This window comes from uncultured Methanobrevibacter sp., assembly GCF_937881195.1.
Taxonomy (GTDB): Archaea; Methanobacteriota; Methanobacteria; order Methanobacteriales; family Methanobacteriaceae; genus Methanobinarius.
In genome coordinates this window covers 1-57,671 of record NZ_CALGFC010000059.1, presented here as the reverse complement: position 1 = coordinate 57,671, position 57,671 = coordinate 1, and the positions used below count along the sequence as shown (strand labels likewise).

Sequence of the window (57,671 nt, the reverse complement as noted above, 5' to 3'; positions counted from 1 at the left end):
GCAAAAATTTATTTAAATAATAATAGTCAATACCAAAATATATTGATTACTAATGGAACAGGAATAGCTGATTTCAGAGAATATAACTATAGTTCTAGTGGAAATGAAGTTTATACATATTACCTAAGTAAGAATGCTTTGACAATAAATAATAGTGACATACCTGAAAAACTAATCAGTATAGGATCAAAGATATCTACAACAAGTATCAAAACTGGACAAACAACAAAATACACAATAACTGTAACAAATATTGGAGAAAAAATAATAAAAAGTATCAATGTTAAAGATATGATACCTAACTTCAATATAAAAAGTTTTAGTAGCAATATTGGTTCATTTAATAAAAATACAAAAATTTGGACAATTAACACATTAAATGCAGGAGATAAAGCTACACTAAATATAGATATAACTCCTAATCAAGTAGGAACTTATAAAAATACAGCATCACTAACTGGTGATGGATTCAATAAGAAATCAAGTTTAACTACTTTAAAAGTAAATCAAGCAGTAGATATTAAAAATGTGAACAAAGTCAGTGCATCAAAAGTTAGGAAAAATAAATACTTCCTTGCATACACAACTATTAAAAACTATGGAACTTCTTCTAAAAATATACAAGTTAGAATGAGTCCATCCAAAGGACTAAAAACATACAATGTAAACTATAAAACCAAATACAATAAAAAAGCAAATAAATGGGTAATAAAGTTACCTTCTAAAAAATCAATAACCCTTAAAATGAAAATTAAAGGAACAACAAAAGGAACTAAAAAAGTTTCATTCAATGTTAATGGTAAAAAAGAAAACAAAAATATTAAAGTGGTTTAAATAATTTTCTTTGATTAATTATAGTTAAATAAGTTATAAATAATTTATATTATTTAACTTATTTATTTTATTAATCAAAATATTTTTATTAAGATATTTTATTAAGGAATTTTTATCATATTAATTTTAACATATCTAGTTTATTATCAATAGCTTTATTAAATTATTTTTAATATTATTATTTTAATATACATAAATATATTAATTAATTTATTATACTAATTATATTATATTTTTAACTTTTTTATCTAACTTTGATAACTATTTATAATATTTTTAAATTTCTTATTTAACTTTAAATAGGATAATAAAAAATAAAAATTCTCATAAAAATACTAATTTTTAAATACAATGTGAAATAATATATATAACGTTGATGATTTTATATTGTTATAAATATAAAAAAAATTTTATTATTTAAATTTTATTTTGATTTAATATTGGTGATATATTAAATTTAAAATGATTTAAATAGAATTTTAACAATATAAAATCAATTTAAAAAAATATTAATGATTTCTATTAAATATTTAACATGAGTTAGAATAATTCTCAAAATTATAAGAGTTCCAATATATTAAGAAGTTTATAGGATGTGCTAAAGCAATCCTATTGATAAAATTTTCATTTCACAAATAAAAAAAAAAGAGGAAAATATGAAAAACAAAAATAATGTATTTATTATTTTATTATTTATTGTTTTAATAGCTGTAATGAGCATAAATACAGTTTCAGCTAAAACAATTAATATAAATGATGCTTCTTCATATAATGAAACTGGTTTATCATTAAGCGATCAAATACAAAAAATTATTGATAAAGCAAGTGTGGGAGATACTATAAACTTTTTAGGAAGTTTTTATGAAGATTTAACATTAACAATAAATAAGAAAATAAACATTATAAGTAACTCTGGAACAATTATAAGTAATTCAGATAATTCTAACATACTAAAGACAATATTTTTTATAAATGGAAGTTCTGCATCAGGAACAACAATATCTGGTTTTAATTTGGATAATGACAATGGAAATGGAATAACAGTTAATAATACTAGAAATATTAAAATATCAAAAAATAATATAAGTGCTAAAAATTCAGGTGTTTCTGTTGAAAAAAGTTCTAATGTGACTATAAACAATAACAATATTACTAAATCTGATGAAGGAATAAGCATAACAGATAGTAATAAGTTAGATATTGAAAATAACAAATTAGATAATAATAATGAAGGACTATCTTTAGAGAATACTAATGATGCAGATATTGAAAACAATGTTATCACAAATAATGATAATGGAATTAGTTTAAAAAATACCAATAAAACAGATATAACAAATAATAAAGTATATAATAATAAACAATCCGGAATATATTCTTATAAAACCAAATATACTCAGATTAAATATAATAATATAAAAAATAACGAAAAATATGGAATATTAACTGAAGATATTCTAACAAATCTTGTTTTAACACATAATAATATTTCTGGCAATTATTATGGTGTAAGACTAAATTCTATTGATAACTCTTATCTTACAATGAAAACTAATTCTATTAATCAAAATGTAGAAGGAATTAGTTTTGGCCCAGATTATATCGATAGTAAAACAAAAGATATCTCCTCAAATGATATCTCCTCAAATTCTGGAAAAGATGTTGAACTTAGAGATTCAAACTATTATGAAACATTAGAAATTGGACCAAACTGGTATGGGGCTAATGTTGACTATTTAGCTAATATATGTCCTAAATTGAGGTCTGGATTAATACAATTTAATCTTAAAAGTGCAGGAAATGGAATTTACATGGGAATTTTCTCATATAACGGCCAAACTATGAGTGATTTACCTCCAATAAATGTTATTTTCATGACTGGTGGACAGAAAATAGAAATTACTACGGTTAATGGAGTAGCTATGGTTAATTTTGGTAAAGACTTTGATAAAAATCAGGCAGGATCAATTTTAAATGCAATAGCAGGAGTTCAAAGATTCCAAACAGAAATCACCTATACAGAAAATAACAATAATAATGGAAAAACTCCCACTAATGGAGGAAATAATGGCCTAGGTAATGGAGGAAACGGTGAATCAGGTGACGGAGGAAATGGTCTTGGAGATAATGGAGATGGTAGTGGATCCCCAGGAGGACTGAATCCTTCTTCTAACAAATTAAGTGAAGGAACTTCATCATCTTCAGGAGTTAGTTCTGCAGCTAAATCTTCAATACAGCAAGCCAAAGTAATAGACATCAATGATGATGAGAGTCTTTTTAAAATAGAAGATAGCCAAGTTTTAGGAATATTAATTATTATACTTCTTTTAGGTTCAATTATTGTAGGATATATATTAAAAAGGGACAAAAAAATCTCATTTTAAGGTGGAAATATGATAGATTTACAAACTTTATCTTTTATAGTAGTTATTGTGCTATCTTCAATAGCAATTTCTATTTCTTTTAGAAATAATTCTATAAATAAAAATAATTCAATATTAATAGCAGTTTATTTAAATTTATTGATTTTAGTTTCAGTTTTTATTTCAAATTTTTTTAGTAAATTCATAATTCCTACCATAAACAATAATATAAGCTTTATAATGACCATTATTGGAATGATATTGATTTATACTGGTTATAGGTTCATTTTAGATTTTAAAACAAAATCAGAAAATAAAAAAATAGAAAATAAAAAATATTCAAAGATATTATACAAATTAAAAGAAGACCTTTCATTAATATTATTAATTATTTGCAGTTATTTAGCTATTTTAGTAAATATAATATATGTAGCCCCTTCATTATGGCTATCCATATTTGAATTAGGGCTAATCTCAGTGGGAATTACATTTATTTTGATGATAATGGCTTATTATATATTATACAAAAAAATAACTACTCCTAAAAGATTATTTAATGGAATTTTTGGGTTTTATTTAATACTTTCAGGAATATTATATTTCACATTATATATGTTTGTTCCAAATTTACAGAAAATATTAACCGAAAAAATGACCCCATTATCCTATCCAGAACTTAGTATGATGTTATATATATTAATAATAGTTACTTTATCCATATTTTTAGGTTTTATTATTAAAAAATCTAAAAAATTTAAAAATCTAATTTAAATGTATAATATCCAAATTTAAAAATTTAAGAAAATAATCACCAAATAATAAAAAAATTAAGAAAATAAAGATAAAAGTTTCAAAATTGTAAAAAATAAAAATACTAGATAAAAAATTAAAAACCTTATAAAAACTTAAAATACTAGATAAAAAATTAAAAACCTTATAAAATACTTAAAATACTAGATAAAAACTTAAAATACTATATAAAAAATTAAATAAAAGAGAAAAGATACTATGGACATTGTAGGAAGTGGAATTTTAACTAGCATTTTACATGCGATATCCCAAAGTTTACTAATACCCGTTATAATCATATTATTATTATTTGTAATATTTGCATTAATAAGTGTTGGAGGCCTTATAGCCGAATATACTTCTAGAAAAAAGTTTAAATTAGAAGAAAGTGAAGGTTTGATAAGATCAATCAACAATTTAAATAATCTGCAAGAAATTAAAGAAAAAATTCAAAAATCTGAAATTAGTGAAGAATACAAAACAGCAATGATTAAAGTTATAAATAATGAAGATTTTGGAACTGAAACTAAAAGAGCTTTTGCAGATAAAATTATTGAAGAAGAAGAATTAAGAATGGAAAAAGCAGTTGAAAAAACAGACATGGTTGTAAGACTTGGACCAACATTTGGACTTATGGGAACTTTAATCCCTATGGGGCCGGGGCTTGCAGCTCTTGGAGCAGGTAACATAGACTTATTAGCTCAAGCAATAATAATAGCATTTGATACTACAGTAACAGGATTAGCTGCATCAGCTGTTGCTTATGTTGTTTCAAAACTTAGAAAACGTTGGTATGAAGAAGATTTATCAAATTTTGAAGTTTTAATAAATTCAACATTAGAGATAATAGAAAAAAATAGATTTATAAAATAAAGTTTGATTTTTATAAAATATTAAATCTTTTAACCAACCCAGTAAAATATTTATTTAAACCAAAATCAAAGTTATGAAAATTTTAATTAAATTATATTGATTTAATATTAGAATAAAAATATTATATAGGTCAATAAAATGTCTAAAAAAAGAAGATTTTTAGGAAATAATAGTGGTGATGATGATCCTTTAGCAGGAATGGCAAATTTAACTGATGCTATGCTTGTATTAGCCGTAGGTTTTTTGATATTTGCTATTATGTCAATGAATATGCAAAGCGTAATATTCAATGATTCTACACCAGCAGAAAAAAAAGAGATGGCAAATGCCATAAAACAAGCTGTATCAGTAGAAGAAGGAGATGATTATAACGGAACAGTTGATGTTGCTTCTGGAGAAAGTCAAGGCATGGAAAATATGGGAACGGTATATAAAGATCCAACTACGGGGAAATTAATTATGATTCCTCCTACTAATTCAACATAACAATAATTATAACAACTAATATATACAATTGAGTATAATATTATTATGAAAACTATTGATAAAGAGCAATAGAAGGTGTTATAATCAAAGACAAAAACTGTATAAAAAGACCTGAAGATATAGATTGGGAATTTTTTTGGCAAGAAAAGCTAAATCAAAAAAGAAGAAAACCCAAAAATTGGGATAATGAAGCAGATGAGTTTTCTAAAAGATCAAAACAAGATGAATATCAAGAAAATTTATTTTCAAAAATGAGGATTTCAAAGGAAGACACAATTATTGATTTAGGTTGTGGTGAAGGATCAATTACAATACCTTTAGCTAAAAAAACTAAATATGTGACTGCTGTTGATTCATCCACAAGAATGCTTGAAATATTAAATGAAAAATGTGAAAAAGAAAATATTAATAATGTTAAAACAATTAAAAAAGAACTAGAAGAAGCATCACTAGAAGAAGTTGGTGAACATGATATAGTTCTTTTATCAAGATCAATAAATGGAATATTCCCAATAAAAGATACATTAAAAAATATAAATAAAATATCAAAAAAATACGTTTATATGACCCTATTTGGGCCAGAAAACTGGAAATTTGAAAATGACTTTTATGAAAGTATTGGTAAAAAAACAAATGATTTTGCACCATATAGCTACATTTTTAATATTCTTATAGATATGGGCATTTATCCAAATATAGAGAATCTTGAAATTAATTCAAATAGAAAATATAAAACAATTCAAGATGCAATGGAAAATGGTAAATGGCAATTAAATACATTAACAGAAGAAGAGAAAAAAGAGTTATATAACTATTTAGATAAAAAATTAAAAAAGAATAGTGAGGGAATGTTAGAAAATCCTGATGATAAGGCAGATTGGGTTTTAATATGGTGGAAAAAAAGTAATTAAATATTTTTATTAAATCCATTTTTATTAAATCTATTTTTATTAGACCTATTTTTATTAAAGTTATTTTTAAATTTTATAAATAAAATACAAAAAATTTGGGCAATAATTTTTAAATTTAATGCCCAATTTTTAAAATATGATAAAGTAGTTATACATATTTATTATTTGTAATTATATTAACTATATTTGTAGTATATTAAAAAAAATAAAAAAATAAACTAAGATATTAAAATAAAAATATAACACAAAATTATTCTTTAAGGATTAATATTAAAAGGGTTTATTTCTATAGAGGCATCCCCATTAAAAACGTCACATTCAGTATCTCCTTTTAAATTTAGAAGTTGAATTAAATTTTCAACAGCAGATTCACAAGAATTATTTAATTTTTTATTTTCTAATTCATTTTTAAAACCTAATGAAACTCTTTGAATTTGAATTCCTATTAGAACATCAATTAAATCCCCAGTTGATAAATCACTAACTACTAAATCATTAATTGTTTCAATTTGAGAGTTAAAAATACCATTGTCCTTATCATCTATATTGACTTTTAATAGTTTTTCAATTATTTCTAATTCATCAGTCAAATTAACACCTAATTTTTTTTTAAATAATATTAAATATTTTTGAGATTATTTTATTTTTATATTATATTTTTATGTTTTATTTTTAGATTCTATATTTTATATTATATTTTATATTCAATTTTTATATTCAATATTTTACATTCTAGTTTTATATCTATTTTTATATCCTAGTTTTATATTCTAGTTTTATATCCTAGTTTTATATCTATTTTTCATCTTTAATTTTTATATTTTATCTTTTAATTTTTATTAATATATTCTTATTAATAATTATTTATTTAATTAAAATATTTAATTAAATATAAAATAAATTAAATAATTCAAAAGTTTTTTATAAAAATAATTTTATTAATTTTGCCTATTAAGAACAAAATCTGCAACTAAAGAAAGTGTATGTTTAGCTTCAGATTCAGGCAATATTTCAAGTAATTGCTTTGCTTTTTTAACATTTAGAAGTGCAACCTCTTTAGCATATTGAATTGAACCATATTTTTCAAAAATAGCAATTGCCTCATCTATATCTTTCTGATCACAATTTCCACTTTCATTGCCTATTTTTAAAATCTCTAAAAGTCTTTCTTTATCAGCATCATTAGCATTTGCAAGTGCATTGACAACAATGATAGTCATTTTACCTTCAGCTATGTCACTACCAACAGGTTTGCCTAATGAATCTTCATCACTAACCAAATCTAGATAATCATCTTGAATTTGGAAAGCTAAACCTACAAGTTTTCCATAATCATACATTGATGAAACAATTTTATCATCGGCACCACCCATAATAGCTCCTGATTCTGTTGCAGCTGCAATTAATGCCCCAGTTTTTTTAAATATCATTTCCATATATTCTTCTTCACTTACATCAAAGTTTCCTTCAAAACCCATATCCTGAGCCTGACCTTCACATATTTTAACACAAGCATCAGCAACAGTAGATAAAGTCCTATTTACCCTATTTAAACATTCTTCGGGATTTGATGAATCAATTTCATTTTTTGAATTAATAACAAGTTCATAAGCTTTTGAAAATAGTGTATCTCCAGCTAATATAGCTACTGGTTCACCCCAAACTTTATGAACAGAAGGTTTTCCACGCCTCATATCATCTTTATCCATAATATCATCATGAATTAATGAAAATGTGTGAATTAACTCTATAGCTGCTGCTGCTTTTATACAGCTTGAGAATGTTCCACCTACAGCTTCACATACCAAAACTGTTAAAGCAGGCCTTAACATTTTTCCACCAGCTTTTGTAAGATAAATTGAAGCTTCACGAAGATCATTTGGACCTATACTTGAAAGTGTATCCCCAATTTCTTTATGAATATCTTTAGAATATTGTCCGAGTATTTTACCTACTTCATCATTAACATTTGACATGAATATCCCTCCTAAACATTAAAAAGTTGTAAATTTTAATTTTAAATACTAATAATTATGAGAATTAACAAAGCTTAAAGTTTAAAAAAAATTAAACTCCTACCTAAAAAACTAAAATTAAGTTTATTTATTAATCTAAGAAATCTAAGAAAATCCTTCATTAAATACTTGAGCTTGACCATTTCTTAAAATATGTACATTGCTACCTATTCTATATCCTTCTTCTTCAGCTAATTCCCCATATGCAGCTAACATTTCTAATTCTCCATGAGCAGGAATAATATGTTTTGGTTTTAACATTCTAAGGAAGTCTCTATGATCCTCCCTTCCAGCATGTCCAGATACATGAGCATTAGAATATATTCTAGCACCACTTGAGATTAATCTTCTTTCCATCATATGCCTATTAGCTTTATTTGTAGGATTAGGGATAATTGGAGCAGATATTATAACATTATCTCCAGGCCTTACAGTGAAAGGAGTTCTCCCACTTGCTATTCTAGGTAATAGGGCATCAGGTTCGCCTTGATGTCCAGTTGTAACAAGTAAATAATCTTCCCTATTATCTTCAGCTTTATTAAGTGCCTTGGTAACTGCTTTTGGGCTTCCATATACACTAGAATTATCCGGCAAATCTAATATTCCAAAATTCTCAGCTATACCACAATATCGTTCCATAGACCTTCCTAAAAATAGAATATGCCTATTACTAGTTTTTGCAATATCTGCTATAGCTTGAACTCTTTCAACATGAGATGAAAAAGTTGTTACAATCATTCCTGCTTTCTCTTTCAAAGGTTGTTTCATTAAATCTTCTAAGATAATTTTAGCAACTCTTTCAGAGTAAGTTTTAACCTCATGAAATTCATTAGCCCTAGTAGTTTCAACAATAAGAGATAAAACACCCTTTTTACCTAATTCTCTTAGCCTATTATAATCAGGAGGAGGAGATATCTTTTGATGATTATCGAATTTAAAATCATTTGCATAAACAATAACTCCCTCTCGAGTATGAAGAACTGGCAAAACTGCCTGTGGGATACTATGAGTTGATTGAACAAATTCTAATGTAATATCTTTTGATAATTGTAATTTACCTCCAGGATTTAAATTCCTTAAAGGATTTGAAACAGAAAATTTCCTTTCACCTTTAATTGTCCTTTCAATTAAAGCAATTGTATAAGGAGTAGCTACAATTGGAGCATCATAACGATGAGCTAATTTTGCTACTGCCCCTATATGATCAAGATGGCCATGAGAAAAGACTATTGCCTTGACTTTACCATCAACATCTTTCATCAAAGTATCATCAGGGATGACACCCCTTTCAATTAAATCTAAACTATGCATCCTATCTATATCAGTATCTTCATGAATACTTATCCTATCAAGATGAATACCCATATCAAAGATTATTACTTCCTCACCTACCTTTACAGCAGTCATATTTTTTCCAACTTCTTCATATCCACCTATTGCAATAATTTCTACAGTCAAGTTATTTCCTCCTTGAATAATTTTTTGTGTTGAATTCCCTTTCTTCTAGCCAATTTTTAGTATCTCCTTTAATAATTAAATTAGAATTTTTAAGTTCTTCTAAGTTTTTTGCACCAACTAAAAACATGGCTATTTTCAAAGAATCATTAAATGTATTAATAAATTTTATAATTTCATCATGTCCAACAAAAGCTTCTTTTAATATAGGTAATGCTATTCCAACAGAATCAGCACCAAGTGCAATAGCTTTAGCTGCATCTAAACCTGAACGAATTCCTCCAGAAGATATTATAGGAATATTCAATGAATTTGAAAGTTCCGCAGTACTAACTGCAGTTGGAATTCCCCAATCCCAAAATAACTCACCAATATACTTATCTTCAGCACGGAAAGTTTCTACAGCAGCCCAGCTAGTTCCACCAGCACCTGCAACATCTATAAAATCCACACCCATATCTTCAAGAATTTTACCTTCTTCTGAAGCAATTCCAGTACCAGTTTCTTTTGCCATTATAGGAATATCAACAGAATTTACAATATTTTCAATTGAATTAATATATCCATTAGCATCAATATCACCTTCGGGTTGTATTGACTCTTGAAGTACATTTAAATGTATGGCTAATATATCAGCATCAATCATATTTATAGCATTATTAGCAAATTCTTCAGATTTTTTTGAATCACCAATTATTTGTGGAGCCCCTATATTCCCAATTAAAAGAGTATTTGGAGCATTTTCTCTAGCTACTCCATAAGTATTTGATAATTCCGGATTTTCAATACCTGCTCTTTGACTGCCTAAACCAAGGCCAATTTTTTTATTTTCAGCAGCCATGGCTAATTCTTTATTAATTTTTAAAGCTGCAGGATGACCTCCAGTAATAGCAGTTATAATAAGGGGAGATTCTAATTTTTTTCCAAAAATATTAGTTGATATATCAATTTCATCTTTATTTATTTCAGGTAGAGCATTATGAATAAGCTCAATATCCTCAAACCCTGTCTTTTTATTTTTATATTGAACATCATAGTGTTTACATAATAATAGATGTTCTAATTTTCTATCTGAAATCATTTTGTTTTTCCTTAATTTATTAAAGTTTCTTAATATAAAATTTTATCATATAAATTATATTTTTTATTAATGTTTACTTATATTTCACTTAAAAAGATTTTCTTATTATTAAGATTTTCTTATTATTTATATTAATATTATATATAATACTATTTTGAGAACTATAAAAATATATAGAATTATAAAAAATTTTATATTATTATAAAACTTTATATGATTATAAAATTGTGATATTTTAACATACAATATATAAAATATTATTTAAAAGACTATTTAAAAGACTATTTAAAAGATTATTCTATATGAATATAATTTTATTATATATTAAAACAAATAATCATTTAATTACTGTTCCTTTGATATCTTTATTATTTAGTGCATCAATAATAGCACCCGGTTCATTTGCATTTATAATTTTAGATTCAATCCCAATATTTGCTAGTTCTAAAAGTTCTTTTATTTTACCAACCATTCCACCAGTAACATCAATATTAGTTGTTGTATCTAATTCTTCAATATCTTCTAAAGAGTTTAGAATAGGAATATGTTTTGCATCTTTATATTTTTTAGGGTTTCTTGTATAAACTCCATTAACATCTGTACCTAGAATAACTTCTTTTTTATTTGATTTTGAAGATAGATTCAAGTTTATTGCCATATATTGTAAAATTTGGTCGCCAGACAGAACAGCTACTTTTAATTCATCATCAAGCACCACATCTCCATATATCACAGGAATAAAACCCTCATCCAAATATCTCTCAATTAGATTTAAATTAAAATTATTTATCCTCTTATTTTTTGTAGTAATAAATGAAGAAGCCTGTATGGATACACAAGGTAGTCCATGGCTAACCAACACATCACATATAATAGTATTTAATTTTTTTACACATATTTGAGTTTTTGAAAATCCTAATCTCTTTTTAGGATATTGATCACTATTAAATTCTTTTCCTATTTCATATTTTTTAGCAGGAGGATGGCCATAAGAGCCTGCACCATGGATAATTACTAAACTTTGGTTACTAGAATTATTATTTTTAAAATTGTCCATTCCATTATTAATAAGAGATTCTTTAATTTCAAGAGCTATCCTATTTAAATTAGTATAATTAACTTCTGGTTCTTTTGAATCTTTATTAGTTAATATACTCCCACCAAGTTTCAAAATTATCATCTAAACGCCTACTAAATTATTATATTTATTAAATTAATATCTATATTAAATTATCATATTTAATGAATCATAGTATCTATGAATTATCCCCTCTGGATTATTATATATAATGATTTATTATAATAATAAGTTTAAGATATATGAAAAATGCACCAATAGTTTAAATAATCAAAGATTAAACTAAAGTATCAAATTACCTAATTTCTTTAACAATGACTCCTTTATTTGAAAAATTGACTTTTATAGCATTATCATGATAACTAAGAGATTTAAATACACGATCCTGATTTCTAGGGCAACAAGCAATGATACTTCCTCCACCACCAGCTCCAGTAATTTTTGAACCACTAGCTCCTGCTTTTCTAGCAAGATAAACCATACGAGAAAGTTCGTTAGTATTTACACCAATAGAATCAAGAAGTCCCTGATTAATATTCATTAATTCTCCTAATTTAAATTCTTGTCTTTTTATAATTGCCATTTTAGCTTCATCAGTTATTTTTCCCATTGTTTTAATAATTGGAGTTATAATTAAAGGATTCCTATTTTTTAAAGATTTAACTGATTTAACCATTCTTCCAGTATTTCCCCTTTTAGAGGTATATCCAATTACAAAAGATGATTTAAGATTTGTATCAAATTTAGATATTTTTTTATCTTTAGAAAGATAAATTAAACCCCCAAATGTACTTACCCTAGTATCAAGAGGGCTAGCCATCCCCTGAACACTACTTTCAATTTCATGAGCCTTTTTAGCTATAAAAATTTTATTGAATTTTTTTCCATGATATTTAAAAAGTGCTGCAAGAGTGGCAACAGTTACAGCAGCAGAAGATCCAAGTCCAGACCCAATAGGAATATCTAATGAAAGATCTAATTCAATAGGACTATGATCATGATGCCTATGCAATATTTCCAAAATATATTTTATTATACCAGGTTTTCCCTTTTTTAACTTATATCTTTTAGCTACAGTATCTAATTCAGCTTCAAATCCCAAATCATTAGACTTGAAAATAGAAACATTACCTGAAGCTTCACTTAATTTTATAGTTGCTCTTTTATTAACTGCACCTGCAATAGCAGGTTCGCCATAAACAACAGCATGTTCCCCAAATAATATTGTTTTACCTGGAGCAGAAGCAACAATTTCCATTTTTACACATCTAGAAACGATAAATTTAATGATATGAATTTAATAAGATAAATTTGACAATGATTACAAATGATATAAATTTAATAAGATAAATTTGACAATAATCACAAATGATAACAATTAGAATATTAATTTTTATACTAAATATTAGTAAACTGCAAATTAATAGAAAGATGTTTAGGAATAATAAATTATACTTAATTATCAATAGGAATTAATAATACAGACCCCAAAAATCCTTTCTAAATTTATATATTCTGCAATATTTTAATAATTTTTGAAAGAATATATTCAATAATATTATTAAAATCATTTATAAAATCATTATTATCAATTGATAAATCTAATCAATTAATAAATCTAAAATTTGTTTATTACATATCATTATTTAGACAATTAAATTATAACTAAGTCAAATTTAATTATAAATCAATCGAAAATAGCTGAACAATATCCTACTACAGAATTGAAATCTCCTGAAATGTCGCCACTAGTCGCATACTTTAAAATTTTCCCATTTTTTGCACCTAAAAATCTTGATGCTTTAATAGTTGCAATTGTAGGGCCATAACCACACATACTAATTCCAAAATTTTTAACAACATTTAAAAGAGAATCTTCATCCATATTAGATATTGCATCCAATATTAATTTATCCTTTTTTTCAGCAAAATTTTTAGATTCATAATGTGTTAAATCAGTACTAGCAATAATTAAAACAGACCTTCGCAATTTTTTAGCTGTTTTGGCAATAGAATTAGCTATATCAGATCCACTTTCCATATCTTGCATCCACATAACCATGGGAACAATTTTAAAATCATTAGAAAAATATTGTAAAAATGGAAGGTGAATTTCACAACTATGTTCCTTAATATGTGCAGAAGTATCAAAATTAATTAAATCTGAGTTTGAAACCATTTCTTTAGTAAATTCCTCATCAATCTCAACATTTCCTAATGGTGTATTCCATATACCCTCTTTAAATATTGAGATGCCAGTACCTAAACCTGTATGATTAGGACATAATATTATGAATGTTTCAGGAAAACCATTTTCAACTATCTCATAATAAGCATGAGCAGCTATAGGGCCAGAATAAGAATACCCTGCATGAGGAACAACAGCCCCATATATTTTTTGATTTTTAGTTGATTCTTCAATATTTTTTGTTGAATCATTATTTAAAAATTCAATGGACTGACCTAATCCTAATTCAGGGATTTTTCCAGGGCCTAATTCATGATTAAAACACCATTCAATCTTATTTTTCAGGTCATCTGGATTTTTTTCATAAAATAATCCGGCTACAGCTGGTTTTCTTATCATGATATAAAATATGTTTTTTAGATTTAATAAATTTATTTAATAATACTTTATCCAATCAGAAAAATGATTGTAAAATTAATATTTTAAAAAATTTATACATTTAAAATATTTATATTTTTAAAATATTTGCATATTCAAAATATTTATATTTTTAAAATATTTGCATATTCAAAATATTTATATTTTTAAAATATTTTTATATTTAAAAAATTTAACAAATTATTTACAAATAAATCTCCAAACAAATGAAATTAAGAAATTAAATTATAATTTGTTAATATATAAAATACTAAAAATATGAATTTATAAATCTTAAATTTATCACTTTTTAAATTAGAATTTTAATTCAAAGTCTGAAGCATCTTGACTAAGAGTTTCATCTTCACCAATAATTCCTTTTTCTCTTAATATTTGTCTAGCTAATAACCAATATACCAAAGCAATAGCTTTTCTTCCTTTGTTGTTTACTGGAATAGCTAAATCAACAGTACTTAATAGATTCTCAGTATCACATAAAGCAACAATAGGAACACCATTTTGTTTGGATTCAATTATAGCTTGAGAATCAGATCTTGGATCAGTCACAACAATTACTTTTGGCTCTATAAACTTAGAATAATTAGGATTAGTTAAAGTTCCAGGAATAAATCTTCCAGGAATTGATTTACAACCAATTAACTCTCCGAATTTCTTAACAGGAGCTTGACCATATTGTCTTGTAGCTACTACAAGTATATCTTCAGGATCATACTTAGCTAAAAATTTAGCTGCTGCCATTATTCTATCATTGGTTTTACTAATATCCAATACATATAAACCATCAGACCTTATACGAAATATATATTTTTCCATGTCACTTGTTTTTTGTTGAGTTCCTATATGTAATCCTGCTGCTAAATATTCTTCTAATGGTATTAATAGTTCTGACAATATATCACCTTTTTATTAATTTATAATATTCATAATATAATTTTAAACATTTATTGTTATAATAATGCTTTATCAAAGATTGTTAATAATGTTTAATATAAATTTAATCATCTTCAACATTAACACATTCTTGAGGACAAACATCCATGCAAACTTCACATAAACTACAATCCTCTGGATTTTTTATAACTATTTTATCTCCTTCAAGTACTAAAACTTCCATAGGACAAACGTCTGCACATTCTCCACAATCTCCACCATCACATTTATCATAATCAACAGTTACTTTTGCCATAATATCTCCTCTAAACTCTCTATAAGTTGTAAATTTTATCAAATATAATTTATTAAATTTTATTCATTATAATTTAAAGTATTAATTTTAAAAAATACTAAAAATTAATTACTTAATTTTTAAAATCAGATTATTTATCTAATTTAGCCATAATTGGATTAGATAACTCTTCTTCTATACGAATTAATTCATTTAATTTTGCTATTCTTTCCCCACCTAAAGCACCAGTTTTGATTAAAGGTGCACCGAAAGCAACAGCTAAATGAGCAATAGTCTCATCAGTTGTTTCACCAGACCTATGAGAAACAACAGGTGCAACATCATTTTCTTTAGCTAATTTAACAGTTGCATAAGTTTCAGAAAGAGATCCAATCTGATTAGGTTTAATAATAATTGCATTAGCTGCATTCATTTCAATCCCTTTAGCTAAAATTTCTTTATTTGTAACAAATAAATCATCCCCACAAACAAGACATTTATCTCCAATTAGGGAATTTAGCTCTTTAAATCCTTCAAAATCAGATTCATCAAATGGATCTTCGACATATATCATGTCATAAGTTTCAACAATATCTTTGACAAACTCAATTTGGTCTCCAGTATCTCTTGAAACATTATCTTGAGAATAAACATATTTTTCTTGATTATTATCCCAAAATTCAGAAGCAGCCATATCCAAAGCTGGGCGAATAGTTACTCCAGTTTCATCCCCAACTTCTTCACAAGCTTGAGCTTGAATCTCTAAAGCAACATCATTACTAACATTTGGAACCCATCCACCCTCGTCACCTTTACCACCAGTGAAAAGAGAATCTTTAATCTGAATAAGTTCTTTCAATTTTTTATGAACTTGTGAGTTTGCAAAAACTGCCTCAGTAATATTATTTGCACCAGAGGGAACTATTAAAAATTCTTGAATATCTGGAGCATGAATACCTGCATGAGCTCCTCCATTCATCATATTACCTAAAGGATAGGGAATTTCATTAACAAGATTCCCTCCCAAATATTTATAAAGAGGCAAATTATATGAAGCTGCTGCTGCTTTAGCTACTGCCATAGATACTGCAACAGTTGTATTTCCACCAATAGATGAATAATTATCAGTTCCATCAATTTCTTTTAAAACCATGTCGATATCTGAAATATCTTCAGCATCCATTCCAATAAGTTCAGAAGAAATCAAATCTTCAACTTCGCTAATAATTTTGTCTACTCCACCCTCAGGAAATGAAACAACTTCCCTAGATCCAGTACTTGCACCACTTGGAGCTGCAGCTCGTCCGAACCCATTCCAAGTTAGAATATCCACTTCGACGGTGGCATTTCCTCTACTATCTAAAATTTTTCTAACACGAACATCTTCTATAACACTATCCAAAAAAACACCCCAAGGATATTAATCAAGATTTATTAATATATAAAACCCATATACTACAACAATAAGACAAATAAGTATTATAAACATATTATTGAATAAGATAAAACTTATTAAGTAAAATAATAATCAACTGAAATAAAATATTATTGAAACATAATTAAGTAAAAACACATAATGAAATATAATATTACTATAATTTATTATATTACTATAATTTACTATTAATGAAATATAATATTACTATAATTTATTATATTACTATAATTTAGCATAATATTGATTTAACCTAAAATTAATAGGCAAATAGTACTAAATTGTATAATATTTACATCTAATTATATAACTAAAAGAAAATCTATCCAAAGAAAATTATCCTAGTTAATAAAAAGCACTTATCTCAGAATTTATTATTATACATATTATGATTCAATATTTTATAATTTCAACTATATAACCTATAATGAGATTAAAAATCTTTTATAAAAATAGAAGTTGATTTATAGATTATTATAATACCATTAAAAACATTGCTTACATATCATTTAAATTTTGTTTATTTTATTATTTTATAATAATTTATTAATTTTTTAATAATTTATTATTAATTCATTAGTTTATTAATTTATTATTTATAAAAATATTTTTTATATTTTAATTTTATGATTTCAAAATATAGAATATTTGATTATTTATAAATTTTTATATATATTTTCATTATGTAATTTAATATATTATGTAATCTAATATTATAAGATTTAATATTAATATATACATAATTTATCCTTATTTAGTATATAAATTTAATCTTTGTTTTAATATTATTTAATATTATTTTAATATTATTTTAATATTTAGTGAGATTTATTTTTATTTTAATATTAAAAAAATAGAAATATAATTTATTTATTATAAAATTATTTATAATCTTATTATTTATTCTATTTATTGATAATTTACAATAACAAGAATAATAATTATAATAATTATAATAATTAATATTATAAAATTAGTATTAATATATATTGATAATTCACTATTTAATCTAAATAATATTATAATAAATATATTAGACTAACTATTATCTAATTATAATTAATATCTTATTCATCCCTTTTAACATCTAAGGGTAGAACTTTATTTTCAAGTTCTAAAGCAGCTATATCAATTGGATCAATAGATTCAGATACTTTTACTAAAGGTTTAGCACCCATAGAAAGTTGAAGCGCTCTTGCTCCAAGAAGTCTAGCTTTTTCAAATCTTGTTAATTTATTTGTTGCCATTTTATATCCCCATTAATTCCATAATTAACTAAATATTCACAGATAATAAAAAATACCATATTAATTAAAATTAAAAATTAAAGTAGACAAAATCATATTAAAACATTATTCCCATGTTTCAACATGAGTAATTAACATTCTTCTACAACAGTATCTTTTAAGACCCATATCATCAAGAATGGCTTTTGAATCTTCCCCATCTGCCATCCGACTATTATATTCATCAAAATATGCTGAAACTGGTTTTCCGCAACTTATACATCTTATAGGAATCATATTAAATCATCATTTCCTTTTTAAATTTTATTAAAATACAAATTTAATTATAAATTAAATTTTTTAAGGTAATAATTCAATCACTAATCAATTATATAATAACTAATCAATTATATAATAAATTTTATATTAAAATTTTTAAAAAATTTTAAATTTGAAAAAATTGAATATTCAAAAAAAGTTAGAATATTCAAAGTTAGAATATTTTAAAAAAATAATCTATTATTAATATGTATAAAAAAATATAAAAAGTTTATCGAATCACCGATAACTTTTTTGTTTACGTGCTCTTGCTCCAGGACCACCATATTTTTTTGGTTCAGAACGTCTTGGATCTCCAACTAACATTGTTCTATCATATTGAACAAATTTTTCTTTAAGATCCATATCATTAGTCCATTGTACTAATCCTTTTGCAATAACCATACGTGCAGCTTCTGCTTGACCCATAACTCCTCCACCAATAACTTTAATATTGATATCAACATCATTAGCTATATCTCCAGCTAAAGTTAAAGGTTCAGCTAATTTTAATTTAGCAAGCTCTGGTGAATAAAGTTCAATTGGTCTTTTATTAATCCTAATTCTACCTTTACCTTCTTGAACAGTACCACGAGCAATAGCTGTTTTACGCTTTCCACTTGTGTGAACAACTTTTTTCATTAAAACACATCCATAAATAAAACTATTAAAGAAACATAATTTATAAAAATTTAGAATTTAACTAAAAATTTAAAATTTAGCTCCTAAAAGTTTTGATATTTCACCTAATTCTATTCCTTTTTTGATATTACCATATTCTGCAGCAGGTACTTTAGATGTTTCTGAATCATTAAATTCTTTTGGAACTCCAACATAAGCTTTTAAACCTTTAAATGCAGTTTTTCCTTTAGATTTTTTAATCGGTAACATTCCCCTTACAGTTCTTCTAAATATCTCTTCAGGTCTTCTTGGGTATTTTGGACCTAAATCTCTTGGATTAGAAATACTCGCTCTATCAAGTCTTTGTTTATACTTTGCATATGCCCAATCTTTTGAGCCAGTGAGCATTATTTTCTCAGCATTGAGAACAACAATCTCCTCACCTTCAAGAAGTTTTTTACTTGTTATACTAGCAAGTCTTCCTAAAATATGTCCTTCTCCATCAATAATCATTAATAACACCTTTATTAATTAAATTGTAGTTTGATATAGTCTAAATAATCATTATATAAACTATAATCATTCAACAATCTTTATATTACTACCTTTAGGATTTTTTTCGATTATTTCACTGATAGAAATACATTCTCCACCAGATTTTTCAATTTTTTCTTGAGCTGTTTTTGAAAATTTTAAAGCTGCAATACTAACTTCATGGTCAAGTTGACCATTAGCTAAAACTTTACCTGGAACAAGGACAGTTTGATTTTCTTCTGAAACCCTGTTAATATCAGACAAGTTAACTTCAGCTTGATTTCTAGCTGCTCTTTCTAACCTTTGAGCAACATCTTTCCAAATAGCTACCTCTTCATTGTAAGATTTATCTTTAAGATTTCTTATGAGTTGAATGAGGTTAGGATTTGTTTTGATAACTTTTCTAGCCATTAGTTCTCTCTCCTTTATCCCCTATGTTAATTTTTACTAAATGTTATAAACTTGTCTGTTTTTTCATTTAAAACATCACAAGCTTTTAATAAAACCTCTTCAGGAGGCATTGATCCATCAGTTTCAATTCTAAATATGAAATTCTCTGGCTCAAAACTAATATCAATATAATTATTCTCATCAGCTCTCATACAAGCTTTACACATAGAACAATCTTCAATATTTTGTACTTTTAAAACTTTAGATCTTTTGTCAGATTTTAAAATATTTCTAGGACAAATATCTGCTAAATCATAATTAACTTCAGCATCTTCATTAAAAGTAATTTTAGGATATTGTTTATAGGCACAGACAGTAGTAGGCATCCATTTCGCATGATCTTTACCTAAACCAATTTTTGCTACTGCTTCCAATTCCACATTTTGATTTTCTTTGAGTTTTAAGAGTGGTATTGTGTCATATACTGGTTTTATTGTTGAGTCAGTTGAAACTAAATCCTTAGAATAAATAACTCCAGGACCTGTTTTATTTAAAGTAAAAGAAACACTACATTTAGGACAATAATCCTCACAATCACATTCATCAGCCATTTCCATTCCATCAATAGCATCAAAATTTGAAATTAAAGGAGTCAATCCTAGTCTGTGAGCTAAAACCTCATTAAACATTGCTGAATCGTTTTGAATAATATTAACATCTTCAATTGCTATTTTAGGAACTTCCATCATAGCAATTCTACGAATAGCATTGATAAAAGGTACTTCTGCATCACGAATGATGAAAACAATTTCATTTTCATCTTTACTTTTGACTTCAATCTCCATATTAGACCCTTCTTAAACTCTTCTTCCTCTTTTACCACCAGGTCGTCCAGTACCATCATGTGGAATTGGAGTAATATCTTCAATTTTACCAATTCTGATTCCTGCCCTAGCTAAAGCACGAATAGTAGCTTGTGCACCAGGACCTGGACTTCTTGGACCGTTTCCACCAGGAGCTCTTACTTTAATATGTAAACCAACAAATCCTTTTTCTTTAGCATCATCAGCAGCCCTAGTAGCTGCTTCCATAGCTGCAAAAGGAGATGCTTCTTGTCTATCCGCACGAACAACTTTTCCACCAGACCATTGACAAATAGTTTCAGCCCCAGTGATATCAGTTACAGTGATTATAGTATTGTTGAATGATGAGTAAATATTAGCTATTCCCCATTTTTCATCTTTCGCCATTGTTTCACCATTTATTAATTTTCATCTGGATTTTTCACATTCTCTGCGTTTTCAACAGAAGCATCTGCACTTTCTACAGGTCTTCCTGCTGATTTTCCAGCATTATACTCTTGAATTTGTTTAGCTATAGCAGGAGTGTAATAACCTATAAGATCTTCTTCTCCACGTCTAACAACATAACTTGGAGAATCAATTTTTTTATCATTCATAGCTATGTGACCATGTACAACAAACATTCTTGCTTCTTTAGCTGTTCTAGCAAGCCCTTTTTGGTGTACAACAGTCTGTAGTCTCCTTCTTAAAACATTTTCAACAGTTAAATTAAGAATATCTTCTAATTGAGCATTTTCTGCAAGTATTCCTTGTCTAGTTAAATGTCCAATTAATTCGTTTTTCTCTTCCACTACTTGGTCTTGAGAGAAACCTAATAAGTATCTTGCTTCCCTACTGTATTTTCTAACTAAAGTGTCGGCTTTCCAAATCTCTTTCTTATTTTTTAAGCCATATTTGACCATTAGTTTATTTTCTGACTTGATTCTTTCAGCATTCCAAGGATGAGGTGGAGTATCATATTTTTTTCTTGCTTTTCTTGGATGACCCATTATATAATCTCCTTAAATTTTATTATAATTAAATTTTATCCGATAATCTATTCGATAATTTAATAAAAATAATAGCTTTTAATTATTTAATATAAAATAAACATCTAAAAATGTTTATTTAATAAAGCTTAGTATTTTAAATTAAAAACTTACATCAATAATTTCGATTAAAACCATTATTTTAACACAAAATTAAATATGTTTCAATTAAAAACTTAGATTTAAACTTAAAGATATGAAAATTATTTAATAATATATCTTTATTATAAATAGATCTTTATTATAAAAATAATTCTCCATTTAAAACAAATTATTATGAATTAATAATTTATTAAGATAATTTATCAAAATAAGTTTAAAAAAAGCTTAATATTAAAATAATCTTAGAAAAAGCCCATAAAAACTAAATTATCCTCTTCTTCGACTTACACCAACAGATGAACCTTTTCTAAATGTAGATTTAGTTCTTTGACCTCTAACAGGCAATCCAACTTCATGTCTTCTGCCTTTGTAACTTCTGGTCTTTTTCATTCTATTTAAATCATCTCTTAAAGTCATGTCAAGATCAGATTCAATTAAATGACTAGTTTCGCCAGTAGCATAGTCACGTTGTCTGTTTAACATCCATTCAGGTATGTTATATTTTTGAGGATTCTCTAAAGCTTCTTCAATTTTTACGACATCTTCATCTGAGATATATCCTATTTTTTGATTTAAATCAAATCCCATAGCTAAACCAAGAGACCTTGATAAGGATAATCCTACACCTTTAATATCGGTTAAAGCATGTTCAATAGTTTTTTTACCATCTACATCCTTTCTGGAAATACGCACCAAGTGCTTAAAATCGTCTTCCATTAAATAACCTCCGATTAGTAGAGCGAACCCATGAGACGTAAAATCTGGATTCGAATATTTTGTATGAAATTTCACTACAAAACACAGTTTTCAACAATTTAAACTTAGTCAATATTAAAATTATTAGTAATATAAAAAAAATCTTAATAATTAAATCTATAATTAAAAATTAATAATTAATATTTAGAAATTTTTAAAAAAATATTAAACATATAAAAATATTAAAAATCTAAAAATATTAAATAATATTAAATATTAATAATGTTAAAAACTATTAAAAAATACTAAAAAGTATTAAAATGACATTAAACACATTTAAAGAATTTAAACATTAAATATTCCTTAAAACATTAATTAAAAGATCTTTATTAATTATATTAATCCTAAGAGTACACTATCAGCCATATAACAATCAAAAGAATTTATCAATAAGTTCAAGAGTTTTTAAAATATTAAAAAGTCAAGAAGTATTAAAAATATGACTTTTATAAAACTTAATGAATAATCAATAAAAGTACATTAATTGTTTTATATACCAATAAACGCCGAGACTGGGATTTGAACCCAGGAGGGGAAATCCCCACAAGATTTCCAGTCTTGCGCCTTACCAGGCTAGACTATCTCGGCAAGATAATTTAGCAATTAAAACATAGTTTTCACAAGAAGAAACATACTTCATCGAGAAAAAAGCTTTAAAAACTTATTAAAAATGTGAATTTGACATAAAAATCAATTTCAACAAATTAAATACTTAATAAACAATATTTATCTGATTAATGCTAAAAATACGACATCTTCAAAACTATAATCAGTTATAATAAAGTTACATATTAAGGATAAAACAATATTTTAACTTTAAAACATTTAAACTTTACGGTTCATACTTTTTTTTAAAGTTTAGATTGAGATTTAAAATTTATTAATTAAGTTTAATATTATAATTAAATTTAATTTAATATAAAAATATTCCTATTAAAAATAATAAAAATAAATTGTTAAAATAAAAATATAGAAATAAATTGTTAAAATAAAAATATAGAAATAATAAAAATATAGAAATAATAAAAATAGATGAATAGAAAGAAATAATCATAATTTATACAACTATAACTATATTCAATATATTCCCAATAAATATTAAATCAATTTTTATTATATATGTAGTAAAGCTAAACAATAGTAATATAAACCTTTTTAAATGAATTATATGTATTGTAAGTATCAGTTGTTATCTTTGGAGTTAATAAAACTCTTCCAGGTTTTTTAGTTTTAAAAACTAGCTTTATTAATGAAGTTCCAACTTTAGCTTTACTAATAGTCCACGTAAATGTTTTAGTCTTTGAATTATACTTTTTACTACCATTACCAATTGCTTTAACATATTGAAGTCCACTGGTTATTTTATAAGTCAATTTGGTATTTGTTGCACTATCTGGACCATCATTCTTTATTCTATAGAATATTGTTACTAAAGTTCCTACCTTTGGTTTGGCTTTATTAGTAGTAATTACAGAATAAAGACCAGCAGATTTAACTTTTAAAGTAGCAGTGTTAACCAAATCATTACCATATTTAGCTGAAACTGTATGTCTACCTGTGGATAACTTAACTTTGTAATCTATTGTGGCAACGCCATTTTTATTAGTTTTAGATGAACCAACATATTTATTATCCACATAAAAATTAACTAGTTTATTAGCTATCTTTTTGTTATTGTATGTCAATAATGATTTTATTTGAGTTTTTTTATTCTTATCTGCAAAAATATTAGTAACTTTCAAATTATAAGAATTTTTGACAATTGTTAGTTTTCCAGTTCCAGACGAAGTAGAATATACGTTATCCCCTAAAAATTTAGCATTAATAGCATATATTCCTTTATTACTTTTAAAATTGATTTTAGCTATTCCTCCATTATCCGTTATTGCATTATATGCCTTTCCATTAATTGAAAATTGTATTTTTTTATTTAAAATAGGTTTATTTGAGTTATCCTTTAGAGTAGCCATTATATTGACATTTGTATTTTCCGAAGTCTTTATATTATTAACAGTGAGTTTTGTTTCTTTTTTAACATTATTCAAATTAACAAAAATGGTTTTTGTTCCAGGCCCGTCGGGATAATCAACATCCCATGCTTCAGCTTTTATAGTATACTTTCCATTTGGTACTGAACCAGTATCCCATACACATTCCCACCCATCATTAGGATTTTTATCAGAGATAACTTTTTCATAGTTATTAGGACCAGATATTTTGAAAGTAACCCCTTTATCATCAATAGCTGTATGTGTCCTTATAGAAGTTTTTATTTTAACCATACCATTAACATTAGAGTTATCTATAGGAGATACAAACTTAATTTCTGGCGGAAAAGGATCATGAGCAAAAGCAATATTAGAAGAAAATCCAATAACCGCAAAAATAAATAAATAAAGATATTAAAATAATTCTCTTAAATCTAATTATAATTCCACCTTATTTAACATATTTTATTTAATAAATTTTATTAAATACCCTTTCATTAACATCATCATTCTTATATTTTTAATATAAACGTTTTGATAATCATTATACTAAATAAAAAAATAATGGAAAAAGTTTTATAACAAAATAAATATTTTAACTAAGTAAAATATAATCAAATATATTAAAAAACCTTTTACCATCAGTTTACTAAAAAATATATTATTTATAGTATTATTCATTAAATTTTTATATCTTAAACGCCTATCTTTTTAAAGTAAGTACAACTTTACCAGTAGCCCCTTTTTTCAAATTAAATTTGACAGTTAATTTACCATTCCTAAGAGAAACTTTTTTAGCATATTTATAAGAAGCTTTAGAAAGTTTAAACTTTTTTAAATCAATTGTGACAACTTTTGATCCTGCTATATTACCCGTATTTTTGAATTGGATAGTTTTTGTGTAAATTTTGCCTTTTTTAATAGTTTTAGTTGTTTCAGATATTTTTTTAATAATAGTTAAATTAACATTAGATATAGAACTTGAAACAGTAGATTTTTTATATTGTGTATTGTCTATCTTAGAATCACTTGATAAAACTTGGAAATTTAATTTTCCAGTTGTTGTAGGAGCGTATGTAAATGTTGCAATTCCATTTGAATCGGTTTTTCTGATTATAGTTTTTGACCCTATCTTAAGTATAATACTCTGATCTTTTACATTAACTCCATTTATGCCAGTAGATTTAATTTTTAAAGTAATTTTTCCACCATTTGAAGCTTGATTTGCACTTAGTACATTTAAACTAGTGCTGTAAATATTAGAATTTTCCTTATAGGTTGCATTAGTGCCTTTATATAAACTGTTACTTATAAATTCAGATCTAGATGTATTCATTTCACTATATTGTAGGAATATTGCATTTCCATATTCAGCCATATTATTTATAAACTTGGAATCTTTGACATTCATAGTTCCATTTTCATCTTGATAGATTGCTCCACCATTATCCGCATAATTATTTGTAAATATACATCCATCAACTAAGAAATTTTTAGCTTTATTATAAATTCCTGCACCAAAATCTCCAGAATTTTTTGTAAAATTTGAGTTTATAACTGTGAAATTTTCTCCAGCATTTTTAATAGCTCTTTCACTTGATTCAAAAAAACAGTCTTTAACAGTTACATTATATCCAGGACTATCACTTGAAGCCGATGGAGCATTGTTAATTGCAGAATCTTTACAATTTTTAAAAGTAGAGTTTTCTATCCATATATTTCCACCACCCACAATAGAGATTGCAGAATCTTTACCTCCATCAAAGTATGAATGTAAAATTGTAACATTAGTTGCAGCAAAATTTAATGTTTCAGAATTATTATACCCTTTTATATATGACAAAGTAACATTATTTCCATCAAAAGCTATTGGACAACAAGGAAAATTAGTAACTGTGATATTTGTAAATAATATATTATTTCCACTTGATTGAATAGGACAACAAACCATTGCAGATATTGCGAAAGGATTTGTTTCTATAAGTAAAGAATTCTTAATTGTAAAATAATTCCCCCAATTATCAATACCATATCTATTAGGGTTATATATTGTCACATTATCTACAGTAGAATAATTTCCACTAGTAGCTATAGTTCTTGCAGGTCCTTCAAAAGTACCAGGACTAATAATTAAAGAATTTTTTATAGTAAAATTATTTCCACTATTCCAAATTAACGTAGGCCTAATAGCATTAGTAGCACCTTTTTGAGGGGAAGACTCTTTAATAGTTACACCAGAAATAAATAAATTATCTCCTTCATTTCTAATTGCTGCACTATCGTTTAAAGCGCCAGAACTTGTAAAACCTTTTAATGTTATATTTATTAAGGACAAACGAGCATTAGAGCCAACATTAAATAGCCAATTTGCCTTCCAATTAGTTCCTTCACCATCAATTATTGTTTTATCTCTTGAATTACCTATAATTGTAATGTTTTTATTATTAAATGTTAAATTAACATTTTTTGTACCTTTATATGTACCATCAGCCAATTTTATAATTCCTTCAGAATCATCATTAACACTATCAATACTTTCATTTAAATTTCCATTAGTAGAATTTATATTGATAGTTGTAGGTTCACTTGCACTAACAGCACTTATCGTCAAAACAGACAAAGAAAAAATAATTAAGATTAATATATTTAATTTATTTTTATTCATGATTTAAAACCTCCTTATATTTATTCTAATAAATTAAAGATTACTATATTAAGAAATATTGCTAAAAATATGAAAATAAGACTAGTATAATATTTTATTTAATATTAAAACTATCCTAACAATATGAATGAGTTTTTATTCTCTTATTCTTTATATTACCTCTTAATATAAATTGAATTTTTAGTAATAACTATTTAAATATTTGTAAAAATTAGGTAGAATAAATAATGTTTAAAATTAAAATAAAGAATAATTAAATTATTAAACATGCCAAAAACTATTGAAAAATAGTAAAATAATATATAAAATAAAAATAGTCCAGAAAATTATAATAGTAATAACTATGGATAAAAAAATATCAACAAAAAAATTAAGAATAATTTAATAAATATTATTATTTTAAGTAATTTTAAATAAACATAACAATAGTAATAATTATCAAGATAAAATGAGTATTATAAATTTAATATATAATTTAAAGGAAAAATATAATATTTTAAAAATGGTAATACTCTTCAATGAAATAATACTATTGTTATATTGCAATTATACCCATATCAATGATAGAAAAAAATTAAGATAACTAGAAATATAAAAAATTAAAATCAATGAAAAGTTAAAAATAATTAAAAGTTAAAAATAATTAAAAGTTAAAAAAAATTAAGAATATTGGATTATTATTAAATTATTTTTTTCTCTTTACAATAAATGTACCAATTGTTGAAACTAATGCAATAATAACAACTATAAGAATTAATGATGTGAAATCTAAATGCATATTTCCAACATTATTATTAGAAATTTGAGAAGATTTGGAATTTGTATTTTCAGTGCTATTAAGCTCTTTTAAATTAATCAAACCATTTTTAATAGAATCTTCATCAGAATTAACTACAATAATTCTATTAGACAACTCTTGATGCTTTTTTAAAAATTCATTAGTGACATTTTGATATGCAACAACTAATATTTTTTTATTCTTATTTGATAATGCATGTTCAAGTTGATGTTCTACATCTGCTTGAGAAGTAAATTTATAAACTTTAACATCAAAATTCATGTCTTCAGCTAATTTTTTAGCCATAATACCAGTTGAATCATCAGACAATACCATAACATCTTCAGTAACATCTACACCATGCGCATTTATTCCATTTATTATAAAAAATGATATAAGTATGATAAAAATCACTTTAAGCTTCATTTTTACTTTCTCCATGATAATAAAATAATTAAAATTTATCTAATGTCATTAAATCAGGTTTAACTTTTTCAATTGTAGAAACAATCAAAGTAGTTGCAAAACTTTCTATTATTCCAACAAATAAATAGAAAGGCAATAATGAATAAATTAATGTTTCTAATGATGTAGATCCAGAAATCACTAAAATTGAAATTTGAGTTAATGTTGCAAAAATAATTCCCATTAATGTAGCAATAAAAATTCCAATGGTTTTGTTAAATCTAGAAACAAGAATGTAAAAAATATAAGTCCCTATACTAAGAGCTATACCCATTGAACAGACATTTGCACCTAAAGTTGTTAAACCCCCCATTCCTAAAAATAATTGAACCAATAATGATAAAAAGGATACAGCAATCCCATTCAAAGGACCCAATAAAATTACGACTAATGGAATTAGGAAAAAGTGTATTGGAACTCCAAATGGTGAAGGAATAGAAATCGAAGTTGCCACAACTGTTGCAACAGATAATAATGCTATTAATACAAAACGTTGCTCCGATTGATTTTTAGACATCTTATATGAAAATATTGATAAAGCAATAATCATTATTGCCCAATAAATTAAAGCTTGGTTTAATGGAATTATTCCATCTGGTAAATGCATTAATATTTCCTCCTGATTAAATAATGTAAAAAATGATAATTTTCAAAATTTAAAAATTAAACTTAAAAATTAAACTTAAAAATTAAATATAAAAATTAAATATAAAAAAGTATAATTAAAAGTATCTTATCTTAATGAATTTTAAATTTATAAAACACAATTAGCCCAATAAGAGCTAAAATTGTTATTATAATTATCAATATATTATTTAATGAAAATATATTTCCTAAAACATTATTTGTATTATTATTAAAGTTGTTTTGAGTATTATTAGATTTATTAGTACTATTAGTAATATTATTAATATTATTTTTACTTTGAATATTATCTTCGTAATTAGAATTCTTATTTTTAGAATCCTTATTAGAATCAGATTTTAGATTAGAATTTTCATTTTTTGAATTAGTGGATTCAGAAATTTGATTTAAATCATCAGGAATTTCAGTATCCTCCACAGTAACTTCATCTACATAATCTTCATGCCCAGGATGCTAGGGATGAGCATTTACAATAGAAAAATTCATGGAACCAAATAAAACTAAAATCATAATGATGGATATTTTTTTAAATTTTAGAATAATTAGCCTCCTTTAGTATTTTAATAATAAATAATGCAATAATGATTGAATAAGAAGATATTTAATAAAATTACACTTAATAAAATTACATCTTATAATATACAGTAATACATTATATAAATTTTGTGTTATTACTGAAAACCCTTATTTTTAGATTAAAGTAATACTAATAATATTTAAATGATTTTTTAGAGTTTTTATCATTATAAAATGATTAATTTTAAATAAATATTGACAGGATATTATTAGGCATATAATAAAAATAAAATAAAATAAAAAAATATAGAATATAGTAAAAAAATAATTTTTGAAAATAAATAAAATTTAAAAAATAGTTATAAATATAAAAAAGTAAAAGATTATAATTTAAATAATATTATTGTAATAGATTATAATTAACTAATAATATACAATATAAAATGAAGTAAGTTTAAAAAGAGATATTAATTATTTAATAAACCAATAATGGCAAAGTATTATATTATTAAAAATTTTATAAATATTGCCTAAAATTAGATAAAATAAAGAAAAAACACCCAATCATATTGCAAGAAACTATTTTTTTATTTTTTTAAAATAAGGAGTAAGAAATATGAAGAAAAATATAATTTTACTCATGGTAATAATATTAGTATTTATTCTGGTAGGTTCTTATATTTTTGCTATAAATTCAGAAAATAATCTTTCTTCTAAAGTTATAGGTGAAACACAGCTAGGTAAAGTTTCACTTGAAGGCCCTTATGGAAATCCAAATTCAAAAAATAAAATAGCTATTATTATTGGTGTTCACCCATTAGAATATCAATGCCATAATTCATTATTAAAAAATCTAAAAAGATATTCAAATTCATTGAATAATTCTTATTATGTTTATACAATAAATGTTACTAAAGACAGTAGTAATTTTGATAAAGGAAGGATGAATGGGCAGATATTAGCAAGAGATTATGTAGTTCCTGATATAAACAATAAAAAATATAATTTGGTTGTTGATTTTCATGGAAATAGAGGAGTTTATGAAAAATATAACTTTATTATAGCTCCATTAAATGATAAAGAATCAGAAAAAATAGGTCAAAGGATAATAAAAAATATATCTGGAATGAGTATGTTAAAGTTTGTTCCAGCTAATGATGGACATCCGACAAGCCCTGATTTTGTTTCAATCCCTATATTAAAAAATGGAACACCTAATTTAATATATGAGACATATATAAATGAATCCACAAATTTAACAGATAAATATACATCAGAATTTTTAATAAATTTGGATAATATTAAATTTTAATATTATAAAGAAATAATAAGATTAACTATATTTAAAATAAATATAATCCCAAATAAAAAATTTAAATGATAAAAATAGCCCAATTATTAATAAATTAGCGAAAAAGATGATAGAGCAAATAAGATAATATAAGAATATAATATAAGAATATAATATAAGAATATAAAATAAGAAACTTATTAAAAAATAAAAATAAAAAAAATAGAAATGATTAAATTATTTCCATAACATAGGATAAATACCTGTATTCATGAAAACTTTTTTCGTATTAAACATTATCCCAGAAGAAGAGGTTAATATATCTTCAATATTAAAAAGAGCTGTAGCTGAAGCAACCAATTCCCCTTTAAGAGTGAATATTGCTACTTCATCATTTTCTTTAATATCGTCTGAAAGTGATGATATACCGCCTGAAGCTAAATTTGCACCATGGCATATAGCATCAACTGCTGAATCCCTAATGAATACTTTTGATAAATGTTCAGTAGCTGTTTCCATAGGCAATATACATTTTCTCAAATAAGAATCATCTTGTTCTTTATCCCAATAATAATAAGCATCAGTTAAATCTTGTAAAGTTACCAGATTATTATCTTCTGTAAAAGATCCAACCTGAGTCCTCCTTAATTCAGCCATATGTGCACCAGTTCCTAATGCCTCACCAATATCATTACAGTAAGTTCTAACATAGGTCCCAGCTTCACAACCTATCTTAAAGAGAACATCACGACCTTCAATCTCAAGTATATCTGCGTAATAGATTGTTCTAACTCTTAGTTCTCTTTTTACAGCAGATTTTACTGGAGGTGTTTGATATATTTTACCATGAAATTCTTTAAAAATAGATCTAATATTTTCTTCATCAACATCTTGATGCAAAGTCATTAAACAAACATATTCCTTAGGAGCAACCAATAAAAGTTGAATAACTCGTGTTGCAATATCAATTCCTATAGGTAAAACCCCTGTAACTTTTGGATCAAGTGTTCCACCATGGCCTGTTTTTTCAGAATGTACAATTCTTTTAACCCATGAATCAATTTCATGAGAAGTTGGACCAGATGGTTTATCTAAATTAATAACCCCTTTAGATATATGTTCTTCAATTGGCCTATCTTGAGGTTTAGAACCATATTTTGAATTTGTTTTTGCTTTTGATTTTATTAAAAGAGTCATAGTATATCCCCAAAATAGAATATAAAAAATTGATAAATAATTTTAATATAATAAATCTTAAATAATAGCCTAATAACAAATATAATTCATATATTGTTATTTATAAACAATAACAATATTTTATTATTATAATTAATAAATTTTTTGATGTACTCTTAAATTATACTAATAAATTTTTTTATTAAAAATCCATAATTTAAAAAATATTAAAATAATAGAAATAGAAAACTAATAAAAAAAAAAACTAAAAAATATTAAAATAATAGAAATAGAAAACTAATAAAAAAAACTAAAAAATAATAAAAATAGAAAACTAATAAAAAATTAAAGAATAATGAAAAGTAATAAAATAATAAATATAATTAAAAAATATTTATTATTATAAATAAGCCAATATTATAAAGATTCTAAATCTTTTTTAATAGCTTCAACGTCGCCAGAAACATCTAATGTTTCTTCAAGAGGTTCTAAATGACTTATATTACATCTTCTATTTTTAACAGAACCTCCAACAACTTCTACAAAATTTTCATCAATGAGTTCAATAATCACACATTTTTCTCCAGCTTCTCTTCCAGCTGTTTTAACACATACTCTTCCTACTTCTATGGATGCCATTTATATCACCTTTAATGTTGTTAATATAATTTTTGCAATACTATCAGGATCGAACCTATTAGTATTAAGCACTAAATCATAGATATCAAAATTATTAATATCTATATTATGAATATCTAAATATCTTAAAGCTTCACTCTCTTCACGAATAATTATTTCTTCAGTAACGACTCCCATTGATTTAGATTCACGTTTTGAAACACGATTTGCCCTAATATCTAATGGTGCGAGTAACCATATTTTAAGATCTGCTTCAACAAAATAAGCAGAAAGTCTTCCTTCCACAATAAGATTTTCAGAATTTTTAGCTATTTCAGCTTGTCTTTTGTCAAGTTCAATATCGATAGCAGTATTATCTTCAGCAAACTTGCTAAATTCTAAAAGAGACATTCCCTTTTCTTTTGCCATATCTCTAAAGATACCTCCAGCAGAAATAAAAGGAATATCAATTTTTTTTGATAATACATCAGCTGCCGTAGTAGTTCCACTACCCGCCAAACCACCGATTGTTATAATCATTAGGACCTTGCCTCTGATTTGAAATGATCACGAGCGCATTTAGAACATAAATATCCTCCAAATGGCCTATTAGGTCTTTTTTTAGTCTTTGATAATTTTCCAATTTCATATGGTCTTCCTCTAGGAACCCCATGTAAAACTGCACCACACTCAGCACATATATGCTTACTTGGTTTTTTCTTTTTATATCTTAGGACATTTTGTCCACCAGGAGTCTTTTTATTAATTCTTTTATATGATCTAGATCTATATCTTGATTCAGGCATTTTCTCACCTTTTAAATTTATGTAAATTTCATTATTTATTAGATATTATTTAATATCTTATCTAAATTAGTATTTTTTTATATATGGATATTAATGTATCTAAACATTTTCTAAAAAAATATCTAAATTATAATATTTAAAATTATATTATCTAAATATTTTAAGTTATATTAATATATTAATTATCTAAAGAATATATTAATTATATAAATATCTCATTAATTAATATTTTTAATTATTAAATATTTTTTAGTATAATATTTAATATTATTCAATTTTACTATTTTCCAACAGAGAATTTAATTTCATTATTTTCAATAGAAATTACATTATTATTTAGCATCTCTTTTATATTAAATAGTATTACATGATCTATTGTTATAGCGAGATTTGATCATGAGAGGTTATAAAATTAATAACTCATATACTATAAATAGATATATTATATAGTTATAAGTTAAAAATCATGATAATAAAGGCTTACAGGTTAAAAACCTGTTTTAAAGCCCATGAATTTTCTAAGAATTTGTGTCATAGCAAATGTGCACATTATGTACCAACCTAACCAACCTGCAATAAATGGAGCAGATGGTCCTCCTCCATAAAACATGCCATAAACACCATGCCAAACTGGAACTAATAATACATAGTAAACAAATTGAGGAAGGTGAACAATTACATTATTAATTGGATTTGTAGGTTGACCCATCCACCAAAACATTATCATTATTGGAATAAGAGTCACTAGCAATGGTTTAAATGAATTTTTCATCATGTCTCCTTGTTTTGCCATAACATCTTTTTGCATAGCTTGAGCTTTAGCTAAAGCTTTAGCATCCCCACTCATTTGAGCTTCTTTCATTTTTTCTTGGAACTTTTTCATTTCTTCTCTTGAAGCTTCCATTTCATCTTGGTCAACTAACAATTTATTAGCTAAAGTGGTAAAAAACGCAATAATAGTTGCTATTAAAAAAATTGTAAGCATTGGATTATTAGGCATAGGATCTAAAGCTAATATTGGGCCAAAAACCCAATTAAGCCCATTGAAAATTATTTCTAAAACCATTTTATTATCCTCTTATATATTATGTCTATAAAATTTCAAATAATTTATCAACAATCACATCAAGTTGATCATTATGATTTTCTAATATTTTTACAGTAGCACCAGTAAGAGTTGCGTAGGCCATAGAGGCAGCCCTATTCATTTCTTGGTGTAACTTAATATCATCATACATTTCTAAATCTCTAGTTCGTGTCTCATCAGAAATCCGTCTAAGCATTATTTCATCAGGATCAGCTTCAATTAAAACGAATGTATCTGGTTTTAATTCTTCAAGAACCCACTTAGGAAGTCCTGGTAAAAAACCAGAAGGAGTAGATATAGTACAATGAGTATCTACAATAATATTATCCTCAGTAGAACTTTCTTTTATTTTTGCAGCTGCTTTTTTTTGAATTTCTTTTTGAGTTTCAGGAGACAATTTTCTAAGTTCATCTCTATCTTTTACAATACCTTTTTCTATAGCTATTTCAGTCATTACATCCCCATAATTTAAATGAACATAATTAACTTTTTTTAAAGTATGCTCTAGAACAGTAGTGCTTCCAGAACCTGGAATTCCAGTTAATACTACTAATTTCAATTAAATCTCCTCACTATTGATTATTCATTATTTTTATTATAACTAATTATCTCCTAAGAATTTTCTAAGCATTGGATGCATATCCATTAATTGTTCTTGTGCAATTTCTTCATATAATTTATAAATAATACCTACAGTAAGTAAAACACCAGTACCCCCACCAACAGCCTGAGTTAAATCAGCACCAAAAGCAAGTAATCCTACAAAGACACCACCAAGAACTGTTAGAGCAGGAATATATTTATTCATTATTTTATATAGTTGTCGCTTACTACTTCTAAAGCCAGGAATTTGAATTCCTGAATTATATAGTTGTTTAGAAACTTCTTTAGCACTTAAACCACTCATTTCTACCCATAACCACGAGAATAATATACAACAACCAATAAAGAAAAGACCATATATTAAAACTTTTAATGGGTCAGTAATTACTACACCTAAACTTGAAGGAGTAGTTAGATAATAAGCAATTCCACTAATAGGTTTACCATTGGCAACTTGACCCAAAATAGGGAATCCTAATTTCTGAAATACACTTGCCATTAATGAAATATTAACAAGAAGCGCACTAGTTAATATAACCGGCATATTACTAGCATAAATAAATTTCAAAGGATATTTAGCCACTGAACCTCTAATACGTCCATGCCCTTTAACTGATCCATGAGAAATAGGTATTTCTACCCTCATACTTTCTCCATAAACAGCAACTAAGAAAACACCAATTGTAGCTATTAAAGGAATCAATATGGTTGGGTCAGGAGATCCAGATGCAATAGATTGTATAAATTTAGGAATCATCCCAGGCATTACACCAGGACTTGCTTGAGTTGGTAAAAAATTAAATGCTCCAACAACAATAGCTTCAGATACACCGGCAGCAATAAATAATCCTATACCACTTCCAAAACCCCATTTTGAAACAACTTCATCAAGGAAAAGTATTAATAAAGCCCCAATAATCAATTGAAGCATTAATAACCATAATAATGATGGGTCTGTTGGAATTAAACTTCCAGTATAAACAAGAACAGCAGCTTCGAATACTGTGAATACCATAGCTAAAATTTTCTGAGTACCTTGGAACAATGCTTTATCTTCATGGCGGGAAAGGTCTAGTTTTAATATTTTTGCCCCTACCAAAAGTTGTAATACAATAGATGAAGTAACTATAGGACCAATCCCTAATGTGAGAATTGAGCCAAAACTACCTGCCATTACGGCCCTCATTTGAGCAAATTGATCGACTGCTAATGGACTCAACCCATATAAAGGTACTTGTGTTAAGAAAAAATAAAGTACCAATACAATACCGGTCCATTTAAGCTTTTCTCTGAAATCTTGCCTATGAATAGGTGTTTTTACCTCAGGCAATATGGAAAACAATGGTTTTAAATAATCTAAGATCATTTTATTCCTCAGTACTTGTAATATTTGTTATAATTGTAAACAGCATCTATAAATGATTTATATTTATAGACTATTATAATTTATTTATAATTTCAGCAAATAACTGCATTAAAGATTCTAATTCAATAATTAGACATATTAATTATTATAAACTTAATTAAATATAATAATATATACCTAATATAATCAAATTATATACTCAATATATAATCTAATTATTATATTTTAATATATATTCTTGTTTTTATTTTAATATTTATTTATATTTCTATATAGTATACAACAATAAAAAACTAATATAAATAGATATTTTATAAATATCTAAAATTAGTAAATTATATAAAATGTTTTATACAAGAGTAAAGCTATAATTTTATAGCTTCTCCACCAGCTTCTTGTATTTTATCTTCTGCAGAAGCAGAAAATTCAGGAGATTTAATTATCAAAGGTTTTAATAAATTACCTTTACCTAAAACTTTATCGTAACCTAAATCAGTTACATCAATAACAATAATATCTCCTTCTTTAGTTGCTATACCTTTAGATAATAATTTCTCAGAATTATCATCCAAATATCCTATATTAACAGGTTTAACTTTATTAATCATTTTTTGAGGTCTTTTAAAACCATATTTCCCAAAATGATTCGGATCATTTTTAACGGTCCAAGTCCAGTGATGTTTGCCTAATCCAGCTTTACCTTTACCACCTTTGTGGCCTGCACCTCTTCTTTTTTTAGTGCAGCCTCCACCAATAGACCTAGAACCTCTCATTTTATTAATTTTACGAGTTTTTCTAATCATTATAACACCTACATTAGTTAAAAGATTATTAGCTCATTTTTTTGACTAAATCCTTAATAGATTCTCCTCTATAACCTAAGGATCCGCCTTCTTTAATTGAGCTTCTAATACCTTCATAACCTTTTCTTGGAGGATGTAATCTAAATACTGGTTTAATATCAATATCTTCTCCTTTAACATCAGAATTAATAAGAGCATCAGCCAATTCTTTAATAGAAGAATATTGTGTTTTTTCTGCTAGAAGTTCATCAGTGATTCTTACTCCACCAATAAATTCTCCTCTTTTTGAAATAAGTTCAGCTAAATTCTCAGAGTCAATTTCTCCCCAAGTAATATAATCTTTAGCTTTATGAAGCATACCATCAAAACTAGGAGTATCTTCTATTAAAACACCATGATTAATCCTATTTAATCTTAACATCTTTAAAGTGTCAGCAATATCTTTTTTAACACCAGTTGTACCTCTGACTCTAATAACAAAAAACATTTAATCACCTATATATTACATATATATTAATTATAGCTATTAGCTAGAGCATACACCCATATTTTTAAGATCTTTTTCACTAGCTTTAACTTTAGTTAACTGTTTTAAAGCTTCAAAAATTGCATTAGCAAAGTTAACTGTAGTTTGAGTTTGACCACTAGTTTGAGACCATACATCACCGATTCCAGCAAGTTTCAATATTGTTTTACCAACATCTCCAACAGCTAATCCAACACCTGCAGGAGCAGGCATCAAAATAACATTAACACTTCCAGTTTTACCTTCTACTTTAAATGGTACAGTATGTTCTCTTCCACATACACAACCCCAATCTCCACAGCCTCTTCTAACTTTGATGATATTATATTTAGCATCATCAACAGCTTTTCTGATAGCCGGACCTACTTCACGAGCTTTGCCTTGGCCTAAACCAACATAACCATTTTTGTTGCCAACTGCAACAATTACTCTAAAGTTAACTTTTCTTCCAGATTTATGCATTCTTTGGACTAAATTTACATCCATTACTTCTTCTTCTAAATCAGGAACTAAAGCATCAATTATTTCTAATTCCATTATTGGGAGACCTTTTTCAAATATTTCATCAATATCAGTAATGGTACCATCTTTGACCATTCTACCAACTTTTGTTTTAGGTTCCCAGTCTTCCATATTAAAACTCATAGTACCCCTCAAGCCTTCTCAATTTTATTTTTAATTTCTTCAAAGTGATTAGGTAAATCTACAGGTTGAAGTCCTCTTTCTAAATATTTAGAAAATTGTTTTTTAACTTCATTATCGTCTAAAGACTTAGCATATTCCGCAATATGTTCACCAGCAATTCTATCATCACTAGGTACAATAGATTCCCCATAAGGAACATCTAATCCTGCATCATTAGCTGCTTTAACAGCTGCAAAAACTTTAGAACCTTTAATAGATGATTTTAAACCAATGTCTAAAACAGCTTTCTCGACACCTTTGTCTAAAGCTTTTTTAGCACATAAATAAGCAGTTAAATAAGTTGCACTAGTGTTTTTAGTTCCACCTAACCAACCTAATTTTTGTAATTCTTTAGAATGTGCAGAAACAACAGTTTCATCACCGTTTTCTCCCACATTAATAATTTGAACTATAACATTAGCATTGGAAACTCTAACTACTAATCTAGATTTATCTAAATCTACTAATTTCATTCTAGCATCATAATTAGTTTTCCCTTCTCTTCTTCTTCTAAATGCTACTTTATATTTTGATCCTTGTGCCAAATTCATTCCTCCTTATTTAATCAAATCATGATCCCTGGCATAGGTTTTCATATAAGATTTACTTCTAAAGGCTCCACCTTTAGCCATTCTATACAATTTACGATATGTAGTAACATCAATCTCTTCTGCATCACGCATAGTTTTAAGATCTTTTCTCAAAGACCTTATAGTAGTCATCCAAGCTTGTTTTTTAGGAGTTCTTGCATATTTAGCTCCTTTAATGCTACCTCTACCTTTTCTTCTTCCTTTTTTCTTTTGCTCAGCTAATTTTTTTGATCTATAACTACTAATACCTTTTTGAGGTTTAGCTTTTATAGCTTTTTGATCAATTAGCTGCTTAACACCTTCTCTTGTAATAGCCCTTGATACTTCTTCAATTTGTTCAGGATCAATCCATACTCTATTAATCCCAACTTTGAGTATACTTGCAGCTAATCTCTTTTGAGTGGTAAGATTCATAATAAACCTCCATTTTAGCTTTTATTAGCTTAATTAAACAATAATTATAACATAATCCTAATTATTGATTTAAGCTCCCTTAACTTTTAATAATACTAAATAACACAAGAAATATACTTATTAAATATATAAATAAAAATTATTATTTATCCAATAAGTTTATACTCCCAATATATCTAATTAGAATACATATTATTAAATTAAAATCAATATTATGAGATAAAATATCATTTAGTATTTATCGACAAATATTATCACAAATGTATTTTTATTATTATAACTATTCATCAATAATCATTTTACTCAATATATCCATAAAATCTTAAAATTAAAAAATCTTAAAATTTATTTTAATTTAAAATTTATTTATACAATACATAATACTATATTCTCTAATAAATTTGTTATCTAATAAAAATTATTTATTTAAAATTTTAATTCCTAATTCTGATGCCTTAGTTAACATCATTTCCTTTTTTTTCTTACCAATAGTAGCACTAATTCTGCCAGCCTCAGTATCAGGATTTAAATTTTCTAATTCAGACATATTTCTAACAAGAATATCTTTAAATCCAGATGGATGTAATCCTCTCTCAGATTTAGGAGAACCATAACCAATAGCAGGCATTGCAGGTTTTCCTGCTTCATACCTTCTCATTTTACTAGTTTTCCCTCTTGGACGTCTCCATTTTATTCCAAGCTTTTTATATCTGGCGTATTCTTGTCTTTTGAATTTTTTCTTCATTGAATCACCAATAATATCATAAATAATGATTTTTTTAATTAATAAATTTATTTAAGCTTTTTCTATAAGATATATTCCATCTTGGAATACTCTTGGGTCCCTTCCTTTAATCTTAGTAGCTTGCTCTAAATTAGCCATAGTTTGACCAACATCTTCCTTATTAATACCAGTGACTGTAACTTCATCACCTTTAACATTAACTTTTGCACTGCCAACAATCTTAGCAGTACGAGGATGTCTTTCACCAAGGAAATTATCAATATTGACTTTATTTCCACTAACTTTTACATTCATTGGAAAGTGAGCAAATACAATTTTCATATGATAAGTGAATCCATCAGTAACCCCAATAATCATATTATTAATATGAGCACGAGTAGTTCCTATCATGGATTTATCTTTCTTCTTAGGGAAGAGAGTTTCTAAAACTACTTTTCCATCTTCCTTTTTCATAGATATATTAGGATATGTAAATTTTCTAGAAATCTCGCCTTGAGGTCCTTTAACTGTTACATTATCACCAATGGTAACATCTACACCTTCAGGAATACCAATTTCTTCCTTAATATTAGCAGCTATAACCATTTTATCACCTAATACATGTAAGCCAGCAAACGGCCACCAATACCTCTTTCTTTAGCATCATTATGAGTCATGATGCCTTCAGGAGTAGTGACTATTAAAATTCCAAAATTCTTTGCTGGTAAATATCTTTTTTCAAATTTTTCAAACTCATCTTTCTTAACAGCATGACGAGGTTTTATAACACCACATTGATTGATGTTACCTTCAAGTTCAACTTGAAACTTTCCCGCCTTGTTATCATCTATATATTCAAATTCACCAATATAATTCTCTTTTTGCATTGTGCTCAAAACTTGCCCAATTAATTTAGAGGCAGGAGAAATAGAACATGATTCATTAACTTGAAGTTCATTATTTCTTATATTAGTAAGAGCATCAGCAAGAGGATCCATAAGAGTCATAATTAACACCTCTAATTATATTTTTTAAATCCAATTTTAGGAGCAATCTCTCTAAAACATTGCCTACATAACATGAGTCCGTAACGACTGACCATAGCAGAATGATCTCCACAACGACTACATTTTTTTGCTGCTTTTCCGTATTTTCTTGGCAACATATCACCTTAATTATTTAAAACATTAATTATTCTCAATTAATAAATTTAATTATTAATAAATTTAATTATTTATAAATTCAATTATTAATTATAAACTAAATTATTAATATAAGCCCAAGAAATTATTCTTGATTAACATTTACTTGGAATTTATCTTCCATATATTTAATTGTCTCTTCCTTTTTAACCATGTGCCTTTTAGGAATTTTCTTTTGTTGGATTTTCCTTCTTTTAATCCTATATCCTGGTTTTTCAAAAGTAACAGAAACATTCATACCAAATATACCAATATCAGGATCATAACGAATACCTGGAATATCAATATGTTCAGCTATACCAAAAGAAACATTACCTTGATCATCAAATTGTTTCTCTCTTAAATTATTGCCAATTCCATCTAAAACCATTTTAATAGCTTTATTAGCCTTTTCACCACGTAAAGTAACTTTACATGCAATAGGTTGGTTTTTTCTAATACCAAATTCGGGATTTGTTACTTTAGAAAAAGTTTTTACAGGTTCTTGACCAGTTAATTCAGATAAAAGATTCATAGCACGAGATAATCTTTCTCCAGATTCTCCAACACCTATATTTAAAGTAGCTTTAGATATTACAACTTCTTCCATAGGGTTCATTTATTTACCTCCTGGAAGTGATATTGCAGGCTTTTCTTTTCCTATGACAAACGCATAATCTTTCAATGTAAGGAAATTTTCCTTTTTATCATTTTCAACAACAACTGTATTTGGATTAGATGATTTATTAATATTGATTTCATTGATTTTACCAATTTCACCAATATGTTTACCTCCAGTAATAAGCACTAGAGAACCTTCTTCAAACTTGAAATTGTCATTAACTTCTTGATCAGGGATAGATAAACTTATTACATCATTAGCAGAGAAAAGATCTTCTACAATAAGATTTCTACCATCATGAAGATTTAATTGTATTTTACCTTTCTTTAGAGTAGTCTTATTACTTATTTTACATAATTTAAATTTACTATTCTCTTCAGAAATAGGATGAAGAGTTAATCTACCTTTTAAATCTGGTAAAACTCTATAAAATTCTTTAGAAGCTGGAATTTCAACTACATCCATAAAACCTACTGGAAATTTGTAATCTTTTCTAGCTCTACCATCAACTAATACTTTACCAGTATTAATAATTCTTTTTGCTTCTCTTGAGTTATCAGCTAATCCTAAAATATCCCTAATTACAACGAGTAAAGATAAAGAATCTTCAATAGCATGAGGTCCCGCTGCAGGTTTAACTGTCCATTTATTTTCTTTTGGACTAATAGGCCAATTTTTAGGAGCTTTAAATCTTTTAAGATGCTTTCTTGATCCCATTTTTGCCATTTTATCCCTTCCTCTCAATAATTCTACTTCTTCTTTCGTCTTTTATATCTGCATCAACAATCATTAAATTAGATGGATGAACTGAGAAGAAAACAGAGTTTCCATCAGGTTTACTCAAAGTAGCTCCTTCAACATTAATCCTATAATTTCTAGAGTCTATTTTTTCAACTTTCCCTTCATGCCCTTTGAATTCACCACGCATGATTTGTACAGAATCACCAGTTTTAATAGGTAAAGATTTTTTTCCAAAATCCTCTTTTAAATCTTTACTCAAAGTGACACTCATAATATTACGACGAAGGTGTAAAGATGCATTATAAAGAGCTTTTCTTTGTTTTCTTGGTTGTTTTGACATTTTTTCACCTTAATAATCAAATCAAAATACTTGCAGCACTTCCAACACTAGGCCACCTATCTGCTGCTTCTTTAGCAACAGGACCTCTAACTTCAGATCCTTTTAATACTCCTTCAGGAGTAATAATAACTGCAGCATTATCTTCAAATTTTACACGAAATCCATCAGCACGACGATATTCTTTTTTTTGTCTCACAACAACAGCATTGACAATTTCTCTACGCATATCTGCAGTACCTTTTTTTACAGAAGCAACAACAAGATCGCCAACACCTGCAACATCAAGTCTCCTACGTACTCCCTTATATCCTTTAACAGATATAATTTCGATTTCACGTGCACCTGTATTATCTACACAACTGAGACGAGCCCCAATAGGTAGAGATTTAGATACATTAGATGTAAGAGTTTTCATTTAGCTGTCTCCTTTTACTTCTACTAATACAAAATGCTTAGTTTTACTTAAAGGTCTGCATTCTGCTATTTTAACTGAATCTCCAATTTTTACATTGAAACAATCAGGTTTATGAACATTAATTTTTGATTTTCTCTTTTCATATCTTTCATACTTACGTATGAATTTATAGAAACTGCGCTCTACTGTAATAGTCCTTTCTGCTTTATCACTAATAACAATTCCTTCAAGGACTTGTCCTCTAACTGGTAAAGTTCCGTGAAAAGGACAGTTAGCATCATTACATTCAGCTTCTACTTGTTGAACATTAAGACCAACCATATTATCACCAATATAACTTTTAAACCGTATATAATTATAATTGTATATTATAACTTTTTATATTTCTTTTTAATTCTATCTTCAGGACGATTAACTAAAATCTTACCGTCAATTTCAACTAATTCTCCATTTGGAAGAAAAAGATGAAAAATTGAAACATCTTTTGGAATTATTTTAATCCCATTATCTTCAGTTTCAATAGTGATAGTTTTTTTCCTTTCATCTATGATTTTCCCACTAATTCCAATTAAAAAATTATTAGAACTATTAAAAACCTTTAAGTTTAATCCAATCAATTCATGATGAAAAATATTCTTTGAGGTTATCATATTATCTAATAATTGAATTTGTGGGTTTAATGACATTTTAAAGGATTTATGATATCATATAAATAATATAGATAATTAATAATTTTAATTTATTATCCATATAATTCTCTAAAGATTACCTTTTCCTTCTATTGAATTTTTTATCAGAGTCTCTGATTTCAATAGTGTCTGAAGAGAAGCCCATGTCAGATAAAACTTCTTTAACTTTCCTTTTATGGTCGCCTTGAAGTTCTATTTGACCTTTTTTAGCTGTACCTCCACAAGCACATTTAGCTTTTAGTTCTTTAGTAAGCTCTTTAATATCAATATCATGTTCATCTATACCTTCTACAATTGTCATAAGTTTTCCGAATCTTCTTCTAACTGTGTATACTTTTACAGTTTGAACTTCTCTTGCAATTTCTTCGCAAACACAAAGTTCTTCAGGAAGACCACATACATCACAGATTTTCATTTAGTTCTCCTTCTGTTTTTGGTTCATAATTGTAAGAACCCGAGCAATAGTCCTTTTAAGTTCTCGGATTTTACCAGGATTTTCATTAACCCCAGCAGCAGAACTCTTAGAAATATTTTTAGCTAATTCTGCTTTGAGTTCAGTCAATTTTTCTTGAATGTCCTCAATTTCCATTTCCCAAATTTCTTTACTTCTTAAAATCGCCATTTACTTCAACTCTTAATAAATAAATATTAATTTAAAAGAATAGGTTAAATCATCCTATTCTTCTGAAGTCTCCTTTGGAACTTCTTTAGATTCATCTGATTCTTCAGAGTCAGCTAATTCGGATTCTTCTAAAATTTCTTCATTAGTTTCTTCCTCAGAAGCTACTTCTTCAAGTTCCTCTAATTCTTCAAGTTCTACTTCATCAATTTCTATTTCTTCTTCAGCAATTTTAGCTTCATCAACATTATCTCCTTCTAACTCAACAACAACTTTTTCTGTTGCAATAGAATCTTCAGATTCATCAGGAGTTTCTAATGTTGGAGGCAAAATATCAACTTTATCCGGTAAAACTGCTTCAGGAGGCATTATTCTAACAAAAATACCTAAAACACCAGGTTTTAGTTGTACAGTAGCAAAACCTTCATTGACAAATCTTGTTGATGGTTCACCACATTTTTTGATATAGCCCTCTACAAATTTAGCAACAGCAGATCTTGACCCTCTAATTTTACCAGAAATAGTTACTTCTACACCTTGAGCTCCAGCACCCATAATCCTACGGATGGTTGAATAAGCTACTCTTCTAAAATGCATTCCTCTTTGTAACATTGATGCAATTTTATAAGCCATAATTTTTGGATTAAGTTCAGGAACATCAACTTCTTTAACTTCAACTTGAGGATTATCCAATCCAAAATCAGTTTTAAGAGTTTGAGTAATAGCCCTTACAGTCTTTCCACCCCTACCAATAACCATTCCAGGTCTTTCAGCATATACAACTACCATTGTACCTAAAGGAGTTACTTGAACATCCATTCCACCATATCCGGCTCTTTCAAGTTCATTTTCTAAATATTCGTCAATTTTAGTCCTTTTTAGACCTTCAGTGACAAAATCTTTTTCAATCATTAATTTAAGCCTCCCCTAAAACAATTTGTACATGGGTTGTAGGAGTATTAAAAGGAGTAACTCTTCCAAATGCTCTTGGAATTCCTCCTTTAATTACAAAACCTCTGTGGCTAGAAATATGTACTATTTTTAAGTTTTCAGTATCCATGCCTTTATATTCAGCATTAGCTTCAGCATTTTCTAAAATATTTAATATTTGTTTAGCTGCTTTAACAGGATATCTTCCACTAGGCCATCCAGTTAATCCTTTCCTATGTCCCACTTTTTTATTGTGTCTTTTGAAAGGAATTGCTTTTTTCATATCAATTACTTCAACTAAGTAATTTTTTGCTTTTTCTACATTCATTCCTCTTATTGCCCTACATATCTCAACAGAATGCTTTGGAGAAATTTTAAGAGTTTTACCCATAGCACGAGCTGTTTTAGAGCCATCTTCATCATTATAAGCATATTTAATATCAGCCATAAAATAATCTCCTTAACAACCCTATTTAAGTGGTACAAACATAGATGATCTGGTAGCTCCCATACCTGGGTCTCCATGTTGAACTCTTTGTCTAGTTGGTGCAAATTCACCAAAATAAGAGCCAATCATTTCAGCACTTATTTTTACTTCGACAAATTCTTTACCATTGTAAATACCGAAAATAGTTCCTACCATTTCAGGTAAAACTATCATATCTCTACAATGAGTTTTAATAACTAGAGGTTTTCCACCTTTTTGTTCTTGTTTTTTCAACTTTCTAAATTTATCCAGCACAGTTTGTTGTCTTGGTAAAAATCCTCTTTTCAAAGACCTTCTTTGCCTTGCTGGTAATATTTTCATTAAATCCTCTAAAGACATTTTTTGTAAATCTTCTAGAGTATAACCTTGATATTTAAATACTTTTCTTGCCAAGCAGTCACATCCTTAGTATTATCTTCTCTTACCTGTTCTTCTAGCCGCAATAGAACCAACTTTTCTTCCTGGAGGTGTGTGTCTAGAAACTGTAGTAGGTCGTCCAGGATGTTGTCTGTTTCCTCCACCGTGTGGGTGATCTACTGCATTCATAGCTACTCCCCTAACAGTCATAGATTTCTTACCTTTAGCTTTAAAGGCATGCCATCTTTTACCTGCTTTAAGGAATGGTTTGTCTTTTCTTCCTCCACCTGCTACAACACCAATAGTTGCCCTACATGCTGGATTAAAAGATTTTAATTCTCCAGAAGGGAGTTCAATAACAGCTTTGTCAGCATCGTGTGTAATTAAAGAAGCATAAGTTCCAGAAGATCTTACAAATCTTCCACCATCCCCAGGTCTATTTTCAATATCATAAATTGGAGTTCCTTCAGGGATCTCAGCTAAAGGTAAAGAATTACCAAAACTTATTTGAGCTGAAACACCACATTCAATTTCATCATCAATTTGAATACTTTCAGGAGCTAATATAAATTTCTTTTCACCATTTTCAAACTTAACCTGAGCAATAGGAGCAGATCTTCCAGGATCATGAACAATATCCACGACTTTCCCTTTTAGACTTCCTTCTTTTTCAATTTTATCATAAGCCCTATATTGGATCTTATCTTTAAAACGATGAGAAGCACTACGATAAGCAGGAGTTCCTCTTCCTCTTCTTTGGTGTATTAATCGTTTTCCCATTTTTTATTCTCCTTATATGTTTGTATCCTTTTTATTCCCTATTAGAATACTCCCATTTTAACAGCTACATCCTCTGCAGCATTTTCTTCAACTAAAGAAATGTATGCTAATTTAAGTCCTTTTGAATTTATGTGAGTGTTTACACTTTTAACTTTTTCATCAAATAAAAATTCAAAAGCATTTTTAATAGCCTTTTTATCACTTTCTCTTAAAACAACAAAAGTAAGTTCATTTCTCTGATCAATTAGATTCATAGTCTTTTCTGTAACATGAGGTCTAACAATAACTGAATACGGATCCATGTTATCCACCTTCTTAATTATCCCAATAAATAATTCCCTCTAAGGAATCTATTGGAATAATCCTCCTAATTTTTCAATAGCGGATTTAGTAAATACTGTTAATCTACCAGGGTGAGTACCTGGAGCTAATAATTCCGCATTAAGATTTTCAACAGTTACAATATCTACACCAGCATGGTTTCTTGCACCCAAGCTAATTCCTTTATCATCAGCAACAACTATTAGAGGTCCTTTAGCTTTTTTATATTTTCTTCCTCTTAATTTACCTTTACCTGCTCTAATTTTTTTACCCTTTTTAGCTCTAGAAACATCCTCAAAAATTCCTAAATTTTTGAATATTTCTCTAGTCTCTTTGGTTTTCTTAATAGTTGCAAGTTCATCATCAACAATTAAAGGTAATTGTGGAACGTTTTCTACATTATGGCCTCTTTCTTCAACAAGATTTTGGTTACATGTAGCCGCAATAGCAGATCTAATAGCAAATCTTCTTTCTTTAACATTTATCTTCTCATGATAAACTTTTTGAGGTCTTGGAGGATGAGCTCTTCTTCCACCAATAGCTTGTGGAATAAAAGCTGCTTTAGAACCATTTTTAATCCTTGGTACCATAGCTGCACCCCTACCTGAACCCCAAGATTCTGCAGAAGTCCTTTTACCTGCCATAGGATCAGCACCCCATGGTTGTACTCTTGCTGTTTGTGAAGATATAACCGCCCTCTTTATGAGATCTGGCCTAAATTCTTCATTAAAAATAGCTGGAAGCTCAATTTCTTCTTTAATTTCGCCTTCCATTGTATAAACATTAACTTTCATGATCTACACCTTTTATCATAACTCTAAAAACTTTGGTATCTAATAAAAAATAGCATGTGAATATTTAGACACCTTGTTTAGACTTTGTACTTATGTAATTTATTTGAGGTGCGTCATTGGACTTACCTTTTGCCCTCATAGCTTTCCTAAGAATAATTAATCTTTTACTTGGACCTGGAAGAGAACCTTTAACTAAGATAAAATCATTTTTGACAATCCCGTATTTAATAAATCCTCCTTCTGGATTGATTGCATCAATTTCAGATGAATCACCAATTTTCAAGATTTTTTTATTGTATTCTGTTCTCTTATGGTAACCCATTTGTCCTGCTTGAGGTACTGTCCACATAGTTCTTGATGGTGTCCATGGACCCATAGACCCTATATGTCTTTTTTTACTACTTCTAGCAGCTTTACCATACTGTATCCTAATACCCCATCTTTTAACGGGTCCTTGGAATCCTTTTCCTTTAGTAGTAGCAATAGAATCAACATACTGACCATCAGAAAATACGTCAGTAGCTTTTACTTCATTGCCTAATAATTCAAGAGCCGCGTTTAATTTTTCTTCAACGGATTTTCCACCTATCGCGCATTCAAATATTTCCGGCTTTTTCTTAGGAACAGATGTTACTTTAGGGTTTGTGTGAACCAATACTTTAATATCTACAGTTTCTTCTAAAGATTCCTGAATCTTTGCAATAGCTTCAGATTGATTATATTCTTTTGGAAGTGAAATTTTCCTAGAAAGTTCTTCATCTAAATTATCTGCAAGAACTTCAGTAATAACCTTTAATCCATAAGTAGTTTTTTCATATGCACGTACTCCCATTACTACAACAGGGGGTACTTCAAGAACAGTTACAGGTGTGAATACTTCCATACCACTAGTTGGAGAATTTTTATCATTATCAACCATCATAGCATGTGTCATACCAACTTTGTATCCAGCGAGACCTAATAACTTTGACTCATCTTCTTGAGGCCAAGATTTCACTCTTGGGGTCTCTTTAGCAGCTCTTTTTCTAGGACTGAATGCTACAGATCCACTCCTTGGCTGGTGATGTCTAACCATTAATTAACCTCCTTTTATTACATCTTTTTGTATTTATATTTATTTTGTGTATTATTTCCTTAATTAATAAGCATTAATTGGTTTAATAATATCAATTAAACTAATTATTCAATATTTACTATTAATTAAATCTAGATATATTTAATAAATAACAATAAAGCAATAATTCAACATTATACTCCTATAAACCAAATTTTATACTAGTTATATTAATTTCTAGTTATGTTATTTATTCTTAGTATTAATTTGCTAAATTATAATAAGCAATATTGCTAAATAAACATTAAATTTATATAGCTCTAGCTAAATTGATAGCAACTGCTAATCAAAGAGCAATAAAACTACTTTAACAGCAAAAATTCAATTAAATAGTACTATGATTATAAATAGCACTATAGCTAACAAATAGCAATGTAAAAGCTAGATTTACAAATTATAGTTCAACACTATAATCAAAATTTTAATATGTACTTAATTTTCATTCTCTATTAACAAAATATATAACAAATCAAGCATATAACATTTGAACTTGTTATTAATTTAAACTTGTTATATTCATAACAGGTTTATTTAAAGGATTTGTTATTTATAATGTTAATTTCATCAACAGAAATTTAACATCATATTTATAATTGACAAAGTCGAAACAATTGCCTCTTCAGTCCTTACAGTTTCAGTTCCTTGGGAAGGGACAGTATTTAATTTAATTAAATCCCAGGAAAAACCACTTAAATCCTCTGAAATAGAAGAATAAGGGCCTCCAAAGACTATGGCAATATTGCCAGCTTTATCTAATCTTTCTTCAAACTCATTAAAAATAGAATTTATCGTATCTGCATATTTTGTTGTTTCAACAACAAAATCGGGATTAACTAATTTCAAGCTATTTTTAAGACTTTTATGTGTAGATAATGTCTTATATCCCCAGTAAACGTCATCCGGTTCATCGGGTGTGACTATTACCTCTTTAGCTAACTTTGTGACTCTAAAGCTAAAAACTTTATTAACACTTAGTTGCTCTTTGCAAAAAGCCAGATTTTCAGCATTTTTCATGCCAGAATCAACCTTCATACCAATATCAATATAAGTGCCTTTCTTATTTCTCCTGACAGTAAATCCTTGTCTATAATCACCGACTTTTAAATCAGATTCAATAGGATGATGAGGAGTTCTAAGAGGAGGGAGAATCCCAACATGTTTTAACTCTGAACGAATAGGAAATACCCTTTTTCTAAGATATTGAGGAGTATTCATATATTCAAGAACATCAGCCATAAAATCAGCGTCGGATAAGTATTTATCATCATTTTGAGAAAGATCCTTATAAATAACAATCTGATCAACCTGGAATAAAGCTAAAGCCCTTCCAACAACTCCAATTTTAGAAGTTTTAATTTTTAAATCAGTAGTCTCACTTAAGAATGAATCTGGAATAAATATAGAAACCTGTTTTTTATGCATTTATAGATATTTATCGTCATCTATATATAAAGCTTGTCATTAAATTGACATAGCTATCACTAAGTAAATGTACAACTCAATATTATATCAATTATAATATTGGTAACCATATTATATTATATAAAACCCACCAATTAATTATCATATTTAATAAAAAAAATATTGATAATGAGGTTAAACAAATATTAGCTACAAATTTTAATTATATTTTTTAATAATCTTAATATATTCATTTGAATATATATTATTAATATTTAGCCAAATAAGTATTTAAACTTTGCTAATATTTATAATAAAAACTTTTAAAAAACTTTAAAATTGAAATTGAAAGAGTTAATTTTAATTAGAAATAAAAGAAATGAGATTTTTGAAATTAAAAAGATAAAATTTTAAAAATAAATATAATTTTAGATATATTTGCAGACTCTGAAAACAATTACCTCAATATCCCTACTTTCCTGAGTATGGAACTCATAAGTATTTAATAATGGAAACTTATAAAAAAATTCATGAGTAATATTTCCACCTAAATTTTCATAAAAATTAGTTACAAAATCTTTAGTTTCAGCTATATGGAAAGAATAAACAACTTTTGCAAGATTTAAAGCTATTTTCATGAAAATTCTGTCAGCTCCCCTTTTACCTTTAGATTGAGCCCCAAAAGGAGGATTTGTAATAGCTGTTTCAAATTTTAAATTCTTGAGATAATCATAGTTATTAAAATTATTATTTAAATTAGAATCATTTTCCAAATCAAAGTTTTCAATATTATTGATATCTTCGGTTATGAACTTAACATTTGAAATTTTCATGTCATTTACAGTTTTTTTTGCAATTTTTATTGCAGAAGAATCAATATCAACACCCATTGCACATCTAGCATTAAGTAGTGCAGAAGAAATAGCAAATACTCCTGTTCCACAACCCAAATCAATGAGCGATCTGTTTGAAATATCCCCTAAATTTTTCGCATTCCATAAAAGATCCGCAGCAATTGATGCAGAAGTAGGGTATTGTTCAAGATCTATTTTAGGAGATTCAAATCGTGGAATATTTTCAATGGCTATTTCCAAATGTCTTTTTTTTGTTATTCTCATTTTAAACCTATATCAAAACAATTATTATGATTATGAATACCATTATTATTATGATTACTATTAATGATAATATTAATGATAATATTAATATTATTATTAAACTTTTATATTATAATATATTATATTATAAATTTTTATTATAAAATATTAATAAATAATATTATATTATAATAAATATATGTTTTTCTTTAAAAAGATATTATCCAATAAAATAATATTTATTATATTAAAAATTTAATTATCTTAAAAAATTATATAAAAAAATTATTATTTCATAATAGTCTAAAATATAGCAATATAAACAATATAATATATATCAACTATAATCAAAATGTAACTTTTTATACAAATAAATTTTTATAAAAATATTGTTTATTATTTATTTAAATTATTCCAATTTATTTGGAAATTAGGTATGTAATTCTTAGAATATTCAAGTAATTTTAATTTTTATAAAAACTAAATTTTATTGATTATTATCCAATTTCTATATATTTATTAATATCTTATTATAATTTTATTTAATTTTATAAAGTTTTATATAATTTTATATAATTTTATAAAGTTTTATAAAGTTTTATATAATTTTATATAATTTCATTATATTATTATATATTAAATTTAATAGGATAGATTTATTTAATGAAATTACTATTTTAAAAATTACTATTTTAAAAAATTATTATTTCATAAATTATTATTTTTAAAAAATTATTTATAATATATTAATAATATATATAATTATTATAATCTATTTATACTTATTATAATTTACAAATATAGAAATTTTAGATATATTATTGTTTAAAATATTTATTAAAAAATATAAGAACAAAATTAAAAAATTGACACTAATTTAAAAAAAATTATATTGATTGAAGATTAAAAGAGGCTCTAAATGTTTGATAAAGTATTGATTGCTAATAGAGGAGAAATAGCCATAAGAATAATGAGGGCATGCCGTGAATTAGATGTTAAAAGTGTAGCTATTTACTCAGATGCAGATAAGACTTCTCTTTATACTAATTATGCAGATGAAAGATATGCATTAGGTAATCCATCACCTTCAAAGAGCTATCTTAATATTGAAAAGATAATGGATATAGCTATTGAATCAGGGGCAGAGGCTATTCATCCAGGTTACGGTTTCTTAGCTGAAAACTCAGAACTTGGAAAACAATGCGAAAAAAATAATATAGCGCTTATTGGACCAAGTGGAAAAGTAATTGAATCAATGGGAGATAAAATTACCTCTAAAAAACTTATGAAAAAGGCAGGAGTTCCTGTTATTGGAGGAACCGATAGTGGTGTCACAGATATTGATGAAGCTGTTAAAATTGCAGAATCTATTGGTTATCCCGTGATAGTTAAAGCTTCAGCTGGTGGTGGAGGAATTGGAATGCGTACTGTTTACGAAGAAGATGAATTAGTACGGGCAATAGAATCCACACAATCTGTAGCTTCTACAAATTTTGGAGATTCAACAGTATTCATTGAGAAATATATTGAAAAACCAAGACACATTGAATTCCAAATTTTAGCTGATGACCATGGAAACACTATACACGTAGCTGACAGAGAATGTTCTATTCAGCGTAGACATCAAAAATTAATCGAAGAAGCACCATCACCAATTATGACCGAAGAGTTAAGAGAACAAATGGGTGAAAGTGCAATAAAAGCTGCTGAATATATTAATTATACAAGTGCTGGTACAATTGAATTTTTATATAGTGGTGGAGATTATTATTTCTTAGAGATGAATACTAGAATACAAGTAGAACACCCTATTACTGAGATTATTACTAACATTGACCTCGTTAAAGAACAATTGAAAATAGCTTCTGGAGAAGAGTTAAGTTATTCACAGGAAGATGTTCAGGTGAATGGACATGCAGTAGAATGTAGAATAAATGCAGAAAATCCATTAGCCGATTTTGCACCAAATCCAGGTAGAATTACTGGATACAGGTCTCCTGGCGGTCCTGGTGTTCGATTAGATAGTGGAGTTTATATGAACTACTCCATACCAACATTTTATGATTCAATGATATCTAAATTGATTACTTGGGGAAGTAATAGAAATGAAGCCATCGCTAGAATGAAAAGAGCATTAAGCGAATATATTATCTTAGGTGTTAAAACAACTATTCCTTTCCATAAAGCAATAATGAGAAATGATCATTTTTTATCTGGAGAACTTCATACTCATTTTGTTGATGATCATAGAAAAGGAATAGACGATGAAATGAAAGAAATAATGGAAGAAGATACTGAAAGAATAAATCGTATGCGATCTACTTTCCTCCCAGGTAAAAAAGTAGCTGCAATCTCAGCTGCTGTTGGTTCATATTTAAATACTGCTCAAAAGCATCAAATGAAGAAGTAATTTAATACAACTTCACAATTATTATTATTATTATTATTATTAAAATTATAAAAAATGAATAATTATGATAAGATCTTCTACCAAGTGATTTTATGAAAAAAAGTATGCAAGAACTTTTATCAAAAAATAAAGATAAAATATCAGAAGAATCTGCTGAAAAGATTCTTAAAATAGATGAAGCAGAAATTGCAGGATTTTTAAGAAAAATTGGAAGTCAGGAAATTGAATACATTCCTAGTGGAATGATTAAAAAAGAATTATCCACAGAATATATTGGGAAAGAAATATATAGCTTCAAAGAAGTTGAATCTACAAATAGTGTAGCTAAATTTTTAGCAAAGCAAGGTTCTCCTGAAGGTACAGTAGTAATATCTGAAACTCAAACTAAAGGAAAAGGAAGAAGAGGTAAAAAATGGGAGTCTCCCAGTGGAGGAGTATGGCTTTCAATAATACTTAAACCAGACATTGATCCTTCAAAAGCTTCCCTTATAACATTAGCTACTGGAGTTGCTGTAGCTAGAACCCTTAGAGGAATGAATATTGATGCCAGAATAAAGTGGCCAAATGACATACTTATAAATAACAAAAAAGTGTGTGGAATTCTTACAGAAGCAAATGCTAAATTTAACTCTGTTGAATATGTTATTGTAGGCGTAGGAATTGATACAAATTTAAATGTTGATGTTTTAACAGAAGATGTTAAAAACAGAGCTACTTCTCTTAGTGTTGAAGCAAAAATTGAAATAAAAGAATCTGAAACTATTGCAAACTTCCTTAATGAATTTGAAGAAGTATATAACTTATTTAAACTTGAACAATTTGATGACATAATGTATGATTGGAGAAGAATGTCACAAACAATTGGTAGTTATGTTGAAATAAGACAACCATTAGGCAAAGTATTAAAAGGAAATGCTGTTGGAATCAATAATCAAGGTGCTTTAATTCTTGAATTAACAAATGGAGAATTAAAAAAAGTAATATCTGGAGAATGTAATCTCAAAAAAAACTAAAAAGAAATAGAAGTAATATTTATTAACTTTTTTAAAGAGAATATTTTGGAAAATAAAAGATCATAAAATAAGAAAATAATTTCTTTTCTTTCCAAAAATAATAAAAAATAATAAGATTTTTAATTGATAATAAAATTTTTTAATATCGCCATAATTAAATAGAAATTTGATTATTATAATTACTGAAAATTTAATTATTATAGTTACTAAAAATTTAATTATTATAGTTAGTTACTAAAAATCCAAAAATACTTATTCTAAATGCTAAATAAAATTTCTTTAGCTAAATCCTCATTATCAATTATTTTTAATAGACTTTCAAAAGATTTTTTTATTTTATTATAAAGATTATTTATATCTAATTCTTTTGCATCATTAGAAGCCAAATCAAATCTAACTGTTGCTGATGCACCAGGCATTGAAACAACAGGAATTGTAATAATATTTTGATCCTTTAAGAGAATCATTGCCCATAAAAAACACAAGTCTCTAGATGAAATTTTAGAATTAATCTCATAATTATTTAATAATATTTCCTCTTCAAGAGATTTTTCAGAAACTTTAATCCCAGTAGGAGTTTCTTCAAACATTTGAAATTCTCTATTAACTAAATTTATTAATTCTTCTTTTTTAGATAAAGAATTTTTTAAATCATCTTCCCTATAATTTTCAAGTCCTTTAACCATAGCTAAAATACAAGGAGGTTGAGCTTCTAATCCGAATTGATGAGCTTTTGTTTTTATTTGATTAATTAATTCCGAATTCCCTGCCATTAATCCTCCCCTAGGACCCATCATAAGTTTATCAGTGCTTGTAACAACTAAATCAGCCCCTAAATCAGTAGCTTTACTTTGAGAGTATATTGCTGTTCTAAGGCGAGCTCCTGAAGCATCATCGACTAATACCGGAATATTATTATCTTTAGCTACTTTTATAGCAGATTTAAAATCTTCTTCATTTAATACTTTGTGATCCATAGTAGATCCAGTGATAACAACCAAAGAAACATTATCTGAAAAATTATTTTTAAAATCTAGGATATTTTCAAATTCTGAATATTTAGCACCTACAAGCTTACAACTACGAGGAATTGATGGATGAGCAGGAAATTCTGGTAAAAAATGTATTACCTCAGTGTTTTCCCCAACAATAGTTAATATAGTAGCCAAAATACCAGAACTAGTTCTATTAACTGCTAATATTTTTTCTCCGCCAAGGTGATCTTTACCAAGATTTTGTAAATTTTCTTCAAAAATTGCAGGACCAACATAGGTTTCTAAAAGACTTAAATCATCAGAGGTCGCTAAAAAACCTCCAGATAGACCAGTTAAATCATAAATAGAATTCCTACCATTATTATCAATGATTGATTTAATTACACTAAGAGAAATTTCTCTTTTTTTCATTTCATCTAATGAATTTTTAATTAACATATTTTCACTTAGTAAAAATTAATTGAATTTTTATAAAAATAAACATTATAATTAAATTATAATATACATTTTAATATTTATTAATTATTTTATAAAACTAAACATTATAATTAAATTACAATATAAGTTTTAATATTTATTAATTATTTTATAAAACTAAACATTATAAATAAATTATAATATAAGTTTTAATATTTATTAATTATTTTATAAAACTAAACATTATAAATAAA

67 protein-coding genes and 1 tRNA gene (1 of these 68 running past the window's edge) are annotated in these 57,671 nt (G+C 26.7%); 9 read left to right on the top strand and 59 right to left on the bottom strand.

The features are described 5' to 3' along the window. The 6 genes from Q0087_RS08250 to Q0087_RS08225 form a co-directional block, all read left to right on the top strand. Nucleotides 1-834: the final stretch of a right-handed parallel beta-helix repeat-containing protein gene (locus Q0087_RS08250; protein WP_297899365.1), read on the top strand. 1,113 nt of this gene lie to the left of the window's left edge; 834 of the gene's 1,947 nt are visible here — the last part of the coding sequence; the start codon falls outside the window, past its left edge; its stop codon occupies nt 832-834. A gap of 656 nt (nt 835-1,490) precedes the next feature. Then, nucleotides 1,491-3,218, top strand: a complete 1,728-nt coding sequence (locus Q0087_RS08245; protein WP_297899363.1) for a nitrous oxide reductase family maturation protein NosD — start codon at nt 1,491-1,493, stop codon at nt 3,216-3,218. A 9-nt stretch (nt 3,219-3,227) separates the two neighbouring features. After that, nucleotides 3,228-3,968, top strand: a complete 741-nt coding sequence (locus Q0087_RS08240) for a DUF2162 family putative transporter (RefSeq protein ID WP_297899362.1) — start codon at nt 3,228-3,230, stop codon at nt 3,966-3,968. A 237-nt stretch (nt 3,969-4,205) separates the two neighbouring features. Further along, a complete protein-coding gene (locus tag Q0087_RS08235) occupies nt 4,206-4,859 on the top strand; it encodes a MotA/TolQ/ExbB proton channel family protein (RefSeq protein WP_297899360.1) in 654 nt (217 codons plus the stop codon). Between the two features lie 138 nt (nt 4,860-4,997). Beyond that, nucleotides 4,998-5,345 carry a DUF2149 domain-containing protein gene (locus tag Q0087_RS08230; protein ID WP_297899358.1) on the top strand — a complete coding sequence of 116 codons (348 nt, stop codon included), beginning with the start codon at nt 4,998-5,000 and terminating at the stop codon, nt 5,343-5,345. A gap of 68 nt (nt 5,346-5,413) precedes the next feature. Beyond that, nucleotides 5,414-6,256: a class I SAM-dependent methyltransferase gene (locus Q0087_RS08225; RefSeq protein ID WP_342765317.1), complete on the top strand. Its 843-nt coding sequence runs from the start codon at nt 5,414-5,416 to the stop codon at nt 6,254-6,256. 257 nt (nt 6,257-6,513) lie between these two features. On the opposite strand, the gene Q0087_RS08220 is transcribed toward Q0087_RS08225, so the two are convergent. The 25 genes from Q0087_RS08220 to Q0087_RS08100 form a co-directional block, all read right to left on the bottom strand. Continuing rightward, complete coding sequence (locus Q0087_RS08220; RefSeq protein WP_297899356.1) at nt 6,514-6,846, bottom strand: hypothetical protein; 333 nt, start codon at nt 6,844-6,846, stop codon at nt 6,514-6,516. A gap of 348 nt (nt 6,847-7,194) precedes the next feature. Further along, nucleotides 7,195-8,232 carry a short chain isoprenyl diphosphate synthase IdsA gene (idsA, locus tag Q0087_RS08215; protein ID WP_297899355.1) on the bottom strand — a complete coding sequence of 346 codons (1,038 nt, stop codon included), beginning with the start codon at nt 8,230-8,232 and terminating at the stop codon, nt 7,195-7,197. Between the two features lie 144 nt (nt 8,233-8,376). Further along, nucleotides 8,377-9,729 carry an RNase J family beta-CASP ribonuclease gene (locus Q0087_RS08210; protein WP_297899353.1) on the bottom strand — a complete coding sequence of 451 codons (1,353 nt, stop codon included), beginning with the start codon at nt 9,727-9,729 and terminating at the stop codon, nt 8,377-8,379. Between the two features lies 1 nt (nt 9,730). After that, entirely contained in the window at nt 9,731-10,807 is a 1,077-nt protein-coding gene (gene fni, locus Q0087_RS08205) for a type 2 isopentenyl-diphosphate Delta-isomerase (RefSeq protein WP_297899351.1), read from the bottom strand. 337 nt (nt 10,808-11,144) lie between these two features. Then, nucleotides 11,145-11,987: an isopentenyl phosphate kinase gene (locus Q0087_RS08200; protein ID WP_297899349.1), complete on the bottom strand. Its 843-nt coding sequence runs from the start codon at nt 11,985-11,987 to the stop codon at nt 11,145-11,147. 193 nt (nt 11,988-12,180) lie between these two features. Continuing rightward, nucleotides 12,181-13,143: a mevalonate kinase gene (gene mvk / locus Q0087_RS08195; RefSeq protein ID WP_297899347.1), complete on the bottom strand. Its 963-nt coding sequence runs from the start codon at nt 13,141-13,143 to the stop codon at nt 12,181-12,183. 429 nt (nt 13,144-13,572) lie between these two features. Then, nucleotides 13,573-14,472 (bottom strand): AmmeMemoRadiSam system protein B, encoded by a 900-nt coding sequence (amrB, locus tag Q0087_RS08190; RefSeq protein ID WP_297899345.1) that lies wholly within the window; start codon nt 14,470-14,472, stop codon nt 13,573-13,575. A 333-nt stretch (nt 14,473-14,805) separates the two neighbouring features. Continuing rightward, nucleotides 14,806-15,402, bottom strand: coding sequence for a 30S ribosomal protein S2 (gene rpsB, locus Q0087_RS08185; RefSeq protein WP_297899343.1), 597 nt, complete (start codon nt 15,400-15,402; stop codon nt 14,806-14,808). Between the two features lie 103 nt (nt 15,403-15,505). Further along, nucleotides 15,506-15,697 (bottom strand): 4Fe-4S binding protein, encoded by a 192-nt coding sequence (locus Q0087_RS08180; protein ID WP_297899341.1) that lies wholly within the window; start codon nt 15,695-15,697, stop codon nt 15,506-15,508. Between the two features lie 130 nt (nt 15,698-15,827). Beyond that, nucleotides 15,828-17,078, bottom strand: a complete 1,251-nt coding sequence (gene eno / locus Q0087_RS08175) for a phosphopyruvate hydratase (protein ID WP_297899339.1) — start codon at nt 17,076-17,078, stop codon at nt 15,828-15,830. Nucleotides 17,079-18,178: 1,100 nt separating this feature from the next. After that, nucleotides 18,179-18,358, bottom strand: coding sequence for a DNA-directed RNA polymerase subunit K (locus Q0087_RS08170; RefSeq protein ID WP_297899337.1), 180 nt, complete (start codon nt 18,356-18,358; stop codon nt 18,179-18,181). Nucleotides 18,359-18,463: 105 nt separating this feature from the next. Next, a complete protein-coding gene (locus Q0087_RS08165) occupies nt 18,464-18,634 on the bottom strand; it encodes a DNA-directed RNA polymerase subunit N (RefSeq protein WP_224426141.1) in 171 nt (56 codons plus the stop codon). A gap of 261 nt (nt 18,635-18,895) precedes the next feature. After that, nucleotides 18,896-19,297, bottom strand: coding sequence for a 30S ribosomal protein S9 (locus Q0087_RS08160; protein WP_297899335.1), 402 nt, complete (start codon nt 19,295-19,297; stop codon nt 18,896-18,898). A gap of 69 nt (nt 19,298-19,366) precedes the next feature. Next, complete coding sequence (locus Q0087_RS08155) at nt 19,367-19,789, bottom strand: 50S ribosomal protein L13 (protein ID WP_297899333.1); 423 nt, start codon at nt 19,787-19,789, stop codon at nt 19,367-19,369. 66 nt (nt 19,790-19,855) lie between these two features. Further along, nucleotides 19,856-20,221: a 50S ribosomal protein L18e gene (locus tag Q0087_RS08150; RefSeq protein WP_297899331.1), complete on the bottom strand. Its 366-nt coding sequence runs from the start codon at nt 20,219-20,221 to the stop codon at nt 19,856-19,858. A 26-nt stretch (nt 20,222-20,247) separates the two neighbouring features. Then, on the bottom strand, nt 20,248-21,045 hold the full coding sequence (locus Q0087_RS08145; RefSeq protein ID WP_297899329.1) for a DNA-directed RNA polymerase subunit D: 798 nt from the start codon (nt 21,043-21,045) through the stop codon (nt 20,248-20,250). 12 nt (nt 21,046-21,057) lie between these two features. Further along, nucleotides 21,058-21,450 carry a 30S ribosomal protein S11 gene (locus tag Q0087_RS08140; protein WP_224426146.1) on the bottom strand — a complete coding sequence of 131 codons (393 nt, stop codon included), beginning with the start codon at nt 21,448-21,450 and terminating at the stop codon, nt 21,058-21,060. Between the two features lie 14 nt (nt 21,451-21,464). After that, on the bottom strand, nt 21,465-22,052 hold the full coding sequence (locus Q0087_RS08135) for a 30S ribosomal protein S4 (RefSeq protein ID WP_297899327.1): 588 nt from the start codon (nt 22,050-22,052) through the stop codon (nt 21,465-21,467). Between the two features lie 408 nt (nt 22,053-22,460). Next, on the bottom strand, nt 22,461-22,910 hold the full coding sequence (locus Q0087_RS08130; protein ID WP_297899429.1) for a 30S ribosomal protein S13: 450 nt from the start codon (nt 22,908-22,910) through the stop codon (nt 22,461-22,463). A 543-nt stretch (nt 22,911-23,453) separates the two neighbouring features. After that, a tRNA-Ser gene (locus tag Q0087_RS08125) sits at nt 23,454-23,537 on the bottom strand. Between the two features lie 542 nt (nt 23,538-24,079). Further along, nucleotides 24,080-25,273 carry an Ig-like domain repeat protein gene (locus Q0087_RS08120; RefSeq protein WP_297899427.1) on the bottom strand — a complete coding sequence of 398 codons (1,194 nt, stop codon included), beginning with the start codon at nt 25,271-25,273 and terminating at the stop codon, nt 24,080-24,082. A 367-nt stretch (nt 25,274-25,640) separates the two neighbouring features. After that, nucleotides 25,641-27,602: a right-handed parallel beta-helix repeat-containing protein gene (locus tag Q0087_RS08115; protein WP_297899326.1), complete on the bottom strand. Its 1,962-nt coding sequence runs from the start codon at nt 27,600-27,602 to the stop codon at nt 25,641-25,643. A 685-nt stretch (nt 27,603-28,287) separates the two neighbouring features. Further along, nucleotides 28,288-28,806, bottom strand: a complete 519-nt coding sequence (locus tag Q0087_RS08110; protein WP_297899323.1) for a hypothetical protein — start codon at nt 28,804-28,806, stop codon at nt 28,288-28,290. Between the two features lie 28 nt (nt 28,807-28,834). Then, entirely contained in the window at nt 28,835-29,452 is a 618-nt protein-coding gene (locus Q0087_RS08105) for an energy-coupling factor ABC transporter permease (protein ID WP_297899320.1), read from the bottom strand. A gap of 131 nt (nt 29,453-29,583) precedes the next feature. Further along, a complete protein-coding gene (locus Q0087_RS08100; protein WP_297899318.1) occupies nt 29,584-29,907 on the bottom strand; it encodes a hypothetical protein in 324 nt (107 codons plus the stop codon). Between the two features lie 715 nt (nt 29,908-30,622). Here Q0087_RS08100 and Q0087_RS08095 point away from each other — a divergent pair. Beyond that, nucleotides 30,623-31,318: a hypothetical protein gene (locus tag Q0087_RS08095; RefSeq protein WP_297899316.1), complete on the top strand. Its 696-nt coding sequence runs from the start codon at nt 30,623-30,625 to the stop codon at nt 31,316-31,318. A 216-nt stretch (nt 31,319-31,534) separates the two neighbouring features. Here Q0087_RS08095 and Q0087_RS08090 read toward each other — a convergent pair whose 3' ends face one another. The 33 genes from Q0087_RS08090 to Q0087_RS07930 all read right to left on the bottom strand — a co-directional run bounded on the left by Q0087_RS08090 (nt 31,535) and on the right by Q0087_RS07930 (nt 52,603). Further along, nucleotides 31,535-32,494, bottom strand: coding sequence for an RNA-guided pseudouridylation complex pseudouridine synthase subunit Cbf5 (locus Q0087_RS08090; RefSeq protein ID WP_297899313.1), 960 nt, complete (start codon nt 32,492-32,494; stop codon nt 31,535-31,537). Nucleotides 32,495-32,890: 396 nt separating this feature from the next. After that, complete coding sequence (locus Q0087_RS08085) at nt 32,891-33,112, bottom strand: 50S ribosomal protein L14e (protein WP_297899311.1); 222 nt, start codon at nt 33,110-33,112, stop codon at nt 32,891-32,893. Continuing rightward, nucleotides 33,113-33,631 (bottom strand): (d)CMP kinase, encoded by a 519-nt coding sequence (gene cmk / locus Q0087_RS08080; protein ID WP_297899309.1) that lies wholly within the window; start codon nt 33,629-33,631, stop codon nt 33,113-33,115. It lies immediately after the preceding gene. After that, on the bottom strand, nt 33,631-33,897 hold the full coding sequence (locus tag Q0087_RS08075; protein ID WP_297899307.1) for a 50S ribosomal protein L34e: 267 nt from the start codon (nt 33,895-33,897) through the stop codon (nt 33,631-33,633). Before Q0087_RS08075 ends, cmk begins: the two co-directional genes overlap by 1 nt. A 487-nt stretch (nt 33,898-34,384) precedes the next feature. Then, nucleotides 34,385-34,963, bottom strand: coding sequence for an EMC3/TMCO1 family protein (locus Q0087_RS08070; protein WP_297899306.1), 579 nt, complete (start codon nt 34,961-34,963; stop codon nt 34,385-34,387). A 25-nt stretch (nt 34,964-34,988) separates the two neighbouring features. Continuing rightward, nucleotides 34,989-35,543, bottom strand: a complete 555-nt coding sequence (locus Q0087_RS08065) for an adenylate kinase (protein ID WP_297899304.1) — start codon at nt 35,541-35,543, stop codon at nt 34,989-34,991. Nucleotides 35,544-35,585: 42 nt separating this feature from the next. Continuing rightward, nucleotides 35,586-36,953 (bottom strand): preprotein translocase subunit SecY, encoded by a 1,368-nt coding sequence (gene secY, locus Q0087_RS08060; RefSeq protein ID WP_297899302.1) that lies wholly within the window; start codon nt 36,951-36,953, stop codon nt 35,586-35,588. Between the two features lie 365 nt (nt 36,954-37,318). Continuing rightward, on the bottom strand, nt 37,319-37,756 hold the full coding sequence (locus Q0087_RS08055; RefSeq protein ID WP_297899300.1) for an uL15 family ribosomal protein: 438 nt from the start codon (nt 37,754-37,756) through the stop codon (nt 37,319-37,321). A 28-nt stretch (nt 37,757-37,784) separates the two neighbouring features. Then, on the bottom strand, nt 37,785-38,243 hold the full coding sequence (locus Q0087_RS08050) for a 50S ribosomal protein L30 (RefSeq protein ID WP_297899298.1): 459 nt from the start codon (nt 38,241-38,243) through the stop codon (nt 37,785-37,787). 39 nt (nt 38,244-38,282) lie between these two features. After that, the gene (gene rpsE, locus Q0087_RS08045) at nt 38,283-38,927 is read right to left on the bottom strand and encodes a 30S ribosomal protein S5 (protein ID WP_297899296.1); all 645 of its coding nucleotides are present in this window, start codon (nt 38,925-38,927) and stop codon (nt 38,283-38,285) included. A gap of 8 nt (nt 38,928-38,935) precedes the next feature. Then, on the bottom strand, nt 38,936-39,511 hold the full coding sequence (locus tag Q0087_RS08040) for a 50S ribosomal protein L18 (RefSeq protein WP_297899293.1): 576 nt from the start codon (nt 39,509-39,511) through the stop codon (nt 38,936-38,938). A 12-nt stretch (nt 39,512-39,523) separates the two neighbouring features. After that, nucleotides 39,524-39,970, bottom strand: a complete 447-nt coding sequence (locus tag Q0087_RS08035; RefSeq protein WP_297899291.1) for a 50S ribosomal protein L19e — start codon at nt 39,968-39,970, stop codon at nt 39,524-39,526. 418 nt (nt 39,971-40,388) lie between these two features. Next, complete coding sequence (locus tag Q0087_RS08030; protein WP_297899289.1) at nt 40,389-40,715, bottom strand: 50S ribosomal protein L32e; 327 nt, start codon at nt 40,713-40,715, stop codon at nt 40,389-40,391. A 51-nt stretch (nt 40,716-40,766) separates the two neighbouring features. After that, on the bottom strand, nt 40,767-41,300 hold the full coding sequence (locus Q0087_RS08025) for a 50S ribosomal protein L6 (RefSeq protein WP_297899287.1): 534 nt from the start codon (nt 41,298-41,300) through the stop codon (nt 40,767-40,769). A gap of 8 nt (nt 41,301-41,308) precedes the next feature. Then, complete coding sequence (locus Q0087_RS08020) at nt 41,309-41,701, bottom strand: 30S ribosomal protein S8 (RefSeq protein ID WP_297899285.1); 393 nt, start codon at nt 41,699-41,701, stop codon at nt 41,309-41,311. A gap of 11 nt (nt 41,702-41,712) precedes the next feature. Beyond that, nucleotides 41,713-41,859 carry a 30S ribosomal protein S14 gene (locus Q0087_RS08015; protein WP_042701553.1) on the bottom strand — a complete coding sequence of 49 codons (147 nt, stop codon included), beginning with the start codon at nt 41,857-41,859 and terminating at the stop codon, nt 41,713-41,715. Nucleotides 41,860-41,981: 122 nt separating this feature from the next. Next, nucleotides 41,982-42,494, bottom strand: coding sequence for a 50S ribosomal protein L5 (locus Q0087_RS08010; protein WP_297899282.1), 513 nt, complete (start codon nt 42,492-42,494; stop codon nt 41,982-41,984). Beyond that, on the bottom strand, nt 42,495-43,223 hold the full coding sequence (locus Q0087_RS08005) for a 30S ribosomal protein S4e (protein WP_297899281.1): 729 nt from the start codon (nt 43,221-43,223) through the stop codon (nt 42,495-42,497). Nucleotide 43,224: 1 nt separating this feature from the next. Beyond that, entirely contained in the window at nt 43,225-43,578 is a 354-nt protein-coding gene (gene rplX, locus Q0087_RS08000; protein ID WP_297899279.1) for a 50S ribosomal protein L24, read from the bottom strand. Between the two features lie 16 nt (nt 43,579-43,594). Continuing rightward, complete coding sequence (locus Q0087_RS07995) at nt 43,595-43,993, bottom strand: 50S ribosomal protein L14 (protein ID WP_054834725.1); 399 nt, start codon at nt 43,991-43,993, stop codon at nt 43,595-43,597. Then, nucleotides 43,994-44,314, bottom strand: a complete 321-nt coding sequence (locus Q0087_RS07990) for a 30S ribosomal protein S17 (RefSeq protein ID WP_297899274.1) — start codon at nt 44,312-44,314, stop codon at nt 43,994-43,996. A gap of 47 nt (nt 44,315-44,361) precedes the next feature. Then, on the bottom strand, nt 44,362-44,643 hold the full coding sequence (locus Q0087_RS07985) for a ribonuclease P protein component 1 (RefSeq protein WP_297899272.1): 282 nt from the start codon (nt 44,641-44,643) through the stop codon (nt 44,362-44,364). Between the two features lie 115 nt (nt 44,644-44,758). Continuing rightward, nucleotides 44,759-45,097, bottom strand: coding sequence for a stress response translation initiation inhibitor YciH (gene yciH / locus Q0087_RS07980; protein ID WP_297899270.1), 339 nt, complete (start codon nt 45,095-45,097; stop codon nt 44,759-44,761). After that, the gene (rpmC, locus tag Q0087_RS07975) at nt 45,098-45,304 is read right to left on the bottom strand and encodes a 50S ribosomal protein L29 (RefSeq protein ID WP_297899268.1); all 207 of its coding nucleotides are present in this window, start codon (nt 45,302-45,304) and stop codon (nt 45,098-45,100) included. It abuts the gene before it with no gap. A 54-nt stretch (nt 45,305-45,358) separates the two neighbouring features. Then, nucleotides 45,359-46,213 (bottom strand): 30S ribosomal protein S3, encoded by an 855-nt coding sequence (locus Q0087_RS07970; protein WP_297899266.1) that lies wholly within the window; start codon nt 46,211-46,213, stop codon nt 45,359-45,361. A 4-nt stretch (nt 46,214-46,217) separates the two neighbouring features. Beyond that, nucleotides 46,218-46,679 (bottom strand): 50S ribosomal protein L22, encoded by a 462-nt coding sequence (rplV, locus tag Q0087_RS07965; RefSeq protein ID WP_297899264.1) that lies wholly within the window; start codon nt 46,677-46,679, stop codon nt 46,218-46,220. Nucleotides 46,680-46,700: 21 nt separating this feature from the next. After that, on the bottom strand, nt 46,701-47,111 hold the full coding sequence (gene rpsS / locus Q0087_RS07960) for a 30S ribosomal protein S19 (protein WP_297899262.1): 411 nt from the start codon (nt 47,109-47,111) through the stop codon (nt 46,701-46,703). An 18-nt stretch (nt 47,112-47,129) separates the two neighbouring features. Next, nucleotides 47,130-47,855 (bottom strand): 50S ribosomal protein L2, encoded by a 726-nt coding sequence (locus Q0087_RS07955; protein ID WP_297899260.1) that lies wholly within the window; start codon nt 47,853-47,855, stop codon nt 47,130-47,132. A gap of 41 nt (nt 47,856-47,896) precedes the next feature. Then, nucleotides 47,897-48,157 carry a 50S ribosomal protein L23 gene (locus Q0087_RS07950; RefSeq protein WP_297899259.1) on the bottom strand — a complete coding sequence of 87 codons (261 nt, stop codon included), beginning with the start codon at nt 48,155-48,157 and terminating at the stop codon, nt 47,897-47,899. A gap of 48 nt (nt 48,158-48,205) precedes the next feature. After that, nucleotides 48,206-48,970 carry a 50S ribosomal protein L4 gene (rpl4p, locus tag Q0087_RS07945; protein ID WP_297899258.1) on the bottom strand — a complete coding sequence of 255 codons (765 nt, stop codon included), beginning with the start codon at nt 48,968-48,970 and terminating at the stop codon, nt 48,206-48,208. A gap of 64 nt (nt 48,971-49,034) precedes the next feature. Beyond that, a complete protein-coding gene (gene rpl3p / locus Q0087_RS07940; protein WP_297899256.1) occupies nt 49,035-50,045 on the bottom strand; it encodes a 50S ribosomal protein L3 in 1,011 nt (336 codons plus the stop codon). A gap of 603 nt (nt 50,046-50,648) precedes the next feature. Next, on the bottom strand, nt 50,649-51,506 hold the full coding sequence (locus Q0087_RS07935; RefSeq protein WP_297899254.1) for a putative RNA uridine N3 methyltransferase: 858 nt from the start codon (nt 51,504-51,506) through the stop codon (nt 50,649-50,651). A 407-nt stretch (nt 51,507-51,913) separates the two neighbouring features. Then, nucleotides 51,914-52,603: an METTL5 family protein gene (locus Q0087_RS07930; RefSeq protein ID WP_297899252.1), complete on the bottom strand. Its 690-nt coding sequence runs from the start codon at nt 52,601-52,603 to the stop codon at nt 51,914-51,916. Nucleotides 52,604-53,501: 898 nt separating this feature from the next. On the opposite strand from Q0087_RS07930, the gene Q0087_RS07925 reads away from it, so the two are divergent. After that, nucleotides 53,502-54,992, top strand: a complete 1,491-nt coding sequence (locus Q0087_RS07925) for an acetyl-CoA carboxylase biotin carboxylase subunit (RefSeq protein WP_297899249.1) — start codon at nt 53,502-53,504, stop codon at nt 54,990-54,992. 92 nt (nt 54,993-55,084) lie between these two features. Continuing rightward, nucleotides 55,085-56,005: a biotin--[acetyl-CoA-carboxylase] ligase gene (locus Q0087_RS07920; protein ID WP_297899247.1), complete on the top strand. Its 921-nt coding sequence runs from the start codon at nt 55,085-55,087 to the stop codon at nt 56,003-56,005. Nucleotides 56,006-56,262: 257 nt separating this feature from the next. Here the strand turns inward: Q0087_RS07920 and Q0087_RS07915 are convergent, their stop codons facing one another. Then, complete coding sequence (locus Q0087_RS07915; protein WP_297899245.1) at nt 56,263-57,438, bottom strand: TIGR03576 family pyridoxal phosphate-dependent enzyme; 1,176 nt, start codon at nt 57,436-57,438, stop codon at nt 56,263-56,265. Between the last annotated feature and the right edge of the window lie 233 nt (nt 57,439-57,671).

What these genes read in the sequence shown, in the direction of transcription:
- Q0087_RS08140 (WP_224426146.1), bottom strand. Translation starts at nt 21,450, where the DNA reads ATGGCGAAAGATGAAAAATGGGGAATAGCTAATATTTACTCATCATTC.
- Q0087_RS08235 (WP_297899360.1), top strand. Translation starts at nt 4,206, where the DNA reads ATGGACATTGTAGGAAGTGGAATTTTAACTAGCATTTTACATGCGATA.
- Q0087_RS08030 (WP_297899289.1), bottom strand. Translation starts at nt 40,715, where the DNA reads ATGAAGAAAAAATTCAAAAGACAAGAATACGCCAGATATAAAAAGCTT.
- Q0087_RS08230 (WP_297899358.1), top strand. Translation starts at nt 4,998, where the DNA reads ATGTCTAAAAAAAGAAGATTTTTAGGAAATAATAGTGGTGATGATGAT.
- rpl3p (WP_297899256.1), bottom strand. Translation starts at nt 50,045, where the DNA reads ATGGTTAGACATCACCAGCCAAGGAGTGGATCTGTAGCATTCAGTCCT.
- Q0087_RS08025 (WP_297899287.1), bottom strand. Translation starts at nt 41,300, where the DNA reads ATGGTTATAGCTGCTAATATTAAGGAAGAAATTGGTATTCCTGAAGGT.
- Q0087_RS08115 (WP_297899326.1), bottom strand. Translation starts at nt 27,602, where the DNA reads ATGAATAAAAATAAATTAAATATATTAATCTTAATTATTTTTTCTTTG.
- Q0087_RS07925 (WP_297899249.1), top strand. Translation starts at nt 53,502, where the DNA reads ATGTTTGATAAAGTATTGATTGCTAATAGAGGAGAAATAGCCATAAGA.
- Q0087_RS08145 (WP_297899329.1), bottom strand. Translation starts at nt 21,045, where the DNA reads ATGGAGATTGAAGTCAAAAGTAAAGATGAAAATGAAATTGTTTTCATC.
- Q0087_RS07935 (WP_297899254.1), bottom strand. Translation starts at nt 51,506, where the DNA reads ATGCATAAAAAACAGGTTTCTATATTTATTCCAGATTCATTCTTAAGT.
- Q0087_RS08155 (WP_297899333.1), bottom strand. Translation starts at nt 19,789, where the DNA reads ATGATTATTGATGGAGAAGGACATATTTTAGGAAGACTTGCTAGTATA.
- idsA (WP_297899355.1), bottom strand. Translation starts at nt 8,232, where the DNA reads ATGTCAAATGTTAATGATGAAGTAGGTAAAATACTCGGACAATATTCT.
- amrB (WP_297899345.1), bottom strand. Translation starts at nt 14,472, where the DNA reads ATGATAAGAAAACCAGCTGTAGCCGGATTATTTTATGAAAAAAATCCA.
- mvk (WP_297899347.1), bottom strand. Translation starts at nt 13,143, where the DNA reads ATGGAAATTGTTGCTTCTGCTCCAGGTAAAACAATATTATTTGGGGAA.
- Q0087_RS08050 (WP_297899298.1), bottom strand. Translation starts at nt 38,243, where the DNA reads ATGTTTTTTGTTATTAGAGTCAGAGGTACAACTGGTGTTAAAAAAGAT.
- cmk (WP_297899309.1), bottom strand. Translation starts at nt 33,631, where the DNA reads ATGATTATAACAATCGGTGGTTTGGCGGGTAGTGGAACTACTACGGCA.
- Q0087_RS08005 (WP_297899281.1), bottom strand. Translation starts at nt 43,223, where the DNA reads ATGGCAAAAATGGGATCAAGAAAGCATCTTAAAAGATTTAAAGCTCCT.
- Q0087_RS08010 (WP_297899282.1), bottom strand. Translation starts at nt 42,494, where the DNA reads ATGAACCCTATGGAAGAAGTTGTAATATCTAAAGCTACTTTAAATATA.
- Q0087_RS07920 (WP_297899247.1), top strand. Translation starts at nt 55,085, where the DNA reads ATGAAAAAAAGTATGCAAGAACTTTTATCAAAAAATAAAGATAAAATA.
- secY (WP_297899302.1), bottom strand. Translation starts at nt 36,953, where the DNA reads ATGATCTTAGATTATTTAAAACCATTGTTTTCCATATTGCCTGAGGTA.
- rpsE (WP_297899296.1), bottom strand. Translation starts at nt 38,927, where the DNA reads ATGAGTTTTAATATGGAAGACTGGGAACCTAAAACAAAAGTTGGTAGA.
- Q0087_RS08035 (WP_297899291.1), bottom strand. Translation starts at nt 39,970, where the DNA reads ATGAATCTTACCACTCAAAAGAGATTAGCTGCAAGTATACTCAAAGTT.
- Q0087_RS07955 (WP_297899260.1), bottom strand. Translation starts at nt 47,855, where the DNA reads ATGGGAAAACGATTAATACACCAAAGAAGAGGAAGAGGAACTCCTGCT.
- Q0087_RS08170 (WP_297899337.1), bottom strand. Translation starts at nt 18,358, where the DNA reads ATGGCAACAAATAAATTAACAAGATTTGAAAAAGCTAGACTTCTTGGA.
- Q0087_RS07985 (WP_297899272.1), bottom strand. Translation starts at nt 44,643, where the DNA reads ATGATAACCTCAAAGAATATTTTTCATCATGAATTGATTGGATTAAAC.
- Q0087_RS08075 (WP_297899307.1), bottom strand. Translation starts at nt 33,897, where the DNA reads ATGCCTGAATCAAGATATAGATCTAGATCATATAAAAGAATTAATAAA.
- Q0087_RS08165 (WP_224426141.1), bottom strand. Translation starts at nt 18,634, where the DNA reads ATGATTCCTATAAGATGTATAAGTTGCGGAAAACCAGTTTCAGCATAT.
- Q0087_RS07915 (WP_297899245.1), bottom strand. Translation starts at nt 57,438, where the DNA reads ATGTTAATTAAAAATTCATTAGATGAAATGAAAAAAAGAGAAATTTCT.
- Q0087_RS08105 (WP_297899320.1), bottom strand. Translation starts at nt 29,452, where the DNA reads ATGCATTTACCAGATGGAATAATTCCATTAAACCAAGCTTTAATTTAT.
- Q0087_RS08130 (WP_297899429.1), bottom strand. Translation starts at nt 22,910, where the DNA reads ATGGAAGACGATTTTAAGCACTTGGTGCGTATTTCCAGAAAGGATGTA.
- Q0087_RS08095 (WP_297899316.1), top strand. Translation starts at nt 30,623, where the DNA reads ATGAAGAAAAATATAATTTTACTCATGGTAATAATATTAGTATTTATT.
- Q0087_RS07950 (WP_297899259.1), bottom strand. Translation starts at nt 48,157, where the DNA reads ATGGATCCGTATTCAGTTATTGTTAGACCTCATGTTACAGAAAAGACT.
- Q0087_RS08245 (WP_297899363.1), top strand. Translation starts at nt 1,491, where the DNA reads ATGAAAAACAAAAATAATGTATTTATTATTTTATTATTTATTGTTTTA.
- rplX (WP_297899279.1), bottom strand. Translation starts at nt 43,578, where the DNA reads ATGTCAAAACAACCAAGAAAACAAAGAAAAGCTCTTTATAATGCATCT.
- rpl4p (WP_297899258.1), bottom strand. Translation starts at nt 48,970, where the DNA reads ATGAAAGTTAATGTTTATACAATGGAAGGCGAAATTAAAGAAGAAATT.
- fni (WP_297899351.1), bottom strand. Translation starts at nt 10,807, where the DNA reads ATGATTTCAGATAGAAAATTAGAACATCTATTATTATGTAAACACTAT.
- rplV (WP_297899264.1), bottom strand. Translation starts at nt 46,679, where the DNA reads ATGGCTGATATTAAATATGCTTATAATGATGAAGATGGCTCTAAAACA.
- Q0087_RS08110 (WP_297899323.1), bottom strand. Translation starts at nt 28,806, where the DNA reads ATGAAGCTTAAAGTGATTTTTATCATACTTATATCATTTTTTATAATA.
- Q0087_RS08070 (WP_297899306.1), bottom strand. Translation starts at nt 34,963, where the DNA reads ATGGTTTTAGAAATAATTTTCAATGGGCTTAATTGGGTTTTTGGCCCA.
- Q0087_RS07990 (WP_297899274.1), bottom strand. Translation starts at nt 44,314, where the DNA reads ATGGTTGGTCTTAATGTTCAACAAGTAGAAGCTGAATGTAATGATGCT.
- yciH (WP_297899270.1), bottom strand. Translation starts at nt 45,097, where the DNA reads ATGAAAATCTGTGATGTATGTGGTCTTCCTGAAGAACTTTGTGTTTGC.
- Q0087_RS08160 (WP_297899335.1), bottom strand. Translation starts at nt 19,297, where the DNA reads ATGAAAAAAGTTGTTCACACAAGTGGAAAGCGTAAAACAGCTATTGCT.
- Q0087_RS08090 (WP_297899313.1), bottom strand. Translation starts at nt 32,494, where the DNA reads ATGACTCTTTTAATAAAATCAAAAGCAAAAACAAATTCAAAATATGGT.
- Q0087_RS08240 (WP_297899362.1), top strand. Translation starts at nt 3,228, where the DNA reads ATGATAGATTTACAAACTTTATCTTTTATAGTAGTTATTGTGCTATCT.
- Q0087_RS07970 (WP_297899266.1), bottom strand. Translation starts at nt 46,213, where the DNA reads ATGATTGAAAAAGATTTTGTCACTGAAGGTCTAAAAAGGACTAAAATT.
- Q0087_RS08020 (WP_297899285.1), bottom strand. Translation starts at nt 41,701, where the DNA reads ATGACTCTTATGGATCCTCTTGCTGATGCTCTTACTAATATAAGAAAT.
- Q0087_RS08150 (WP_297899331.1), bottom strand. Translation starts at nt 20,221, where the DNA reads ATGGCTAGAAAAGTTATCAAAACAAATCCTAACCTCATTCAACTCATA.
- Q0087_RS08135 (WP_297899327.1), bottom strand. Translation starts at nt 22,052, where the DNA reads ATGGGTCATCCAAGAAAAGCAAGAAAAAAATATGATACTCCACCTCAT.
- Q0087_RS08085 (WP_297899311.1), bottom strand. Translation starts at nt 33,112, where the DNA reads ATGGCATCCATAGAAGTAGGAAGAGTATGTGTTAAAACAGCTGGAAGA.
- Q0087_RS08200 (WP_297899349.1), bottom strand. Translation starts at nt 11,987, where the DNA reads ATGATAATTTTGAAACTTGGTGGGAGTATATTAACTAATAAAGATTCA.
- Q0087_RS08055 (WP_297899300.1), bottom strand. Translation starts at nt 37,756, where the DNA reads ATGATTAGAAAAACTCGTAAAATTAATAAAATGAGAGGTTCTAGGTCT.
- Q0087_RS07930 (WP_297899252.1), bottom strand. Translation starts at nt 52,603, where the DNA reads ATGAGAATAACAAAAAAAAGACATTTGGAAATAGCCATTGAAAATATT.
- rpmC (WP_297899268.1), bottom strand. Translation starts at nt 45,304, where the DNA reads ATGGCGATTTTAAGAAGTAAAGAAATTTGGGAAATGGAAATTGAGGAC.
- Q0087_RS08015 (WP_042701553.1), bottom strand. Translation starts at nt 41,859, where the DNA reads ATGTTGCCAAGAAAATACGGAAAAGCAGCAAAAAAATGTAGTCGTTGT.
- Q0087_RS07995 (WP_054834725.1), bottom strand. Translation starts at nt 43,993, where the DNA reads ATGAAAACTCTTACATCTAATGTATCTAAATCTCTACCTATTGGGGCT.
- Q0087_RS08180 (WP_297899341.1), bottom strand. Translation starts at nt 15,697, where the DNA reads ATGGCAAAAGTAACTGTTGATTATGATAAATGTGATGGTGGAGATTGT.